The organism is Glutamicibacter nicotianae, assembly GCF_006539525.1.
GTDB classification, from domain to species: Bacteria; Actinomycetota; Actinomycetes; order Actinomycetales; family Micrococcaceae; genus Glutamicibacter; species Glutamicibacter nicotianae.
In genome coordinates this window covers 226027-282278 of the sequence record NZ_BJNE01000002.1, presented here as the reverse complement: position 1 = coordinate 282278, position 56252 = coordinate 226027, and the positions used below count along the sequence as shown (strand labels likewise).

General features: G+C 59.1%; 52 protein-coding genes (2 of these 52 only partly in view). 34 read left to right on the top strand and 18 right to left on the bottom strand.

What is annotated here, in order from left to right:
• Window positions 1-736 carry the 3' portion of an SDR family oxidoreductase gene (locus ANI01nite_RS04060; protein WP_255314398.1) on the top strand. The gene continues 281 nt to the left of window position 1, outside the view, so the window shows 736 of its 1017 coding nt (coding positions 282-1017); the start codon falls outside the window, past its left edge; it ends in the stop codon at window positions 734-736.
• 39 nt (window positions 737-775) lie between these two features.
• On the opposite strand, the gene ANI01nite_RS04055 is transcribed toward ANI01nite_RS04060, so the two are convergent.
• Window positions 776-1870, bottom strand: coding sequence for a hypothetical protein (locus tag ANI01nite_RS04055; RefSeq protein WP_141356228.1), 1095 nt, complete (start codon window positions 1868-1870; stop codon window positions 776-778).
• A 244-nt stretch (window positions 1871-2114) separates the two neighbouring features.
• On the opposite strand from ANI01nite_RS04055, the gene ANI01nite_RS04050 reads away from it, so the two are divergent.
• Together ANI01nite_RS04050 and ANI01nite_RS04045 are read left to right on the top strand one after the other, a co-directional pair.
• Window positions 2115-2300, top strand: a complete 186-nt coding sequence (locus ANI01nite_RS04050) for a hypothetical protein (protein WP_141356226.1) — start codon at window positions 2115-2117, stop codon at window positions 2298-2300.
• A gap of 41 nt (window positions 2301-2341) precedes the next feature.
• Window positions 2342-3514, top strand: coding sequence for an alcohol dehydrogenase catalytic domain-containing protein (locus tag ANI01nite_RS04045; protein WP_141356224.1), 1173 nt, complete (start codon window positions 2342-2344; stop codon window positions 3512-3514).
• Window positions 3515-3518: 4 nt separating this feature from the next.
• Here the strand turns inward: ANI01nite_RS04045 and ku are convergent, their stop codons facing one another.
• A complete protein-coding gene (gene ku, locus ANI01nite_RS04040) occupies window positions 3519-4487 on the bottom strand; it encodes a non-homologous end joining protein Ku (protein ID WP_141356222.1) in 969 nt (322 codons plus the stop codon).
• A 162-nt stretch (window positions 4488-4649) separates the two neighbouring features.
• Between ku and ANI01nite_RS04035 the strand changes: the two genes are divergently transcribed.
• The 3 genes from ANI01nite_RS04035 (at window position 4650) to bcp (ending at window position 8315) form a co-directional block, all read left to right on the top strand.
• On the top strand, window positions 4650-7172 hold the full coding sequence (locus ANI01nite_RS04035; protein WP_141356219.1) for an ATP-dependent DNA ligase: 2523 nt from the start codon (window positions 4650-4652) through the stop codon (window positions 7170-7172).
• Between the two features lie 15 nt (window positions 7173-7187).
• A complete protein-coding gene (locus tag ANI01nite_RS04030) occupies window positions 7188-7445 on the top strand; it encodes a DUF4235 domain-containing protein (protein WP_022875705.1) in 258 nt (85 codons plus the stop codon).
• A 393-nt stretch (window positions 7446-7838) separates the two neighbouring features.
• The gene (gene bcp, locus ANI01nite_RS04025; RefSeq protein WP_141356217.1) at window positions 7839-8315 is read left to right on the top strand and encodes a thioredoxin-dependent thiol peroxidase; all 477 of its coding nucleotides are present in this window, start codon (window positions 7839-7841) and stop codon (window positions 8313-8315) included.
• Window positions 8316-8420: 105 nt separating this feature from the next.
• Here bcp and ANI01nite_RS04020 read toward each other — a convergent pair whose 3' ends face one another.
• Window positions 8421-9500 carry a carboxylate-amine ligase gene (locus ANI01nite_RS04020; RefSeq protein ID WP_141356215.1) on the bottom strand — a complete coding sequence of 360 codons (1080 nt, stop codon included), beginning with the start codon at window positions 9498-9500 and terminating at the stop codon, window positions 8421-8423.
• A 609-nt stretch (window positions 9501-10109) separates the two neighbouring features.
• Here ANI01nite_RS04020 and ANI01nite_RS04015 point away from each other — a divergent pair.
• A complete protein-coding gene (locus tag ANI01nite_RS04015) occupies window positions 10110-10433 on the top strand; it encodes a hypothetical protein (protein ID WP_255314396.1) in 324 nt (107 codons plus the stop codon).
• A gap of 145 nt (window positions 10434-10578) precedes the next feature.
• Here the strand turns inward: ANI01nite_RS04015 and ANI01nite_RS04010 are convergent, their stop codons facing one another.
• A complete protein-coding gene (locus ANI01nite_RS04010) occupies window positions 10579-11955 on the bottom strand; it encodes an NAD-dependent succinate-semialdehyde dehydrogenase (RefSeq protein ID WP_141356211.1) in 1377 nt (458 codons plus the stop codon).
• Between the two features lie 431 nt (window positions 11956-12386).
• Here ANI01nite_RS04010 and ANI01nite_RS04005 point away from each other — a divergent pair, with 431 nt between their 5' ends.
• The 6 genes from ANI01nite_RS04005 (at window position 12387) to ANI01nite_RS03980 (ending at window position 17206) form a co-directional block, all read left to right on the top strand.
• The gene (locus tag ANI01nite_RS04005; RefSeq protein ID WP_141356210.1) at window positions 12387-13259 is read left to right on the top strand and encodes a hypothetical protein; all 873 of its coding nucleotides are present in this window, start codon (window positions 12387-12389) and stop codon (window positions 13257-13259) included.
• Between the two features lie 9 nt (window positions 13260-13268).
• Entirely contained in the window at window positions 13269-13688 is a 420-nt protein-coding gene (locus ANI01nite_RS04000; RefSeq protein ID WP_141356208.1) for a phage holin family protein, read from the top strand.
• Window positions 13685-14263 carry a DUF3618 domain-containing protein gene (locus tag ANI01nite_RS03995; RefSeq protein ID WP_141356206.1) on the top strand — a complete coding sequence of 193 codons (579 nt, stop codon included), beginning with the start codon at window positions 13685-13687 and terminating at the stop codon, window positions 14261-14263. The genes ANI01nite_RS04000 and ANI01nite_RS03995 overlap by 4 nt, the downstream gene beginning before the upstream one ends.
• Before the next feature lie 156 nt (window positions 14264-14419).
• Window positions 14420-15802, top strand: a complete 1383-nt coding sequence (locus ANI01nite_RS03990; RefSeq protein ID WP_174787665.1) for a cryptochrome/photolyase family protein — start codon at window positions 14420-14422, stop codon at window positions 15800-15802.
• A 322-nt stretch (window positions 15803-16124) separates the two neighbouring features.
• Window positions 16125-16535, top strand: a complete 411-nt coding sequence (locus tag ANI01nite_RS03985; protein ID WP_066142563.1) for a DUF4383 domain-containing protein — start codon at window positions 16125-16127, stop codon at window positions 16533-16535.
• Window positions 16532-17206 carry a hypothetical protein gene (locus tag ANI01nite_RS03980; protein ID WP_141356204.1) on the top strand — a complete coding sequence of 225 codons (675 nt, stop codon included), beginning with the start codon at window positions 16532-16534 and terminating at the stop codon, window positions 17204-17206. The genes ANI01nite_RS03985 and ANI01nite_RS03980 overlap by 4 nt, the downstream gene beginning before the upstream one ends.
• Window positions 17207-17266: 60 nt before the next feature.
• Here ANI01nite_RS03980 and ANI01nite_RS03975 read toward each other — a convergent pair whose 3' ends face one another.
• A complete protein-coding gene (locus tag ANI01nite_RS03975) occupies window positions 17267-18328 on the bottom strand; it encodes a 2,3-butanediol dehydrogenase (RefSeq protein ID WP_141356202.1) in 1062 nt (353 codons plus the stop codon).
• Window positions 18329-18445: 117 nt separating this feature from the next.
• On the opposite strand from ANI01nite_RS03975, the gene ANI01nite_RS03970 reads away from it, so the two are divergent.
• The 8 genes from ANI01nite_RS03970 (at window position 18446) to ANI01nite_RS03935 (ending at window position 27500) form a co-directional block, all read left to right on the top strand.
• Window positions 18446-19048 carry a very short patch repair endonuclease gene (locus ANI01nite_RS03970; protein WP_307723199.1) on the top strand — a complete coding sequence of 201 codons (603 nt, stop codon included), beginning with the start codon at window positions 18446-18448 and terminating at the stop codon, window positions 19046-19048.
• Window positions 19049-19122: 74 nt separating this feature from the next.
• Window positions 19123-20406 (top strand): MFS transporter, encoded by a 1284-nt coding sequence (locus ANI01nite_RS03965; RefSeq protein ID WP_141356200.1) that lies wholly within the window; start codon window positions 19123-19125, stop codon window positions 20404-20406.
• Between the two features lie 216 nt (window positions 20407-20622).
• Window positions 20623-22167, top strand: a complete 1545-nt coding sequence (locus ANI01nite_RS03960; protein ID WP_141356198.1) for an ABC transporter substrate-binding protein — start codon at window positions 20623-20625, stop codon at window positions 22165-22167.
• Between the two features lies 1 nt (window position 22168).
• Window positions 22169-23122 carry an ABC transporter permease gene (locus ANI01nite_RS03955; RefSeq protein ID WP_255314394.1) on the top strand — a complete coding sequence of 318 codons (954 nt, stop codon included), beginning with the start codon at window positions 22169-22171 and terminating at the stop codon, window positions 23120-23122.
• Window positions 23115-23966 carry an ABC transporter permease gene (locus ANI01nite_RS03950; RefSeq protein WP_223308807.1) on the top strand — a complete coding sequence of 284 codons (852 nt, stop codon included), beginning with the start codon at window positions 23115-23117 and terminating at the stop codon, window positions 23964-23966. The genes ANI01nite_RS03955 and ANI01nite_RS03950 overlap by 8 nt, the downstream gene beginning before the upstream one ends.
• A complete protein-coding gene (locus ANI01nite_RS03945) occupies window positions 23959-25497 on the top strand; it encodes an ABC transporter ATP-binding protein (RefSeq protein ID WP_141356194.1) in 1539 nt (512 codons plus the stop codon). The genes ANI01nite_RS03950 and ANI01nite_RS03945 overlap by 8 nt, the downstream gene beginning before the upstream one ends.
• Before the next feature lie 68 nt (window positions 25498-25565).
• Window positions 25566-26405, top strand: a complete 840-nt coding sequence (locus ANI01nite_RS03940; protein ID WP_141356192.1) for a transporter substrate-binding domain-containing protein — start codon at window positions 25566-25568, stop codon at window positions 26403-26405.
• A 246-nt stretch (window positions 26406-26651) separates the two neighbouring features.
• Window positions 26652-27500 carry a hypothetical protein gene (locus tag ANI01nite_RS03935; protein ID WP_141356190.1) on the top strand — a complete coding sequence of 283 codons (849 nt, stop codon included), beginning with the start codon at window positions 26652-26654 and terminating at the stop codon, window positions 27498-27500.
• Between the two features lie 351 nt (window positions 27501-27851).
• On the opposite strand, the gene ANI01nite_RS03930 is transcribed toward ANI01nite_RS03935, so the two are convergent.
• From ANI01nite_RS03930 to ANI01nite_RS03910, 5 genes are all read right to left on the bottom strand, one after another.
• Window positions 27852-28925 (bottom strand): alkene reductase, encoded by a 1074-nt coding sequence (locus ANI01nite_RS03930; RefSeq protein ID WP_141356188.1) that lies wholly within the window; start codon window positions 28923-28925, stop codon window positions 27852-27854.
• Window positions 28926-29066: 141 nt separating this feature from the next.
• Entirely contained in the window at window positions 29067-30464 is a 1398-nt protein-coding gene (locus tag ANI01nite_RS03925) for an ABC transporter ATP-binding protein (protein WP_141356186.1), read from the bottom strand.
• Window positions 30461-31219, bottom strand: a complete 759-nt coding sequence (locus ANI01nite_RS03920; protein WP_141356184.1) for an energy-coupling factor transporter transmembrane component T family protein — start codon at window positions 31217-31219, stop codon at window positions 30461-30463. The genes ANI01nite_RS03925 and ANI01nite_RS03920 overlap by 4 nt, the downstream gene beginning before the upstream one ends.
• A gap of 7 nt (window positions 31220-31226) precedes the next feature.
• The gene (locus tag ANI01nite_RS03915) at window positions 31227-32033 is read right to left on the bottom strand and encodes an ECF transporter S component (protein WP_133834776.1); all 807 of its coding nucleotides are present in this window, start codon (window positions 32031-32033) and stop codon (window positions 31227-31229) included.
• A 116-nt stretch (window positions 32034-32149) separates the two neighbouring features.
• The gene (locus ANI01nite_RS03910) at window positions 32150-33208 is read right to left on the bottom strand and encodes a nucleoside hydrolase (RefSeq protein ID WP_141356182.1); all 1059 of its coding nucleotides are present in this window, start codon (window positions 33206-33208) and stop codon (window positions 32150-32152) included.
• Window positions 33209-33553: 345 nt separating this feature from the next.
• Between ANI01nite_RS03910 and ANI01nite_RS03905 the strand changes: the two genes are divergently transcribed.
• Window positions 33554-34486, top strand: a complete 933-nt coding sequence (locus tag ANI01nite_RS03905; protein WP_141356180.1) for a NaeI family type II restriction endonuclease — start codon at window positions 33554-33556, stop codon at window positions 34484-34486.
• Window positions 34487-34536: 50 nt separating this feature from the next.
• Window positions 34537-35322 carry an HNH endonuclease gene (locus tag ANI01nite_RS03900; protein WP_255314407.1) on the top strand — a complete coding sequence of 262 codons (786 nt, stop codon included), beginning with the start codon at window positions 34537-34539 and terminating at the stop codon, window positions 35320-35322.
• Here the strand turns inward: ANI01nite_RS03900 and ANI01nite_RS03895 are convergent.
• The 3 genes from ANI01nite_RS03895 to ANI01nite_RS03885 all read right to left on the bottom strand — a co-directional run bounded on the left by ANI01nite_RS03895 (window position 35319) and on the right by ANI01nite_RS03885 (window position 38748).
• Window positions 35319-36326, bottom strand: coding sequence for a DNA cytosine methyltransferase (locus ANI01nite_RS03895; RefSeq protein WP_141356176.1), 1008 nt, complete (start codon window positions 36324-36326; stop codon window positions 35319-35321). The genes ANI01nite_RS03900 and ANI01nite_RS03895 overlap by 4 nt on opposite strands.
• Before the next feature lie 348 nt (window positions 36327-36674).
• Complete coding sequence (locus ANI01nite_RS03890; protein WP_141356174.1) at window positions 36675-37682, bottom strand: GTP pyrophosphokinase; 1008 nt, start codon at window positions 37680-37682, stop codon at window positions 36675-36677.
• On the bottom strand, window positions 37669-38748 hold the full coding sequence (locus ANI01nite_RS03885) for a nucleoid-associated protein (RefSeq protein WP_141356172.1): 1080 nt from the start codon (window positions 38746-38748) through the stop codon (window positions 37669-37671). The genes ANI01nite_RS03890 and ANI01nite_RS03885 overlap by 14 nt, the downstream gene beginning before the upstream one ends.
• A gap of 377 nt (window positions 38749-39125) precedes the next feature.
• Here ANI01nite_RS03885 and ANI01nite_RS17190 point away from each other — a divergent pair, with 377 nt between their 5' ends.
• Window positions 39126-39752: a helicase associated domain-containing protein gene (locus ANI01nite_RS17190; RefSeq protein WP_371858936.1), complete on the top strand. Its 627-nt coding sequence runs from the start codon at window positions 39126-39128 to the stop codon at window positions 39750-39752.
• Window positions 39753-39938: 186 nt separating this feature from the next.
• Here the strand turns inward: ANI01nite_RS17190 and ANI01nite_RS03880 are convergent, their stop codons facing one another.
• On the bottom strand, window positions 39939-40664 hold the full coding sequence (locus ANI01nite_RS03880) for a FadR/GntR family transcriptional regulator (RefSeq protein WP_255314393.1): 726 nt from the start codon (window positions 40662-40664) through the stop codon (window positions 39939-39941).
• A gap of 174 nt (window positions 40665-40838) precedes the next feature.
• Here ANI01nite_RS03880 and eat point away from each other — a divergent pair, with 174 nt between their 5' ends.
• The 7 genes from eat to ANI01nite_RS03845 all read left to right on the top strand — a co-directional run bounded on the left by eat (window position 40839) and on the right by ANI01nite_RS03845 (window position 50616).
• A complete protein-coding gene (gene eat, locus ANI01nite_RS03875) occupies window positions 40839-42275 on the top strand; it encodes an ethanolamine permease (protein ID WP_141356170.1) in 1437 nt (478 codons plus the stop codon).
• Between the two features lie 51 nt (window positions 42276-42326).
• Window positions 42327-43718 (top strand): glutamine synthetase family protein, encoded by a 1392-nt coding sequence (locus ANI01nite_RS03870; protein WP_218024301.1) that lies wholly within the window; start codon window positions 42327-42329, stop codon window positions 43716-43718.
• 19 nt (window positions 43719-43737) lie between these two features.
• Window positions 43738-44508, top strand: a complete 771-nt coding sequence (locus ANI01nite_RS03865) for a gamma-glutamyl-gamma-aminobutyrate hydrolase family protein (protein ID WP_255314392.1) — start codon at window positions 43738-43740, stop codon at window positions 44506-44508.
• Window positions 44505-45905 (top strand): aldehyde dehydrogenase family protein, encoded by a 1401-nt coding sequence (locus tag ANI01nite_RS03860; RefSeq protein WP_141356168.1) that lies wholly within the window; start codon window positions 44505-44507, stop codon window positions 45903-45905. Before ANI01nite_RS03865 ends, ANI01nite_RS03860 begins: the two co-directional genes overlap by 4 nt.
• Before the next feature lie 53 nt (window positions 45906-45958).
• Window positions 45959-46759, top strand: a complete 801-nt coding sequence (locus ANI01nite_RS03855; protein WP_141356166.1) for a 3-oxoacyl-ACP reductase — start codon at window positions 45959-45961, stop codon at window positions 46757-46759.
• Between the two features lie 484 nt (window positions 46760-47243).
• Window positions 47244-49394, top strand: coding sequence for an AAA family ATPase (locus ANI01nite_RS03850; protein ID WP_141356164.1), 2151 nt, complete (start codon window positions 47244-47246; stop codon window positions 49392-49394).
• Window positions 49395-49398: 4 nt separating this feature from the next.
• Complete coding sequence (locus ANI01nite_RS03845; protein ID WP_170214561.1) at window positions 49399-50616, top strand: McrC family protein; 1218 nt, start codon at window positions 49399-49401, stop codon at window positions 50614-50616.
• 307 nt (window positions 50617-50923) lie between these two features.
• On the opposite strand, the gene ANI01nite_RS03840 is transcribed toward ANI01nite_RS03845, so the two are convergent.
• The 4 genes from ANI01nite_RS03840 to ANI01nite_RS03820 form a co-directional block, all read right to left on the bottom strand.
• The gene (locus ANI01nite_RS03840; protein ID WP_255314406.1) at window positions 50924-51547 is read right to left on the bottom strand and encodes an alanine:cation symporter family protein; all 624 of its coding nucleotides are present in this window, start codon (window positions 51545-51547) and stop codon (window positions 50924-50926) included.
• A gap of 134 nt (window positions 51548-51681) precedes the next feature.
• Entirely contained in the window at window positions 51682-52332 is a 651-nt protein-coding gene (locus ANI01nite_RS03835) for an MFS transporter (RefSeq protein ID WP_255314405.1), read from the bottom strand.
• A 150-nt stretch (window positions 52333-52482) separates the two neighbouring features.
• Window positions 52483-52818, bottom strand: a complete 336-nt coding sequence (locus tag ANI01nite_RS03825; protein WP_141356154.1) for an MFS transporter — start codon at window positions 52816-52818, stop codon at window positions 52483-52485.
• Window positions 52790-53875 (bottom strand): carboxylate-amine ligase, encoded by a 1086-nt coding sequence (locus ANI01nite_RS03820; protein ID WP_141356152.1) that lies wholly within the window; start codon window positions 53873-53875, stop codon window positions 52790-52792. The genes ANI01nite_RS03825 and ANI01nite_RS03820 overlap by 29 nt, the downstream gene beginning before the upstream one ends.
• 419 nt (window positions 53876-54294) lie before the next feature.
• Here ANI01nite_RS03820 and ANI01nite_RS03815 point away from each other — a divergent pair, with 419 nt between their 5' ends.
• The 3 genes from ANI01nite_RS03815 to ANI01nite_RS03805 all read left to right on the top strand — a co-directional run.
• Complete coding sequence (locus ANI01nite_RS03815; protein WP_141356150.1) at window positions 54295-55089, top strand: YsnF/AvaK domain-containing protein; 795 nt, start codon at window positions 54295-54297, stop codon at window positions 55087-55089.
• Window positions 55090-55267: 178 nt separating this feature from the next.
• A complete protein-coding gene (locus ANI01nite_RS03810) occupies window positions 55268-55966 on the top strand; it encodes a hypothetical protein (protein ID WP_141356148.1) in 699 nt (232 codons plus the stop codon).
• Window positions 55967-56120: 154 nt separating this feature from the next.
• A protein-coding gene (locus tag ANI01nite_RS03805; RefSeq protein WP_073707006.1) for a DUF4383 domain-containing protein crosses the window boundary here: on the top strand, window positions 56121-56252 show its 5' portion. It continues 336 nt past the right edge of the window; the window shows 132 of its 468 coding nt (coding positions 1-132); it begins with the start codon at window positions 56121-56123; the stop codon falls past the right edge of the window.

The following is a 56252-nucleotide window of genomic DNA, read 5'->3' as shown; positions in this document are numbered from 1 at the left end:
GCGCGCGCTGATCACCGGTGGCGATTCCGGCATTGGAGCGGCAGTGGCGATCGCTTTCGCCCGCGAAGGGGCCAGCGTCGCCTTGGCCTACCTGCCCGCGGAGCAGCCGGATGCGGATGCCATCGCCGGGCTCCTGGAAGAGGCCGGCGTCGAGGTGCACCTGCTGCCCGGGGATCTGCGCGACCGCGAGTACCGCGGTTCGCTGGTCGACGAGGCGGTGGCCGCACTCGGCGGACTTGACATTCTGGTGAACAACGCCGGCAAGCAGATCAGTGTCGAATCCTTGGAGGAGCTGAGCGATGAGCAGATCGAGGCGACCTTCGATGTGAATATCTTCGCGATGTTCGCCCTGAGCCGGGATGCGCTGAAGGTGATCCCGGCCGGCGGATCCATTATCAATACGACATCCATCCAGGCTTTCGACCCCTCGGACCACCTCATGGATTACGCCTCGACCAAGGGGGCGATCAGCAACTTCACCAAGACGCTGGCCTCCCAGGCTGCCAAGCAGGGCATCAGGGTCAATGCGGTGGCTCCCGGTCCCATTTGGACTCCGCTGCAGCCCTCGGATGGCCAGCCCATCGAGGCGTTGCCGAAGTTCGGCCACGATACCTGGCTGGGCCGGGCAGGTCAGCCGGTGGAACTCGCTCCAGCCTATGTGTTCCTGGCCAGCGACGAGGCTTCGTATGTTGTCGGATCCACGGTGCACGTCAACGGCGGGAAGAACCAGCCGTAGGACCGTGTATTTGTCCCCGGGCGGATAGGGGTCCGGGGATCAATCCACCTCGTCCTTGCTGATGGTGAATTCCATGTTCCTCCGCTCGTACTCGCGCTGGCTGAAGGTAGCGCGCTGGACTTCCTTGACCTCGTCGAAGCTGGAGCCGATGGCCCCGCCCATGGTTCCCAGCGAGGATGCCAGCCAGGCAAGATTGACGTATTCGGCCAGCGACACATCGTGGCGCAGCTGATAGGCGAGGTATTCCTGGTCAATGACAATCAGTGCACCCGCCAGCAGCGCCAGGAATAAGAGCAGGTACATGGCCGTCGCTGCAAACCCGACCGTGAGCACCGTGGCCGCGTTGTAGATAACCATCCGCTCGCGGCGGCGGTTGCCCTGGGGCCTCTCCCACAACCGGTTGTGCAGCAGCAGCCAGAGCGTGAGGATCAGAATGCTTGACAGCGTGATCAGCGCAAGCCGCGTAGCGGGCAGGTAGTCGGCCATTGACCAGATGCTCGTGTAGAACACGCCGAAGGCTCCGGTGGCCACCGCACCTGCCATCGCGGATGAAAGCCGCGGCACCAGTTTCCACGGCTGGTTGCTGCGCACCATTCCGGCGACCAGCAGCAGCCGCCCGCGCAGGCCCTCGATGCTCGTGATGCGGTTCTGCTCGTTCTGCCCGTCCTGCCGGCTGGCGTGCACGCTCATTGCCCGGCCCAGCGGGGTGGGCGGCGGGGCGGGCTGCTTGCCGGTAGCCAATTCCCTGACCAGTTCGGCCAATTCCCGTGCCACCGTGCGCGGCCGGGCCATCCCGAGACTGGGCATGGAAAGCACGGCCGAAGCATCCTCGACGGAAATCACCGAACGCACCGGCCGGTTCTGCACATAGTGCGGTGCATCGGTCAGGTAGATGATGAAGTCCCAGCCGTGCTTCTCCCGCAGCTTCGGCACCTTGTCATTCAACGCCACCCGTCCACTCTCCCCCAATGGCAGGGAGAACGGAGCCACCTGCACGTCCCACCGGTGCTCCTGCTCCTGCAACTTCTCCAAGACCCCTTCCAACCGCGCAGCTACCCGATTAGCCACGGCATCGGCGATGCCGGGATCGGCAATTATTCCTATCGTGCGCATCTCGGGATCTTGCACGCTCATCAGCACCTCGCAGCTCTCCGGCAGCAGCTTGAGCCGCTCCCACAGCACACCCTAGGAAGTTGTGCCAGGGCATGCAGTGCCGTTCAGCAACCTTGCAGGAACCAGCATCGGCATTGCACCCTTGATCCCCGGGATTCCGCGGACTCCTGACTCACAGGCAATGCCCATCAAACTTCCCTTGTTGCCTGCGGCCCGGTGTGGCAGGGTCGGTGCCATCGCCCATCTGGTACAGGAAGGAAAGACCATGGACTCCAATCAGCCAGAAGAAGAGACGCGCCAGGGGAACCCTCCGCTGCGCGATGAGCACGCTGGGAAGGATCCCGCGAAGGGCAAGCAGAATCCGGTTGGCAGCAATGAGGATGCTTTCGAGCAGCCGGCGGAAGACCAGGACCCGGACGCGGTGGACACCGACCGGTTCAATACCGACTGACTGTTGTCCATAACGGGAAACGAAGCACGGAGGAGAATGATTTGAAGGCATTGACATGGCAAGGCAAGCGAAAGGTCGCATTCAGCGACGTCCCGGATCCGGTGATCCAGGACCCCTCAGACATCATCATCAAGGTCACTTCCACCGCGATCTGCGGATCAGACCTGCATCTCTATGAGCTGCTGGGCCCCTACATGCATGCTGGCGACGTGCTGGGCCACGAAACCATGGGGATTGTCCAGGAAGTTGGCAGCGGCATCACCAAGCTGTCGGTGGGCGACCGGGTAGTCATCCCGTTCAACATCTCCTGCGGCCACTGCTGGATGTGCCAGCATGACCTGCAGTCGCAGTGCGAGACCACCCAGGTGCGCAAGCACGGCAAGGGCGCCCAATTCTTCGGGTACTCCGAACTCTATGGACAGGTTCCCGGCGGCCAGGCCGAATACCTGCGTGTGCCTCATGCCGATTATGGTGCCGTGAAAGTTGGCCACGAGCTGCCCGACCACCGCTATCTGTTCCTCTCCGATATCCTGCCCACCGCGTGGCAGGGCGTGGAGTACGCAAGCGTCCCGGACGGCGGAACCCTCGCGGTCTACGGGCTCGGACCGGTGGGCCAGCTCGCCGCGCGAATCGGCCGCCATCTGGGCTATGAGGTGCTGGGTATCGACCCGGTAGCCGAACGCCGCGCCATGGCCGAGCGCCACGGGATCCAGACCCTGGACTTCACCAAGGACACCGTGGGCGAACTGCGCGGGCGCACCGGGCGCGGCCCCGATGCCGTGCTCGATGCAGTGGGCATGGAAGCCCATGGTTCCCCGGTCTCCTCTATGTTCCAGCAAGCCACCGGGCTGCTGCCGGACAAGGCCGCGCAGCTGGCCATGGAGAACGTCTCCGCGGACCGCACCAGCGTGCTGGATTCGGCCATTGATGCGGTGCGGCGTGGCGGCACCTTGTCGATCAGCGGCGTCTATGCCGGGGCAGCCACACCGATGCCGATGGTGAAGCTGTTCGACAAGCAGATCCAGATCCGCCAGGGCCAATGCAATGTGCGCTCATGGACGCGGAAGCTGCTGCCGCTGGCCGAGGATGCAGCCGATCCGCTGGGCCTGGACGACCTTGTCACGCACGAGCAGCCGCTCTCGGACGGTCCGCAGATGTACGAGACCTTCCAGAAGAAGCAGGATGCGTGCATCAAGGTGGTGCTCAAGCCGTAGCGAGCTAGGCACTTTTCTTCCCGGAACCGGAGGCCTTCTTCTTGTGTGGCGAGGAGGAGGCCTCCTTTGCCGTCGCCTTCTTCTTGGCTGGTTTCCTGGCAGCAGCCGGCTTCTTGGCTGCGGACTTCTTCGCTGGCGCTTTCCTGGCTGGTGGTTCCTTGCTCTTCGCCGCTTTGCTCCCGGCTTTTGACTTCCGGCCCTCGATGCTGCGCTTGAGCGCTTCCATCAAATCGATGACCTCCCCGGAGTCGCTGCTGCGCTCCTCGGAGCCGAAGGTCGCTTCAGTATCCAGTTCCTCGCCTTGCTCGATTTTCGCTTCGATCAGCGCTTGCAGTTGGAGCTGGTAGTCGTCCTGGAATTCTTCCGGGGTGAAATCGGTGCTGTACTGGTCCACTAGGGCAGCAGACATCTTCAGTTCCTGCTCACTGATCCGCGGTGATTTCTCCGGTGCCACCTGCTCGGCGTCGCGCAGCTCGTCCGCCCACATGACCGCTTGCAGCACCATCACCTTGGACCGGACACGCAAGATGCCCAGCCGGGTCTTCTGGCGCAGGGCAAAGCGCACCACCGCCAGCTTCTCAGTGTTTTCCAGTGTCCGGCGCAACAGCTCGTAGGCCTTGGGCGACTTCGAGTCCGCCTGGAGGTAGTAGCTCTTCTCCAGCATCAGGGGATCAACTTGGCTTGCCGGGACGAACTGGACTACCTCGATTTCGCGGCTTTTCTCCGCAGGCAGAGCGTCCATGTCCTCATCGGTGAGCACAATGGTCCGTTCCCCGTCTTCATAGGCCTTGTCCAGATCCTTGTAGGCGATTTTCTTCCCGCAGACTTCGCATCGGCGTTCGTAGCGGATTCGGCCGCCGTCCTTGTCATGGACCTGATGCAGGTCGATGTCGTGGTCTTCGGTGGCGCCGTAGGCCTTGACCGGCACGTTCACCAAGCCGAAGGCAATTGATCCAGTCCAGATAGCTCGCATGGGCATAGTGAAGCATCTTTCCGGCCGCGCGTCACTGGCCGGATGAGACTGGCAGGCTGCACGGAGGTTCAGCAGCGCAAAACGCAAAGCTTGCTTGGAACGCTGGATTCCCCGGCGCTGCTCGGGAAGATTGGCCCCATACGGAAAAGCAAAGGACAGCGCATGGCACGCAGGGAGCAAACCGTGAAAGTCGCGGGGCACACGCTGAAGGTCAGCAATCTGGACAAGATCTTGTACCCGCAGACCGGAACCACCAAGGGAGAAGTCATGGACTACTTCCAGCAAGTGGCTCCGGCGCTGATTCCGCATGCCGCGTGGCGCCCCGCTACCCGCAAGCGCTGGGTGGACGGGGTGGGCACTGCCGAAGAACCGGGCAAGGTGTTTTTCCGCAAGGATCTTGAAGACTCCGCCCCCAGCTGGGTTCCCTCGGCCAAGCTGCAGCACAAGACCCATGCGAATACCTATCCGCTGGTCAATAACGAGGCGGTGCTGGCCTGGCTGGCCCAAATGGCAGCGCTGGAAATCCACGTTCCCCAATGGCGTTTCGATTCGTCGCTGGAACCTGCCAACCCGGACCGGCTGGTTCTGGACCTCGATCCCGGTCCCGGTGCCGGTTTGGAGCAGTGCGCTGAAGTCGCGCTGATCTGCCGGGAGATCCTCGACGGCATGGAGCTGCCCAGCTTCCCAGTGACCTCTGGTTCCAAGGGCATCCACCTCTATGCCGGGCTGGATGGCAAATACGCCTCAGACCAGGTCAACGAGGTGGCCAAGGAACTGGCTTCGACGTTGGAGAAGGAGCACCCGCAACTGGTTCTCTCCAGCATGAAGCGCTCGCTGCGCGAGAACAAGGTGCTCGTGGACTGGAGCCAGAACAATGCCTCGAAAACCACTGTCTGCCCATATTCGCTGCGGGGTCGCGCCCGGCCCACCGTTGCCGCCCCGCGGACCTGGCAGGAAATCGAAGCGCAGGGGTTGGCGCAACTGGACTTCCACGAGGTGCTGGAGCGCATTGCTGATGGAATGGAACCCCTGGCGCAACTGGCCTCGGCGCAACGGCAGGACCCGGATCGCCTGGCGGCCTACCGCTCCAAGCGCGATGCGTCGCTGACACCCGAACCGGTGCCGGAGCAGTCCGGGAAGGCTGAGAAGGCACAGTCCGTTCAGGCCGGAAGCGACGGCACCGGGTTGTCTTTCGTCATCCAGGAACACCATGCCCGCCGGCTGCATTGGGATTTCCGCCTGGAGCACGAGGGAGTGCTGGTCTCCTGGGCAGTGCCCAAGGGCCCGCCGCTGGAACCCGGAGTCCAGCGCCTGGCGGTCATGACCGAAGACCATCCGCTATCCTACGCAAGTTTCGAAGGCAGCATCCCGAAGGGGCAATACGGCGCCGGGGAAGTATCGATCTGGGATTCGGGCCGGTGCGTTATCGAGAAATGGCGCGAAGGCAAAGAAGTCATCGCGGTACTCACCGGTGATTCAGCAGGAGGACTGGGCGGCGTGCCACGGCGTTTCGTGCTGATCCAGGCCGCAGGGATGGGCGGAAAGGACAATTGGCTGCTTCAACTGGCCAAGGACCAGCCTTCGGCAGCCGAGGGCGGGGCCTCCGCTGATTCCAGTGGCGCAGGACCGGACGCAGCTCGCGAGCCCAGCGCCAAGCAGGCCGTGGCTGACCTGTCTGGCCAACCCTTGCGCCCCATGCTGGCCACGCCTGGCACGGCCGGGGACTTCGGCGTTGAGCAGGACTGGAGCTTTGAAATGAAATGGGACGGCTACCGAGCACTTGCAGTAGTCGGTGACGGCGTAACCAAGCTGCTCAGCCGCAACGGCCATGACCTGACCGGCGACTTCCCGGAACTCGGAATTCTCGGTTCGTTGCTGCCGGACCGCTGCGTAGTGGATGGGGAAATCGTTGCCCTGGATTCTTCGGGCCGCCCAGATTTCTCGCTGCTCCAGCAACGGGTGTCCCACCAGCGCAAGAAGCGCACGAAGCAGGCCTCGGCCGTCAGGATCCAGTACATGCTCTTCGACGTGCTGCAATTGCCCGCCGGCAAAGGCGCCGGGCTAGAGGATCTGACTGCGCTGCCCTACGAGCAACGCCGCCAGCGGCTTGCGGGCCTGGATATCGACCACCAGTACGTGCAGGTTCCCCCGACCCACACCGGGACCTTGGAACAAGCCATCGAGACCAGCCGCGAGCTAGGCCTGGAAGGCGTGGTGGCCAAGGAACGCGACTCGGCATACGAGCTGGGCCGGCGCAGCGGCAGCTGGTTGAAGCTCAAGCACCAGCTGCATCAGGAAGCCGTGGTGATTGGCTGGCGGACAGGGCACGGGTCGCGCAGCCGCAGCCTGGCGTCGCTGCTGCTGGCCATTCCGGGACATGACGGTTTGGAGTACGCCGGCCGTGTGGGCACCGGATTCAGCGACACGCAACTTGCCGAGATCCGCGAACGGCTTGAGAAGATCGAGCGCAAAACTCCGCCAGCCAAGCAGATTCCCGCAGCGCATCGGCGTGATGCCCACTGGGTGAGCCCGAAATACGTGGCAGAAGTCCGATACACCGAACTGACCTCGGAGCGCCTTCTGCGCCATCCCGTGTGGCGCGGTTGGCGCGAAGACAAGCAACCGGATGAGGTCCACTGGGAAACAGCGGATCCTTCCGGAAACCAAACCGCAAATGGCGGATAACACAAGGAGCAAAACATGAAATTGCTGGCAAAGATCTTCGGAACCCTGGTCTCACTCGGCGCAGGCTGGCTTGGCGCCAAGCTCGTCTCCGGGATCTGGCACAAGGCCATGGGCGAAGAACCGCCGTCACTGGCCAACCCCGATAAGCAGCAGCAGGCAGCCGTAGGCAAGGTGCTGGCATTCGCCGTGATCTCAGGGGCAAGTGCTTCTGCCATCCAGGCTCTGGCCAAACGGTGGACGCGTTCCCTGGAAGCCAAGGCAGCGGGCCGGTAGCTGGCCGCAGTCAGGCAGAAACCCGGATGCACTGGGTCGGGCAGCTGTTATGCAGTCGCCCGACTCGCTGCTGCCCGGTCCTGCGGAATGGTTGCACTCGGTGCATCCACCGCAGTGATGAATTACGGGTACCTGAAGCCCTTTGGGATACGAGCGGTGATCAGCTGGCCGGCAGATTCATATCGGTCGGCGGAAAGATCCATGCCGTAGCCATTATGCGTGGCGATCTGCGAGGGCAGGCAAAAACAGCTTCGGACTGGCCGGCCATCTCGACGAGACCGAAGGGCAAAAGTGCAGCGATGCAACTCGCGGCAAAATCACCGACTCCTCTGGCATCTGGGCAATCATGGACTTAGAATGGAAAGAAAATATCACTATACGAAAGTGGAATCCATGTCCATCCAGTCTTCTCCCCTAGCCGCAGGCCAGGCAGCTCCGGACTTCTCCTTGCAGGACGCCAAGGGGGAAACAGTTTCCCTCTCCGACTATTCAGGTCAGAAGGTTATCGTCTATTTCTACCCCAAGGCCGCAACTCCAGGCTGCACCACCGAGGCCTGCGATTTCCGCGACAGCCTCAATTCGTTGCAAGCGGCAGGATACTCCGTACTGGGCATCTCCCCGGACGCACCGGAAGAGCTGGCAGCCTTCGCCAACGACGAATCGCTGAACTTCCCGCTCCTCTCCGATCCTGGAAATGAAGTTGCGACAGCCTACGGCTCTTACGGCGAAAAGACCATCGGTGGAAAAACGATCGTGGGCACTTTGCGCTCCACTGCAGTCATCAATGAAGATGGCAGCATCCAGCAAATCGAATATTCGGTGGATGCCACGGGACATGTAGCCCGACTCCGTGACTCGCTGGGAATCTAGAGGATTTCACATCCGGTTCTTTCCTGCGCCAGTAGTGATGCTTCAGCCGGGGCCAGCTTCGTCTGGCCCCGGCTGTGCTCTGCAGCCCGCGCTGGGACCGTCAAGCTATATCTGCATTTCGGCATGGGCGTTGGCCAAAAGATGCATGAAAGCACCACGGTCGAATGCAGCTCGCTGCCGGACCGCGCCATTGCCCGTCTCCAGCATATTTCTCAGGGAAATCACGGCGAAGTCGTAGTCCCCATGAGCTCGCAGTGCGTCCTCGGCAGTACGCAGCAGCCTGCGAGCCAGCTCTTTCACCGCAATCGGTGCGCCGGTTTCCGTATCCACTTGCTCTCCGGTGATTCCATTCTTGGCCGCTTGCCACAATGACAGATCCAGGACTTCGGGAAGATACTCGACAGCTTCGAATTCACCGGCCACGGCAGTTTCGACAAGCCCCCGCAGCAGCACGGCAAGCAAAACCGAATCTTGCGCTCTGAGCTGCGAATCGGCGACACGAATTTCGACTGTGGGATACTTTTCCGACAGCCGTGCGGACCATCCGATATGCCCGGGGTCGGGTACAGCAGCGGTGCCGTTGATGCGCGCAAGACGCGACTCATAGTCCCGGAAATCTGCAAAGTATGGCGGGATTCCCTGGACAGACCACTTCCGGTAATGAATGGTTCTCCACGATGAGAAGCTGCTGTCGACGCCTCGCCAATATGGTGAATTCGCGCCTAATGCGCAAAGAAGGGGCAGCCAGCCGCGCAAGAAATTCAGTGCACGAACGCCGGCTTCCGGATCAGGGACCGAGACATGGACGTGCAAACCGCACATGTAGTGCTCGGCAGCTATTCCTGAAATGAATTTGCCGATTTCCTGATACCTTGCGTTATCGGTAAATGCCGGACGCTGCTGGGGAATCATGGGCGCCGAACCTATGCCCGCGACCAGCAGACCGCTAGAGGCCGCTTTGCTTACCAGGGCCCTGCGAAAGCTTCCCAACTCGTGCAACGCCTGGTCCCGGTCTTCGCAGATGGAACTCGCGTGTTCAACTTGGCAAGCTAGAAACTCATTTTGCACTTCCCCGTCGCGTTGCGAATCCAGTGCCTGCCGGAACGGCTCCTGATCCACGCTGGCAGGCAATCCTGTTTCTGCGTCAAACATGAAGAATTCTTCTTCAATGCCAAAGGTACTCATCTCATGCCTCCCGGAATGGGTTTGCTTGGGCGCCAAGCTAGCAACTGGCCAGCGTTGAATTTCCAGGTCGCCGCAGGACCACCCGCATCAGTTGTTTGCGCCATTGCGCGTGCGGCTTTTGAAACACTAGTTCGCATGGCTTGGATGCACCCGGTTGCGGCAGGGATTCCCATGGACCTCCCATCAATCCGACATGAATCGAACACGAAGGCTGAAACAGGTCCGGATGTGGAATTGATGCGCTGCAGTGTCCTCGCCCGCATGAATCCGGCGAAGTTCGGATGATATTGCGGAACCTGCGAACCAGCTACTGACTAGTAGGGAAACTCGAGCTGGCAATAGGCTGGGTACGGATTGATTCCCGCCCACGCCCAAGCCAAATACCTTACGCTTGAAGCACACTCCGCTTCTCATTGACGGCGAACTATGCCCTGCCAGCAAGCCAACCCGCAATTTGCGAAGTGGCGTGACTTATGGGGATAACTCGAAAGTTACGAACAAAGTGGAGGTAGTACCAATGTCAGGTCGAAAACTGCTGAACGTGTCGCGGAACTTCTGGGATCCCGAGAGGGACGCTCCCATCTGAGCGAGCATGGATGGATCCAGGGAATGCCGGTGATCATTGGACAAATCAACGAGCCGGTTGACGATGTCATGGGTCTCGTTTCCGTTCACAATTGCCCTGTGCTGGTGGCAATACTCGACGACCAGGGTGAGCGGCTTCGTTTCATTCACGTCTCGCCACCAAATGATGCTCTCGAAATAGTTGAAGAAACTCCGGCGCACCACCCGATCTGCTCTCTTTTCGAGCTAGCCGAGGAACACGGCATGCTGGAGTTCCGAGTCCGGTACTGGGCGCACACTGCTGTTGCAAACGCCCTTCCGGACTTCACACCGAAAGAACAGGTGCAAATGACAATGCTGCGCAGATAAATTCCGAACTGCGCGACGTACGCCCGCCGGGAATGGCCGGCTTGCGCCATACCGCTAGGCACCGATTGCAGCCTAAGGCGCCAAAACGAGAACGGTCCTGCCCTCCGATTTACGGAAGGCAGGACCGTTCTCGTTTTGCGGACGGCTAGCGGCCGGCGATCTTCACCAGCTTGTGGTTGATGAATTCATCCATGCCGTACTTGCCCAGCTCACGCCCGATGCCCGAGCGCTTCACTCCCCCGAAAGGCAGCTCAGGGTAGGAAGCGGATGGCTCATTGATGGCCACCATGCCGCTTTGCAGCTGCAGTGACACGCGCTGCGCGCGTTCCATGTCCTGCGTGTGGATGGAAGCTCCCAGCCCGTAGTCGGTGCTGTTGGCCAGGGCCACGGCTTCCTCTTCGCCGTCCACCTTGTAGAGCACGGCGACCGGACCGAAGAGCTCTTCGGAGAACGCGCGCATCTCGGGAGTCACCCCGGCCAGCACGGTCGGTTCGTAGAATGCGCCATCGCCCTGGATCGGCTTGCCGCCGGCCAGCACCTGGGCACCCTTGTCGATGGCATCCTGCACCTGGGCGGCCAGTCCGTCCCGGGCCGCGGCCGAAGACAGCGGGCCGAGGAAGTTCTCTGGCTGGGATGGGTCACCCACAGTGATCCCGGAGACCTGCTCCACCAGGGCTTTGGAGAAATCCTCGTAGACCGAGGAGTCGACGATGAAGCGCTTGGCGGCATTGCAGGCCTGCCCGGTGTTGCCGAATCGAGCACGCATGCCCAGCTTGGCGGTGCGGGCCACGTCTGCATCCTCGAACACCATGAATGGATCCGAGCCGCCGAGTTCCAGCACGACCTTCTTCAGGTTGCGTCCGGCAATTTCCGCCACGGCAGCGCCGGCACGCTCCGAACCGGTCAGCGAGACGCCCTGCACCCGGCGGTCCGCGATCATGTCCGCGACCTGCTCATTGGTGGCAAAGATGTTCACGTACGCGCCCTGGGGCGCACCGGCTTCGCGGAAGATCTCTTCCATTACAAGCGCCGACTCCGGGCACTGCGGAGCGTGCTTGAGCAGGATAGTGTTGCCGTTCATCAGGTTCGGTCCGGCAAAGCGGGCCACCTGGTAGTACGGGAAGTTCCACGGCATGATGCCCAGCAGCGCGCCCACTGCTTCCTTGCGCACCAGCGCCGTGCCGCCGGAGGCGATTTCCAGCTCCTCATCCTCCAGGTACTTCGGGCCGTTCTTGGCGTAGTAGCGGTAGATTGCCGCCACGATGCCGATTTCGCCCAGCGCCTGCTTGATGGGCTTGCCCATTTCGCGGGTGATGATCGCTGCCAGTTCCTCGGCTCGTGCCTCGTAGATGTCGGCCACGCGTTCGAGCAGGGCAACGCGCTCCTCCAGCGCCGAGACCGACCACTGGGTGTAGGCGTGGTGCGCCTTGGCCATGGCTTCCTGGATTTGCTCATCGGTGGCGGTCGGGTAGGTTGCCTCGACGACGCCGGTGGCAGGGTTGGTAACAGCATAAGTGGACATGGTGCTCCTTCGACGATTCGCTATTTGGACACTTAGCGCCCAGTCTTCCAGCTCCCGTCGCCAATTCCCCGGACTCTTCGGCTATTGGCGTGTTCGCCGCGGAAACTGCCGCTGTTCCTCCAAAGTCGCAGACTGGGCCGGCAGCAAGGATTGCAGTGCTGCTGGACTCCTCGCAGCTGCGCCGGGTGATGCGCTGGACGCTCGGGATCCGGCTCGATCCTACTCGCTTGCCTCCTGCTTTCCTGGAAGCTCCGAGCTCTCGCCATCGAACCTGAATGCTTCCTGCGGATTGGCCGCGATCCGTGACCTGCGGCGCGCTCTTGCCTAGCGTCGTATGCAACCAGCAGCGCTCCGCACGGACTGCGGAGCCGGATGCGCGGCCACCCGCCGCGCCACCCGCAGCTGACGACAGCAGCAGAGGAAGGGAAGACATGAGCACCAACGATCACACCAGTTCGAATCCATTCCCCGATGACCAGCGCAGCACCCCGCAACCCGGAACCATCCGCCACGACTTGAACGATCCGGATCCGTTGACCGAGCCGCAAACGGACCTGTTCCCGTCGGGCACTGTCGAACCGGTACCGGCCGACGCGCATGATTCCGGTGACCTGCAGTCCGCAGGAAGCGGCAGTACGTCGGGCAAAGCGCAGGCAGCCCAGGATCTGGCGCGCGAGGGCCAGGAATCCGCCACCCACGTGCTTGACAGCGCCAAGCAGGAAGCCTCGATGCTCGCTGAGCAGGCCAAGGACCAGGCCACCCACCTGTGGGATGAACTCGGCTCCGACCTGAAGGAGCAGACCTCCGCGCAGCAGCGGAAGGTCGCGGCCAACCTGCGCGACATCAGCGATGAGTTCCGCGCCATGCTGGACCAGTCCAGCGCGAGCGGAACCGCGTCCATGCTGGTGGACCGGGCTTCACATCACAGCGGCCAGGCCGCCGATTGGCTCGAACAGCGCGAGCCGCACGACTTGCTGGATGAGGTCAAGGGCTTTGCACGCAAACGCCCCGCCGCCTTCTTGGGGCTGGCGCTGGGCGCCGGCCTGCTGGCAGGACGCATGACCCGGAATGCCAGCGAGCCGAAGGAAGGCACAGGGCACCGCGACCAGCAACCGCGCCCCGGCACCACCAGCGCACCGAACGCCGCGTCCGGTGACGGGCCAGGTCCGGTGCGGGTTGACCCGTCCTTCCAGGGAACCACCCGCGTGGATTCGGCAGGCAACCCGCTGCATGCCGATTCGGTGGATGTGGACCCGCTGCGCTCCTACCCTCCTGGGGATCCGCGCAGCACCGACTACCGCTAGGAGCATTCGATGACTCACACGACGCCAGATCCCGATTCCGCAGAACATGAACGTAGTTCCCTCGGCGCCCTGTTCAATGACCTGACCCAGAACGTATCGCTGCTGGTTCGCCAAGAGATCGAGCTGGCAAAGACGGAGTTGAAGGAGTCGGCCAGCTCCGCCGGCAAGGGCGCGGGAATGTATGCCGGTGCCGGTGTTGCCGGCCATTTCGTCTTGCTGTTCCTTTCCGTTGCGGCTTTCTTCGGATTGGCGCTCTGGATTGGCTATGGCTTCTCGGCCTTGGTGGTCGCCGCCCTCTGGGCGGTGATCGGTCTGGTCTTGGCTAGCGCAGCCAAGAAGAAGATGCAAGAGATCAAGGGACTGCCTAATACGGCCGAGACAGTCAAGAGGATTCCGTCAGCTTTTACTCCGAAGGATGATGCACCATGAGCAAGAATTCAGAAGAACTCCGCGCGGAAATCGCCCAGACACGAGGCGACATGCAACAGGATGTGGATGCGATTGCCGACAGGGTCAGTCCCAGCCACATTGCCCACCGACAATCCGAAAAGGTCAAGGACTCATTCAGGAAGGTGAAGGACTCCGTCATGGGAACCGGTGAATCAACGAGTGACCAGCTGCACCACTACAGTGAAGACGCCGCGGAAGCCGTCAGGGAGGCACCGCACAGGGTGGTGGAGCAGACCAAGGGCAATCCGCTGGCCGCCGGAATCATCGCCTTCGGGGCAGGATTGCTGGCCTCGTCGCTGCTTCCGGGGACCCAGAAAGAAGCCGAGCTGGTCCAGCGGGTCAAGGACAAGGCAGAACCGCTGGCCGCAGAGGCCAAGGATGCGGCGAAGCAGATTGCCGAAGACCTTCGGGAGCCTGCGCGACAGGCCGCCGAGGACCTGCGGGATTCCGCCCAGGAATCCGTGGAGACCGTAAAATCCGAAGCCAGCTCCGAAGCCGAGCATTTGCAAAGCGAAGCAAAGGACACGGCCAAGGGCATGAATAACGGCTCCTGATCCCCGGGTAGCGGTAAGAGGCTGGTGCGTGCAATCACTGATTGGAACCACCAGCCTTTCGCTATGCCCGGTAGCCGCCGAGCTAGACGGACCATCCACCATAATTTAGCTAGCCAAGCTAAATAAACACTAGAATGGTTCCATGGAGAATTCCAAATGACTCATTCGGCCTTGCCTACCCAGCTGGTTTGGTTCCGCGATGATCTGCGCACCAGCGACCACCCAGCGTTGAATGCCGCTCTTTCCTCCGGTCCGGTGATCGCGGTGTATGTCCTGGACCAGAAATCTGCCGGCATCCGCCCGCTGGGCGGCGCGGCCAAATGGTGGCTGCACCACGCGCTGGCGGACCTTCGCATATCGCTTGGGCAATTGAAAATCCCGCTCATCCTGCGCCAAGGCCCGGCCGCCGGGATCATCGGCGAACTCGTGCACGAAGGCAGTGTGCAGGCAGTGCACTGGAACCGCCGCTACGGCCACGCTGAACGCGCCGTCGACATGCAGATCAAGCAGGACCTGCAGGCCCGAGGCGTCCACGCCCACAGCTACAGCGGGACGCTCCTGCATGAGCCTTGGGAGCTGCTTACCAAGAACGACACCGGCTACAAGGTCTTCACGCCCTTCTATAATGCGTTGCGCGACGACGAGATCCGTCCTCCGTTGCCCGCGCCACAGGCACAAGAACCTCTCCCGGACACTAATCTTCCCGCCAGCGACGAGTTGGAGAGCTTGGGATTGTTGCCGGCTTTGGACTGGATTGACGGACTCGCCGCGCAATGGGGACCCGGAGAAGCGCCTGCCCGCCAGCGCCTGGAGCAGGTGCTGGAATCAATCGCCGGAGGCTACGCGGAGCACCATGACCGCCCCGATCTGGACGGCACCTCGGCTTTGTCCCCTGCTCTGCGCTGGGGACATCTGAGTGCGCCCGAGATGTGGGATGCCCTAGGCCGCCTTGCCGCCGAAAATCCCAAAGCTGCAGCAGGAGCCACCGCAATGCGGCGCCAACTGGCCTGGCGGGACTTCTGCTGGCACCTGTACTACCATCACCCGCAACTTCCGGAGCGGAATCTGCGTGCGCAGTTCGACCACTTCGACTGGGCCTGGCCTGAGCAGGACCCGCACGCCGCCGAACAGGTGCGGCTCTGGCAGAAGGGGCGCACCGGCTTCGGGCTGGTCGATGCCGGCATGCAGCAGCTCTGGCAGACCGGCTGGATGCATAACCGGGTGCGGATGGTGGCAGCCAGCCTGCTGGTCAAGAACCTGCAAGTGCATTGGAAGGTCGGCGAGCGGTGGTTCTGGGACACCCTGGTTGATGCGGATCTCGCCAGCAATTCGGCCAATTGGCAATGGGTCGCCGGCAGCGGAGCCGACGCTTCCCCATATTTCCGGGTCTTCAACCCGGAACTGCAGGCCAAGAAATTCGATCCCCAGGGAAGCTATGTGGCTCGATACGCGCCGCTGGCCGCGGAGCCCATTGTGGACCTGAAGCAATCGCGGCAGGCTGCATTGGATGCTTACGAGCAGATGAAACTCATCTCATAGTCGCGAAGCGTCTGGCAGCGGGAAGATGAAGCCCGCTGATCCAGATGATCTTCAACTGCTATTCGATGTTTCGGCCCAACGCATCTTCGGCTCGCTGTCTCAACGCATCAGCTTCCTTGCCGAGGGATCCAGAGCATCCTCAACCGAACACCAATGCGAAAACGCCTACCCGCTCACTTGCGTGCCTCCGATGCCTGCAAATAAGTCCAACCAAGACCAATCCGCCTTCCATCCTCCTCCGAAGAACCATTACAGGGCTCCTCCCGGAACCCGCAGAACTCGACGCGGAATAGAATCCGTGTCCCAGGAAGGACTGATTGCAATGCGCACTTCGCCTAACCGCTTGCTCGCAACAATTTTCGGGGCCGTGTACCTCCTTGTCGGCCTGCTCGGGTTCCTTGTCACTGCCGGCGTGGACTTCTTCGCAACAGAGGGCGGGAAGCTGATCATTTTCGAGGTCAACCCACTTCACAACGTGATCCACCTGGCCATCGGCGCTGCACTGCTCATCGCTGGGCTCGGATCCGTGCGTGCTTCCAAGCTCACCAACACCACGGTGGGCGCCGTCTACCTCCTGGTTGGCATCCTCGGCCTCTTCTTGGCCTCGACAGCGTTGAACATCATTGCCCTGAACGGTGCGGATAACGTCCTGCACCTAGCCAGCGCGATTCTCCTGCTGTCGGTAGGGCTGTCCCAGGACCGGACGCCAGCAGCCCATACCGCACGATCATGATTTCCCACGAGGCCATGGAGCCTGCCACCGAACCTGCCACGCAAGGGCGAGATGCAGTTGCGGGCTCCGTTGCCTTCGGCGGCCTCTATGCCGGGATCGCTGGTCTAGGAGTCGCGGCGCTGGCCGTGGCTTCCTCCGCCAGCTTGGCATCGACGTTCGGGATCGGGTCCGCCCCGGCACCATGGTGGGCGTGGCTCGGCGCGATAGCATCCGCGGTGTGGGCAGGCATGGCGCTGGTCTACGCCGTGGCCAGCCTGCTGAAGGCAGCGGCCCCTGCCGTGAACCTCGCCATTTCCTGCCTGGCGCTCGTCTCCTCCGTGCATTTGGCCAGCATTGCTGCTGGTCTTTGGGGGTTCCCGGAGGGAGCGAAAAATCTGGATCTCACCATTGCATCCTCGCTGTTGCTTGAACTGTCGGTGCTGGCGGTCTTCATGTGGCAGCGCAAGCGGCGGAAGAACCTTCCGCACCGGGCAGTGCGGTCCAGCAGCCTAGTTGTCCTCGGAGGCATGTTTGCCAGTTCAGTTGCGGTTGCGGCGGTTGCCAGTTTGGGGTTGGCGGCCTCGTCCGCCGGAGAACTGGCGGTACCTCATTCCGAGCACGGCATTCATCATTCGGGAGACATCGACCCGGGAATCATTCAAAAGATGAAACAGGCAGAGCACCACCACTAGCCGCAGCCCGGGGGCCAGTGCCAGGTATCCTACTGGCCCCCCATAGCCGAGGATTGCTGGCTAGGCCCGCGGATCAACGATGATCTTCACGTGTTCCTCGTTGTTGTTGATCAGCTGGTCGAAGCCTTCGGAAATAAGCTCATCAAGTCCGATGCGCCCGGTGATGAACGGTGCCAGATCCAGCTTGCCGCTTTGCACCAATGCAATGGTGTCCGGATGGTCATTGGCGTAGCCAATGGTGCCTCGCAGGTCGATCTCCTTCAGCACCAGCTTGGGCATGTCCACTTCAGGCTTATGCCCCCAGATCGAGACGTTGACGATCACCCCGCCAGGAGCCACCGCTTCCAGGAGCATGTCCAGCACCGCCGGGACCGAGGAGCACTCGAATCCGGCATCCGCACCACGGCCACCGGTAGCTTCGCGCACCTTCTCGGCCACGTCCCCATCCCTGGGATCGAAAACCTCGTCGGCCACCCCGGTTTCCCGCGCCTTGGCCTTGCGGGCCTCGGAGAGCTCCGAGATGTAGACCGTCAGCCCCTTCGCCTTGAGCACTGCTGCGGTCAGCAAGCCGATCGGGCCGGCCCCGCCCACGATGGCCACCTGCCCGGCCTGGGCGCCCGAGCGCACGAAGGCGTGGTGGGCCACCGACAGCGGCTCGATCAGCGCGGCTTCATCCAGTGGGATCTTGCCGATGGGATGCACCCAGCGGCGTTCCACGACGATTTTCTCCGATAGCCCGCCGCCGCGGCCGCCCAGGCCGATGAAGTTCATGTCCCGGGAGAGCTGGTACTGCTGGCCTTCGCCGGTGTCCACATCCTCGTGGATGATGTAGGGTTCCACCACGACGTTCTCGCCGACTTCGAGGCCGGTGACGCCCTCGCCCAGGGCGGTAATGGTTCCGGAGAACTCATGGCCCATGGTCACCGGCGCGCTCTCCCCCGAGATCGGGTGCGGATGCCCGGCCGGCGGGATGAAGATCGGGCCCTCCAGGTACTCGTGCAGATCGGTGCCGCAGATGCCGCACCAGGCAACATCGATGGCCACCGTTCCGGGCTTCAGCACCGGCTCATCGATGTCTTCGATCCGGATGTCCTTCTGGTCGTAGTATCGTGCTGCTCGCATGGCTCCCCCTCGAATCTTCCTGCCTGTTCCCGACCGGCCCAATGCCGATCGGTGCTTCCAGCACCCAAGCTACTGCGGCCGCCAGGATTTGAGAACCGTTGCAAGAGGTTTCACCCGATGGCCTCAGCAAGCCATCCAGTCAATGCCCAGCCAGCAACGCACGGCCTGGTTAGCGGCGCACAATGGACTATGGACATCATGTCGGCGGCGCAGCGTTCGCGGCTCATGTCGCGCATTTCCAGCAAGAACACCGGGCCGGAACTGGCCTTGCGCCGATTGCTGCACGCCGCCGGGTACCGTTACCGCGTGCACGGCATCCTGCCTGCACAGCAAGTTGCCCGGCTGCGCTCTTTGCATCCCGGGATCCCGTTGCGGGGCGGTAAGCTCCCCGGATCACCGGACTTGGTCTTCAGTGCCCGGCGCAAGGCGATCTTCGTCAATGGCTGCTTCTGGCACGGCCACGACTGCCCGGTTGGCCAGCGCCGCCCCGCTTCCAATACCGGCTATTGGAATCCCAAGCTGGATGCCAATATCGCCCGGGACCAACGCAACCGCAGGGACCTCGAAGCACTTGGCTGGGAATCGCTGACGCTCTGGGAGTGCGAACTGAAAACTATGGATGACGTCCTGCGCAGGGCAGCAAGCTTCCTCGGCCCCGTCCGCATCGCACAGCGCGGCGCCACCGCGCAGGATCCGCCCCAGGGCACCGGCGTTGGCTAAGATCGGAGAGTCCACCCTGCCGATATCGAGGCCGCCGCTAGCGGTTAGCCGAACCAACACGTTCCCCGAGGTCCATGAAATCCAGCACCCCCCGCTTCGAAGTCCCGGTGCTCCTGGGAACACAGACGCTGTTCAATATCGGTTTCTACGCTGTGGTTCCTTTCCTTGCTGTAGTGCTAGCCAACGACTTCCTGCTGGCAGGTACCGCGGTGGGCCTGATCCTGGGTGTCCGGACCTTCGCCCAGCAAGGGCTCTTCCTGGCCGGAGGCAGCCTGGCCGATCGCTTCGGCGCCCGGCGCATGATTCTCATTGGTTGCGCCGTACGCGCCGCAGGGTTCTCCACACTGGCGGCCTCGCTGTCCTTGGGCGACCCGCAGCTCTGGCTATTTATCCTCGGCACATTGCTCACCGGATTCGGCGGAGCACTCTTCTCCCCGGGCCTGAGCATCCTGGTGGGCGCGGCCCAGACCGCGCGCGACAGGGGCCAGGCCACAGGAGCCAAACGGGCCTCCCTCTTTGCCTGGCTGAGCATTACCGGAGAGATCGGCGCCGTGACCGGACCGCTGGTCGGGGCTGCACTGTGGGGCTGGGGGTTCGCAACAGTTGCAGGCTTCGGGGCGCTGTTCTTCATCGCCATCGGATTGTTCCTCGCTGCAGCCTTGCGCCGTCCCGCCCCGGAAAGTTATTCGCGCGATCGCTCGGAAAGCCCTGCACAGCCGAAGCACCAGTCCGGCAGCCTGCGGCGCTGTCTTGCGGACCGGAAGTTCGTGGCGTTCTGCGCCTTGCATGCCTCGGACTTGCTGGCATACAACCAGCTCTATTTGGCCATTCCCCTGGAATTGCAACGCACTGGCATGCCCACCCAGTGGCTGGGACTGGTATTCGCTTGGATCTCTGTACTGACCTTGGGCTTGCAATTGCCCGTCGCCTGGATCGCTGCACGGATCGGCGCGGCGGCGACCCTGCGTTGCGGGTACTTCTCGAGCGCTTTGGGATTTGGCGTGCTGGCGTTCCTCCCGGCCTCTGCCTTCGGCGAGCAGACTGGTCCGATCCGCATTCTGTGCGCAGTCACTCTGCTGGCTTTGGGGCATATGAGCGTGCATCCCACGGCCTTGTCGTTGGTTCCAAAATTCGCCGGGCACCGCGCCACTGGATCCTACTTCGGCCTGCTCGCCAGCTGCGGCGGCCTGGCTGTGCTGGTGGGGAACATGCTGGTCGGGTGGCTGCTGGCGCAGGCCGGCCAGGATCTCATCCCCGGCTTCCTGCCTTGGCTTTTCCTCATGCTCCCCTTGGGCCTTGCTGCTTGGCTCGCCGCATTACTCGTGCGACGCTCAGGTGTCCTTGCCCAGGGTGCATGAACTGCGACACATGACGCCTAATCTGCGAAAAATTTCCATACGGCACCCCAACTTTGCACTACTCAGCTTCAACTCTTACAGAACGCTGCACGGGTGCTTTCCTTCCGGTTTTCAAGCGGGGTAATTATCAGCAAGACAAGGCCGCTAATTAGGGTACGCTTACCAAGGCACTATTGCATTAGATGCCAATCCATCACGTAATGCCGAAGGATTTCCATGAAACTTGGACGATTGAGCGCTGCCGCAGGATTCGCGGCCCTTGCCCTCGCGCTGGCCGCCTGCAGCTCCACCTCCGCCAGCTCCGCTCCGGAGAAAGCAGCGGACCCGGAGGCCCGGGTAGTCGTGGCCAACTTCCGTGCCCCGGTCTCCAATTGGGCGCTGGAAAGCGACGACGCCTACGTGCTCTCCATCGCCGGCTGCCTGGAAACCCTGGCCAAATACGACCAGGGAACCAAAACCGTCGAACCGATGCTCGCTACCTCCTGGAAGCAGTCCTCGGACACCGAATGGGACTTCGAGCTGCGCAAGAACGTGGAATTCCAAGATGGCACCATCATGGATGCCAAGGCCGTAGCCGCTTCACTCAACCATGTGCTCAAGGCGACCGCACCGGCCCGTGCGGTGAACCCCAAGACCATCAAGAAGGTCGAAGCCCTCGACGCTGATACCGTGCGGGTCACCACCCCCGGCGCGGATCCGCTGCTGCCCTACCGCATGGCCAGCGTGAACGCAGGTGTGCTCTCCCCTGCCGCGTACACCGGCAAGGGCATCGATCCGATGCATCATTGCACCGGGCCTTTCGCCCCGGTCTCCGAAAAAGCCGGGCAGTCCCTGACCTTGGACCGCAATGAGAATTACTGGGACGGCGAAGTGAAGCTGGCTGGCGGAGAAATCCGCTACATCACCGAAGGCGCCACCCGTGCCACCCAGGTGCAGACGGTCGAAGCGGACATCTCGATGTCCATCCCGGCCACCAGCCTGGCTACCCTGGAGGCCGATGACAAGATCAGCGTGCTCAAGGCCGATTCTCCTCGCACCTCGACCCTGTACCTGAACAACTCGCGCGCTCCATTCGACAACCCGGAGCTGCGCAAGGCCGCCACCATGGCCTTGGACCTGCCGGCCATGGCCGCGAGCATCTACGAGGGCGCTGCGCAGCCTGCCACCGGCCCCTTTGCCCCGAGCGAGCCTTGGGCCAACCCTGACCTGGCCGTACCGCAGGTGAATCTCGTGGAAGCCAAGAAGCTGGTGGAAGCCTCGGGATACAAGCAGGAGAAGCCGCTGGAAATCATTGCGATCACCGAACGCGCGGAGTTCGCCGGGGTAGGCGCCATCATCCAGGAGCAGTTCAAGCAGATCGGCTTGCAGGCCAACGTAGTGACCAAGTCCTACGGCGCCGCGGAGCCCGATGTGCTGGCAGGCAAGTACGACATGATCCTCAGCCAGCGCAACCGGATGATCGACATCGCCGACCCGATCGGCTTCCTGCAGTCCGACTACACCTGCGAGGGCGGCTACAACCTGAGCCACTACTGCAACGAGGACTATGACAAGCTGGTCGGCCAGGCACTGGTGGAGAAGGATGAAACCAAGCGCCACGACCTGTACCGCAAGGCAGGCGATATCCTCGCCGAAGACGCCGCGAACGTCTGGCTGGTCAACGAGCAGGCTATCGACGCCGTGGGAGCCAAGGTCCAGGGCTATGTCCAGGACCCGCTGACCCGCTACGTGCTGACTAAGGATCTGGCGAAGACCAGCTAGCGTGTCTCCTCTAGCCACCATGGTGCGCCGAGTCCTTGGACTCGGCGCATCAGTCCTGCTTTCGTCCTTCGTGGTATTCCTGGTCCCCTTTGTTTCCCCCGGGGATCCCGTGCGCTCCTTGCTGCGCGCCCGCATGGACATTGGGGCCGCCGATGAGGCAACGGTGCAGGCCTACGCAGAGCAATTCGGCCTGCATGACCCGATGCTGGTGCAATTCGGAAGGTGGCTGGGCCGGTTCGCCACCGGAGACATGGGCATCTCGCATATCAGTGGTACCCCGGTAGCCGACCAGGTGCTCCCGGCCATTGGCGTCACCCTATCCTTGGCCGGCAGCGCCCTGCTGGTGGCCATAGTGGCCTCCATCCTTTTGGGCGTCGCTTCGGCAACCCGCGCCGGGCAATGGCCAGATAGGCTCATCACCTCCATCACCCATGCGCTCATTGCGATCCCTGAATACGCGCTGGCTCCGCTGCTGGTGCTGCTCTTCGCGGTGCGCTTCTCGCTGCTGCCCTCGGCCGGGTTCGATTCCCCTGCCTCGTTGGTGCTCCCGGTCTTCATTCTGGCCTTGCGCCCCATCAGCTTCTTCACCGTCGCGGTGCGCTCGGGGGTGTGCCAGGCTCTGGACTCTGAACATGTGCTGGCGGCTCGTGCCCGCGGGCTGAGCAGCACCCAGGCTTTGGTTCGCCATGTGGTTCCACACGGACTGCTGCCATTGTGGACCATGGTCGGTGTCTGGTTTGCCGGGTTGCTGGGCGGGTCGGTCATCGTGGAAGTCATCTTTGCCATTCCCGGCATGGGCAGGCTGATTTTCGACTCCATCGTTGATGCTGATATCCCGGTAGCCCAGGGCGGCGTGGTGGTTGTCGTGGCCTGTGCCGTGGTGGTGACCGGAATCGTTGACCTGGTGCACAAGATCAGTGACCCCAATGTGAGGATTGGTGTACGGCATGGCTAGGAATCATTCCAGGGAAATCCTGCTTTCCCCTCCCGCGTTCATATTGCTGGCAGTGGTCATCCTGACCATCGCCGCGCCGTGGATTTCCCCTTATGATCCCAACGCCCAGAGCCTGGCGGACCGGTTGCAGGCACCCAGCCTGGCCCATTTGCTGGGCACCGATGCCCTGGGCCGCGACACCTTGAGCCGGGTGCTGCATGGTGGCCGGTTCTCGCTATCGGTAGCACTGATCACCACGCTGTTCTCGCTGCTGGTGGGCACCGCACTGGGCCTGCTCAGCGCGGTGCGCGGCGGCTGGCTGGATGAGCTCTTCCTGCGCGTGAACGACTTGCTGCTCGCGTTGCCCGAAATCGTGATTGCGCTGCTGATCATCGCGGTCATGGGTCCCGGATTCTCCACCATGGTGCTTTCCGTGGGCGTCGTGGCATGGACCCCCACGGCACGGTTGGTGCGCTCCATGGCGGCCCAGGCATTGAGCACCCACCATGTCGAGGCCTCCAAGCATGTGGGCGCTTCACGCTGGTTCATCCTGCGCCATCATGTCCTGCCCTTCGTCGCGGGTCCGGTGCTGGCCCAGGCCGCTTTGCGCTTCGGCCTGTTGCTCGTATTGCTCGGCTCATTGTCCTATCTGGGCATCGGGGTCCAGCCGCCGCAGTCCGACTGGGGTTCGATGCTGGCCGAGGCCCAGCCTCATGCGATCCGCTCCCCGTGGGGCATGATTGCACCGGGCGCAGCCATCTTCCTGGTCAGCTTCTGCGTTACCCTGCTGGGCAATCGCATCACCCACGTGCTGGGCGGGCAGGACGTGCTTGCTACCGAGGCCAAGGCGGAAATCCATGACTAGAGAACTTGAATTCATTGATCTCTCGGTCAGCTCCGGCGATCAGCGGTTGCTTTCCGAGGCACGTGGCGCCTTGAGAGCCGGCGAACTGGTGGCGGTGGTAGGGCGTTCCGGTTCCGGCAAGACGCTGCTCACCAAGGCGATTATCGGCCTGCTGCCCCAGCAGCTGCGTGTAGAGGGGAAGATCCTGCTTGATGGCCAGCGCCTTGACCAGCTGGACGAAAAAGCCATGGACTCGGTGCGCGGACGACGCATCAGCATGCTGTTCCAACAGCCTAAGCGCGTGATGAACCCGCTGTTGACCATCCGCGCGCACCTGCTCGAGGCCTTGGGAGCCCACGGCTGGGGCAAAGCCCGCCAGCATGAGGATCGGGTACTGTCCTTGCTCGAGGAAGTAGGCCTGTCTCCCGCCAAGCAGATTGCCGGCAAACGCCCGGACCAGCTCTCCGGCGGGATGGCCCAGCGCGCCATGCTTGCCATCGCCCTAGCCGCTGATCCGGAGTTCATCCTGGCCGATGAACCGACATCATCTTTGGATTCGATCCTCAAGTCCGAGGTGCTGCAATTGCTGCGCCGCAAGCAGCAGGAGCGCGGCGTAGGCGTCCTGTTCGTTACCCATGACATCGCCAGCATCCAGCACATCGCGGATCGCGTTGTAGTAGTCAGCGACGGTCAGATTGTGGACCAGTGCCCTACCGCGCTGATCTTCTCCAAGGACCGCCACTCCAAGACACGCGAGCTGGTCGAAGCCAGCTTGCCTCCTCTGCGCACGCTCCGTGCGACGGATTCGGCATGCTTGCTCGAGGCGGTGGACGCGGGCAAGAACTATACGCGCCGCGCAAAAGGCTCGGCAGCATTGAACCCCACGAGCTTGCGCCTGCACGGTGGCCAGGTCCTGGGTGTGGTGGGCCGCTCAGGTTCCGGCAAGAGCACCTTTGCCAGGCTGCTGGCCGGGTTGGAACAGCCAACCACCGGTCGGATCATTCATGCGCACCATAATGGCGAAGCAACCCGGGTGCAGGTCATTGCCCAGGAACCGTATTCCTCCTTCGATCCCCGGCTTACCATCCGCACTTCGATGAGCGCGGCGGTGCACCGGCTGCCGGCAATCCAGGCCGGCGAGCGCATGGCGCAAGCCATGGCCCAGGTGGGATTGCCCGAGCAATTGCTGGATCGCAGGCCGGGCCAGTGTTCAGGCGGCCAGCTCCAGCGACTGGCTATCGCACGTGCGCTGCTGACCGAGCCGCAGGTTTTGATCTGCGATGAATCCACCTCGGCACTGGATTCGGTAGCCCAGCGCCACATCCTGGACCTGCTGCTTGATTTGCGCGAGCAAATGGGGCTGAGCCTCGTGGTCATCTCCCACGACATGGACGTGATCCGCTATGTGAGTGATGACGTGGCAGTGTTCTACGAGGGCGAGCTGGTGGAACATCGCCCCCTCGACGATTTCCTGGCTGACCCGGAACACCAGCACAGCAAGGACCTCGTGGCCGCGCTGGACATCACCGCTGCGGTTCCTTCCGCCAGCTGATTTCCGCTTCCGCAAGAAAACCCGGAAGTCTTGTGCCCTGATTCGGACGGCTTATAGATTGATGGACTATGACCGACAAATCGCTGAAGAATCCGTCCATCACCCGCCGGTTGCCGTTGCTGGGCCTATGCGCTGTGTTGTTCCTTTCAGGCTGTTCGGCTCCAGCCCCGGAATCCGGCGACGACCAGAAGCCAGCTTCCGACAGCACCCGGCTGGCCAGCGTAATTGAAGCCGGAACGCTGAAGGTCTGCACCACCGGCGATTACCGGCCGTTCACCTACCTCGACCCCGAATCCGGGGAATGGTCGGGAATCGACATCACGATGGCCAAGGATCTTGCCGAGTCCATGGGCGTCGAACCCGAGTTCATCCAGACCTCATGGAAGGACTTGATGCCGGACTTCCTCTCCAAGTGCGATATCGCAGTGGGTGGTGTTTCCATTTCCATGGAACGTGCCCAGCAGGCCTACTACAGCGAAGCCACACTGGACGAGGGCAAGACGCCAATCACCCTGTGCGAGAACGTGGAGAAGTACGACACGATCAAGGAAATCAACCAGCCCGGGGTCCGTTCCATCACCCCGATCGGCGGCACCAACGAGAAATTCGCAGACTCGAATTATCCCGACGGGGAAATCATCCGCTTCGAGGACAACAACAAGATCTTCGATGAGATCATTGCCGGACGGGCGGATGTGATGACCACCGATGCCTCCGAAACCCGGTGGGTGGCCAATGAGCATCCCGAGCTGTGCGCAGTGCACCCGGACAAGCCGTTCAACTTCTCCCAGAAGGCCTACCTGCTGCCGCTGGGTGATGACGAGTTCCAGGAGTACGTGAACCAGTGGCTGAACATGGCCAAGAACGACGGGACGCTCGCCGCCGCCGAGAAGCCGTGGTTTGGGTAGGTTCGAAGCTAGAACATGACAATAAGCCAGCGGCCCGAGGGAACCGTCCAGCACAATTCACCATGCGCGTCCAATAATTTAACCTCATAAAAGACAAATGGATTCACAAAGGACAGCTGCTGAGAAGACTTGCCTAGTAGATGCCCTTTTCAGAATATTTAGCTTATAATTCCATTGGGGCATGGCCAAGGAAATAACTCTTGAGCTCTTCGTTTTTTAGCAAAACTGATAATTTTTTGGAGCCTGATGAAGAATTTTAGACTCTGTTGGGACATCCTGAAAATCGTTGCAGGCCTGATTGCTGGAATCACACTCGGAATTTCCAAAATACCCGACAAGCCTTTGCTTGAGTACAAGCCTCCGACCTCAACAGACCCTGTTCCTCTGATGCCGGCTTTACTGGGCATCCCACAAGAACACTGGATAATCGCTTCAATCATCTCGGCGATTGCAGTAGCCGTCATTGTTGCAGTTGACGGAAGCATGGCCATTGTTAAAGCAAAACGAACCAGGCGGGACGAAGCGCTAAGAAAAGATATTCAACGAGTACTCCTTGCTTCCCTTAAAACCCTGAGCGAAAGCACAGGCGTCAATATCGTCTATCTCGGGGCATCTGTATTCAGGTACAAGAAAACAAAGGAAGGTTTCAAACTAAACCTTCTGGAGAGATACCGACTCGACGATTTTCCTCCACGTTCCATCATTAAATGGACTCAGGGAAAAGGTGCCATAGGAGCAGCGGCCCAAAAAAGGACAACAGTTCATTGCGACTGGGTCGCGTTGTCACAGTCCCTACGCAACAAGTGTGCTCCCGAGGACCAGATCTTCTCTTCGCTCAGCGACGAAGACAGATTTGGATTCACTGATGACGAACTCCGAGAGATGGCGGGCAAGTACTACGAAAGCTTGGCTACCCCTATTCTGTCGGCAAGTTCTCGTAAGATCCTAGGAGTACTTGCGATCGACATCCCCAACCGGGAAAACATCTCAATTACGCAATCATTGTTGGGCGGTCGAGACAAAGAGGAAAGGCTTGCGGTGCCCGCGGCAGCTTTACTCGCACAAATATTGGAACCGGACTATGCTTTGGATTAGAGGGGGATTCAGATGGGACCTGAAGTATATGCTGAGAATGTCATAGTTGATGGTGCTCTTTTTAAAACGCTCCGCGACCTCCATCCTACTGAATCTCAACTGAGGGCAATCCGAGTCGTTGAGAAGGATATGCTAACTCCTCGTCTATCCTCGGCGCGTGGCTCCCAAACTGGCCGGAAAGCCCGTGCAAAGAAACCCTCCGCACGGCACCGTCGAGGATAATAATTCCACAGACCTTTCCTCCCCTTAGTTACTACACCCGCGACTTATTGGACAAAGCCATCAACATCCAGTCATGAAAATGTGAGGGTAAAGGCGGCTTGGTCTATGCAGTGCCGGCAGACCCAGAAATCAGTTCTCCCAGAATGGGTAGTCGATGTAGCCCTTTGGACCTTCCGTGTAGAAGGTCGCGAAATCCGGTTCGTTCAGCGGCAACTGTTCCTTCCAGCGGCGCACCAGATCCGGGTTGGCAATCGCAGGGCGTCCGACGACCACCGCTTCGCCCCAGCCTTCGGCAGCCACGCGTGCGGCTTCCTCATAGGTGGTGATTTCAGCGAAGCCGGTGTTCAGCAGCACCGGGCCGCCGAAGGACTTGCGCAGCGACTGGACCAATTCACCGGACGGATCATGGTGCAGAATGCTCAGGTTAGCCAAGCCCAGTGGCGCGATGCCCTGGACCAGCGCTGTGTAGGTGGCCAGCACATCCGCACGATCGTTTTCCACCGCACCCTGGACATTGTGTTCCGGCGAAATGCGCAGGCCGGTCTTCCCGGCGCCAATGGCGTTGGCAACCGCGGTCACCACGTCAATGACAAAGCGTGCACGGTTTTCAGGTGACCCACCGTAGCTATCGGTGCGGGTATTGGCCGAAGGTGCCAGGAACTCGTGCAGCAGGTAGCCGTTGGCACCGTGAAGCTCCACGCCGTCGAATCCGGCGGCGATTGCGTTGCGCGAGGCGGCGACGAATTCCTCGATGATCCTTGGCAACTCATCGGCGGCCAGCGCGTGGGGAACCGGGTAGGCGTGCTTTCCGGTGTAGGTGCGCGACTCGCCTTCAACCGCGATGGCACTGGGTGCTTCGACGTAGCCGACACCGGTGGTTTCCGGGTGGGTGACGCGGCCAGCGTGCATGACCTGGGCGACGATGAGGCCGCCTTCGGCGTGCACCGCGTCGGTGACCTTCTTCCAGCCGGCAATCTGTTCCTCGGTGACTAGGCCCGGCTGGCGGACAAATCCCTGGCCGGCAAAGCTCGGGTAGGTGCCCTCGCTGACAATCAGGCCCAGGGACGCGCGCTGGCGGTAATACTCGACTACATCTGCGTTGGGCACGCCGTCCTTGCCCGAACGGGAACGGGTGAGCGGTGCCATGACCAAGCGGTTGGACAGCTTGAGGTCGCCGAGGGCGAGAGGGGAAAACAGATCCATGGGATAAGACTCCTGAAGTGGAATTTGTACTTGCATAGTCCAACTAAGCTTTCGGTGGGCCTATTCCAGTTCAGCAAGAAATATGAGCTGGCTAACTGCCAAGGCTGTCTGTGGAACAAGGCCCAAGGAGCTATTTCCCGGCTATTGTCGCGGCATTCTGTGCACCCGATGGGCAGTACGCGCGATGAATCGCTCATCATGGGAAGAGAACAGCACCGCTCCCCCGCGTTCAAGCACCGAATCGATGACCTCGTTCAAGATTTGAAGCCCCGCCGGATCCAGCGCCTCGGTTGGTTCATCAAGAAGCAGCAGCCGTGGTTCGCGCACCAGCACGGTAGCCAAGGCAACAAGCCGTCGGGCCGATGCCGGCAGCTCATAAGGATGGGTCTGGGCACAGGATGCCAAACCCAGTTGCTCAAGAATTCGTGGGACCCGGGCGCGTTGGAGTCCCTTTTTGGGAAGGCCAAAGGCAATCTCACGAGTTACCGTTCGCTCGAAGAGCTGGTCCGACGGATTTTGCAGGAGCATTCCGGATTCGGCTGTCACCCGCAACTTGCCGGCAATTGGCTTGAGCAGGCCCGCGGCGGCTTTTAGCAGTGTAGTCTTGCCTGTTCCGTTGGCACCGGCAAGCCCCACGCATTCTCCTGCACGGACTTCGAGATCGAGGTCGGAGATGACCGGGGCACTGGCACCCTTGTATCCGAGTTGCACTCCGGCAAAGGCCAGCAGAGGCTTTTCAGATGCTGCTGCGGCTGCGAATCCACTCGGCTTGGAACTCGACGCTGCGGTTCTAGCTGTTCTGGTTGCAGGCCGCAAGGTTCCGTCCGCCAAGGTCAACAGGGTCTCCGCTTCGGCTTCCCATGCTTCAGTTGTCCGAGTCAGCACCACAAGCGCGGTGCCCGCGGCGCGCAGCCGCGTGATCATTGCGGTCACTGTTGCAGTTGCCGTGGAATCCAACCCGGCCAACGGTTCATCGAGCACAATGATGGAGGGGTTAGCGGCGGATAGTGCGGTTAATGCGACCAGGCGTTCCTGACCTCCCGAGAGCTTGGATGGGTCGCGTTCCAGCAGATGTTCCAGGGACAGCCGCGTGGAAAACTCGGTGATGAGCTCTGTCATCTCTTTGCGGGGCATTCCTTCGTTCTCCCTCGCGAAGACCAGCTCTTCTGCAACCGTCTGGCGAATCCTCGAAAGGTAGAGACCAGCATCCTGGGGCAGCAATCCCAGATGCCTGGCCCAGCCGGCTACGTCGATTCGTGGCGAATGCTCCGGAGAATAATCGATCCGTTGCCCCGCCAGGATAAATGTTCCCTCACAGCTGTCGGCGCCCTGTCGCGGGAGCATACCGGCGAGTACCCCGCCAAATGTGGATTTCCCGGATCCAGAGTCGCCGGAAATGACCGTCAGGGACCCCGGCGATAATTCCAGTTCGATTGCGCGCAAGGTATCGTGATCCGCGTCTGCGTAGCGGAAGCTTCCCAGCCTGAGGTGCAGCGCCGATGTGCTTTCGACAGGTGCACGGTGTTCCATGTCCATCATGCGGCACCTCCGAATGGCACCAGAATCGCTGCCGGCACCAGCACCGAACACAGCAGGGCAACCCAGCGGACTCCTCGCTGTATTTGCGAATCTGCGACCTGGCGCAATCTGCTGTGCTCGCCGCGGGCTGGAAAACCGCGTGCCGCCAGATGAACCGAACGGTCATGGGCATCCTGCACCGAGGAAAGTACCAGCGGCACAGCGCGCAGCCTCAGGCGCTGCAGCCACCCGGCCAAGCCACGGCCGGTTCCTGCCTTCCTCAAGGCTTGGGCTTCGCCGATGGCATGCTGCTTTTCCATCATCTGCGGAAGCAGAAACAGCGTGGATGCAAGCAGGTAACCCGCCTGCGGTGGAGCCGGAGACAAATCAATGGCTGCCACCAGTTGGTGCTTATCGATGAGCAAACCGCACAGCAAGCCAACCACCACCAGCACGGCGGTACGCAGCGCCAACATCATGGCAACCTCTGCTCCCCCACGCGTCAGGCTGATTGGTCCCCAGGCAGCAATTACCGGGGAAGAATCCCGGGACGCCAGTCCATGGATCATCAGCAAGGACAGCAGGGTTGGAAGCATGATGGCACCACTGAGCGCCGCGAGCTTGCGGGCCTTGCCCGCCACCGCGCCAATGGCCAGGCACATCACTATCACCGCGCAGCTCAGCCACCAGACGCTGGCAGCCGTAGCCACCGCGACCGTGAACACGGCCAGGCAAAGCACGGTAAACGGATGCAACTGGGTGATGCGGCGCTTCATTGGTAGTCTACTTGTTTCCGCTCTTGCCCAGCACCTTGTAGCGGCGGATGAATTCGAAGGAACCGCTCAGGCGTTTCGGCAAGGCGAAGACCAGCAGCGCTGCGATGAGGAAGACAATTGCCTTGTCCCCTGGGTCGGAGATCAGGGCCTGCTTGGTAACCGCGGAAAGCAGTGAATCACCCATGGAGCGGAAGGCCGCCACTACTGCGCCGGTACCGACTCCCGAGGTGCCGCCGTAGACAAAGGCAGCCACCGGGGAGGACACCACGCCAACCAGTACACCGGCAACCAAGCCTGCAATTGGGGCAAGGTAGGGGCGGCGCAAAGCTCCGTAGCGAGCGGCGGTTCCCGCGAGGAAGCCAACCAGCGCGGCTCCCGCGGCGAACGGCAAGACGGTCGGTGCAAATAGCGACCAGATCAGCGTGCTGAGCACACCGGTGGCGGCGCCGGCACGGCGTCCGGCCAGGAAGCCCACCAGCACGGTGCCGATGGAGTCCAGGTAGAGCGGGACCATGACGGACCCGACGAATTGGCCGAGGATGATGTTCAGTGCCAGTGCGACTGGGATCAGCGTCAAGGCGGAGACCGGCAAGTCCGGCAGGACTGCGAGCAGCAGCAGGACGGCAGCGATCAGGTAGGCGGCAAAAGTTGCCAAGGCGACACCCTGGCCCAGGCCTTCGACGATTCCCGTGGGTTGGGTAATGACCAGGAACAGGTAGGTTCCAACGAGCAGCAGGGTTCCAGCTGCGCCGAGCACCCTGCGCCGCAGGAGCTGGGCTGCTGATGCTTCAGGCAAAAGAAGATTCGGTGACATGATGAGGCAATCCTGGGGATACGAGTTAATTGCGCGCAGGATTGCTCCCGCAACGCGCGAATGGCGGGTCTATGTCACCTCGACCCGGTAGACGATTCTAGCCCACCTGCCTGTACTCAGGAATTCTCGTTGAGTTTCGTTGCCAGCGCACCAAGACGCTGGACCAGCTCGGCGAACCCTGCTTCGGGGTCGTTTGACACAACCACGTGGGCATTCGCCGGCTTGCCCCACAGCCCGCGGAAGTCAGCCACGGTGGTACCGAAGAACAATTGCGATTCTGTCTCAACGTCCACCGTTGCGGGGCGGGTCTCGTAATCCAGCGTCCCGGCGGCAACACCAGCGGCAAAGAAGTCGTGCACGTGGGCGATGTAGCCCTGGTCGTATTGCCGGTGGAATTCGAAGTAGAACCGTAGGGCATCGGAGAGATAGCGCACCAGCGGATTCGATGACTTGCTCAACGTCCCTTCGGGGTCGCTAGCCTGGACTATTTCCGGTTCAGCGCATCCAGCTTCAATGGAGAGCTTGGTCAGGAAGGCGGGCTGCATCTCAAAGCGCTCCGTAGTGTCCAGAGAGCAGACAATCGGCAGCTTCGAGGAATCGAGTCCTTGTTCAGCAGCAGCAGTGTACGCAGAAAAGACTTCCTTGGCGGCGTGCGGGTCCACATGGGTGTTCCACTCTGCGGTGGGTGTGGTGTTGCCTTGGTAGTAGAAGGTACCACCCATGATCACTACCTTGCGCAGCAACCAGGGAAGACGAGGTTCGCGGCGAAGTGCCAGAGCGAAGTTGGTCAGGGGCGCAGTCAGGAGGACAGTCACTTCGCCTGGGTTTTCGCGTGCGGTTTCGATCCAATAATCGACGGCATCGAGATCCATTGGCTCTGGGGACATTGGATCTGGAAGAGTCGCGTAGCCCACGCCTTGCGGACCATGAGTTTCCGGCGTTGTCACCAAAGGAATCTCCAGAGGTTCGCGCGCACCAATGAGCACTGGGATGTCCAGTTTTCCGCAGAACGCAAGCAACGCACGATTGTTGGCAGCAACCTGCTCAACATCGACATTGCCCGGGGTGCTTGTGACAGCCTCTATCCAGACATGGTCGAGCGAGCAGAGGTACGCCAGCGCCAAGGCATCATCTATGCCGGTGTCGCAATCGGCCAGAAGTCTTACATGATCCACGGTTTATCCTCCAAGCATCTCCCGCTTTTCATTCTGTCTTATCTAGCGCCATCTCTAACTCTGAATATGCGACCATTCGGCAGGCACCTACGTTCACACGTTCAGTTACCGAGACAATACTTCCCCACGCTGGCCTGCATGGAAACTGAGTCCTGAAGTTTTGGATAGATGTTCAATAACAAAACGTTGTCATTCGTATCCAAACGATAATCATGCGCAGCTCCAAGAACCTTGTCTATGCGTGTTTGAAGTTCGTCTATCACCCCTGAACAAATCACGCACTAGCGATCGAAATGTGAACTAGTTTGAATTGTTAATGAAGTACCTCCGCCATAGAGTATTCTCATGTTGTCTTTTTCAGTAGTCAGTGAAGCGGTGCCCTTCGATCCTGGCCTTGATGCAGTGTTTGATTGGTTTCGACTATCAGATCCGGACGGCTCACGCATGGCTCGAGTCTTCAGAGAAACTTTTGACCAGTTATATGACGGTCAGCGCACTGGTCGGTATCGATGGGATCAACTCTACAAGACAGAGAAGACGCACTACGGAACCTTGATTGAGATAAATCTTCAACGCGAATTTAAATTCAATGATGGATTAGCCATGGATTACGAAATTGCTGGTCATGAAATAGATTGTAAGTACTCTGCGTCAGGTCAATGGATGCTCCCGCCCGAGAGTATTGGTCATCTCATCCTGGGATCTGTTGCCAATGATGCGAATTCCGTCTGGAGTATTGGCCTTGTTCGGGCAACTCCCGAACACCGAAACGTCGGCAAAAATAGGGACCTGAAAGGTAGCCTTAATGCCCTAGGTAAATCCCGCATAAAATGGCTGTTCAAAGATGCTCCTATGCAGCCCAATATCTTATTGCAGTTATCCGAGGAACAAGTTGCACGCATAATGGCACCTAAGAGTGGTCAGGCTCGGGTCAACGAGCTACTCCGCACGGCGACAAACATGAGAATCTCCCGCAATATCATAGCAACCGTAGCGCAGCAGAATGACTTCATGAAACGGGTCCGAACCAATGGGGGCGCTCGTTCAACATTGCAATTAGAGGGTTACCTCATCCTCGGCGGCGACTACTCCGTTCAAACGGATATCGCCCGCAAACTTGGCTGCGTAGTTCCTGAACCAGGAGAAATCGTTAGCGTTCGTGTTACTCCAGTAGATTCTGCTGTCGAGGGTTCTGTCAAACTTCAGGGACGATATTGGCACAGATTCATGGGAGACACCGATGTCTCGATTCCTGCTCCGACGGTAGTAGGCCAATGACGGCATCCGAGAAACCACTACCACTGCCAGGAAGTTTATCCTTGGAAGAAGTGCTGCCAAATAAACTCGACCGACAGATCTATGAATTCCTATATGACCGCAGAGCTACTCCGCCGACGATGGTTGAAATCATTGACCACTTATCGAGTCGCACAGTTGGCACTCAGGCACACTTCAATCGCCGTGTCCGAGAACTCTATGAAGTATTCGATTGCAACGCGACCAGAATGGGTAAAAACTACGTCTACCAACTGCGGGGTTGGTCAAAAACCAGTGCAAATAAACGTGTCTCGGTTTCCAGAAAAATCCGCGCCCAAGTACTTATTCATCAAAGATGCGCGCAATGTGGCAAGACCCCTTCCGAAGACCACGTAAAGCTGGAAGTCGATCACAAACTTCCGTTGACTTGGGGTGGCACAAGTGACTTCGACAATCTGCAAGCACTTTGCCATCCGTGCAACCAAGGTAAGCGAGACTTCTTTGCGACCTTCAACGAACACTCCGACAAGATTAGGGCCGCAGCAACCCATACAGAACCGCACAAACGCATAGGTGAAACGCTCAAGGCATTCCATAATGCAGGTCTTGAGGCTCCTTCGGAAGTCATCGGCCTAGTTGCCTGCTTGATCCAATATCAGGACGACTGGCAAAAACGAACACGCGAGCTTAGAGAGCTCGGTTGGGAGTATACAATTCGTAAAAGAAAAGAAGATGGCCGAATGCGAAGCTACTACAAATTAGTCAAATGGACAGCGTGGCCGAATGAGCCTATTGCGCCCCTCATCAAGCGAATTGAAGCGAAAAAGAAAATTGCCCGACAGGAGCGTACATCTTAGCTAACCGCTCGTAGTTGAGATTTCTTCGAAGTCGGTTCAAGTTTCTTCGCCTCTCTTTTAACGCCCAATGCGGCCGCGATCGAAGTACCGATGGCCGCGGCAACGGGCGGAGGGAACGCATTGCCGATCTGGCGGTATACAGAGGTTTTTAAGCCCGAAAACTGCCATTCCGGGGGGAACCCTTGGATTCTGGCAACCATCTGATTGGTAAGTCGAGGAATGTGGTCACTTGGAGTGTCCGGACCAGGAACTTCGTTCGCAATTCCTTTACCATCTACTCCGAGCTCGAGCCATCCGGCCTTTGCACGAGTTGGACCAAGGTCAGCTCCTCCGTGCTTCTTGGACCCGCCAACAACCGTAGGCGCAACACTGTTGGCCTTTGCTGCCCATGCCTCTGCACCAGACCAGCCACGGCTTGCCATGTAAGGCAGCAAGACTTCACCGACTGTTGGCGGGGTGCCTTGCGGGGCGGGCCATTCGAACTTTTTCTGATATCGCTTTTTAACGGCCACTAGAATAAAACGAGGACGCAGCTGAGGCACGCCAAATTCACTCGAATAAAAGAGCTGCCACTCCGCGTGGTAGCCAGAACCTTCAAGTTCATCCAATATCGACTTACGGTAGGTTGCGAACCGTGCCGAAGCCAACCCCTTGACGTTTTCGAGCATCACTGCTGACGGTTTCGCTTCTCTGACAAGACGCAACGCTTCGGGGAATAAGTCGCGTTCGTCCTCAGCGCCCAATTGCTTCCCGGCGACACTAAAAGGTGGGCAAGGCACGCCACCCGCAAGTAGATCCACACCTCTGTAATCATTGCCATCGATCTCGCGAACGTCTTCTTGACGGACATTCCAAGCGGGACGATTAAGCTTTAGGGTTGCCGCTGCGTCTTTGTCAATTTCAACTGCCAATGAGTGACCAAACCCGGCCATTTCCAGGCCAACTGACTGGCCACCTGCGCCTGCGCAGATTTCAAGTACAGAGAGAGGCGTAAGTGTGTTCATGTTATCTATCATCTCATTTTGAAGGCTGTTCCCGCGGCCACTTGCTGCGTAATTACTACCATGCCACGTTGCACTGACAATTAAAGACAATCAGCTCGAGCTGTGGAAATTGATGTGTTACCTACTGATCACGACTTCTTACTACCGAATTCTATGCAGCGGTAGTACCCTACGATAGCCTGGCCAACTTAGCTATCCAACTTGGTAAGTATTCGGTTCGGGCGTTGCAGTCACGCCGCAAGAATGCGCGGTTGTGGTCGTCAAGCGCTTCAGTAGACTGGCATTGCGGCTATTGCAGGCCTGGGGACCACCCCTGTCGCTCCAAAAACCAAAAGCCACTGCGAAATGTCAATCGCTCAGGAATCCCCGGGAGTTAGTCCATACTGCCAATTGCCTGAATGGTTCATATAGATGTGTACCTTCAATTTGTGTGCGAAGATCATGCGGATTCTCGGACAACAGAGCCATTGCAGGGAGGAGCTCAGGCTGCGCGGCAATGTAATCAGAGTTCACTTGGAAGCCCTGCGATGTTGCGCCTTTAGTGCTGACTATTCGGTGTATCGTATCTGGATCAGCTTCAACGTACTTATCAGTTAAAGTTAGAAGGGCTCTCGCATTCATGCCCAATATCTCAAGTAGGTCGTGAAGGAAACCAATCGTCATTGATTCGCTGGACGACCTTATATTGAATTGCTGGGCGGTACTACGCACGAACTGAACAAGCAAATGGTCCGCGTACATGTCTGAGTTTTTCACGTCATCCACACCCCGAACCAATTCATCGTCTACGAGCTCTACTAGAGCGAGTAGTCTAGCAAAAGTTCTTTGGACACTATGTGGAAGTCCTTTGGGTCCCTTATAGACAAATTCATGTTCCGTCTCAGCCCATGTATGTTCTGCTACTGTGCGGACTTGAACTTCGCACTGAATCGGCTGATCTGTAGGCCCCAGAAAATCCCTACATTCAATCTGGATATGCAATCCACCATATTTTAGATGTTTGGGATCCCGGTGAAGTTCCTTGTCTTCAATTTGAAGTACCTTAATATCGTTACACTTCTCCAGCGCCGCTGTGACCCGAGCCTTATCACTGGCGAGTGGGACCACGATTCGAGCGCCAATAAGATCAGCACATTGTGTCCAGGGGTCCTCGTATTCTTTATCGAGTTGCTTAGTATAAACGCCCATTTGCGTCTTACACCGCAGCTTGACCAGGGTCGTGTTGATTTCAGAATTTTCGAGGCTCCGGCAAATAATCTTTTCATACCGTAATAGTGCCCTTTTGTAGGTAGCCTCAAACTCCACGAACTTGTCGTGTGTGCTTTCGGGCGTCCATACTCGATCAGCCTCGTCCATTATTATCCACTTGCGCTAGCCTTGTTGGGGCGATCTCAATAGTCACGAGTTGTGTTCCATCATTTGACGCAGGCTGCTGCTTGACATTAATTTTTCGTCCCGTGCCAATGGCTTCTGCGGGTGCCACGATATAAATATCGTCATCCAGCGAGATTCGTAAGCGCTCCACTCGGTTCGAGATTCGAGCATTGTCCTTCAAGAAGGGTGCCATATTAACACCTCTGGACTGAGCGAAAGTTCGTACTTCCGTCTGCCGATGTTGCGGAATATGGTTACGAATGAACGTGTCAGGATCTAGAGTTTTTTGATTGTTCTTGAGTTCTACGGTAAGAGCCGTCCGGGCATCTATTTTCTCGTTCGGCGTCAATTCAAGCTTGTTGATTGCGGCAGACATAACATCCATGTACCGCTTCGTTACCACATCTGGTGCATCATATAGCTTCATCCCTAGAAAGCTTCGCAAGAAAAACTGCGCTGCGTCCGGGCCGTTTTGAGAATCCGCAAGCTTGCCGCTAACGTCCTCTTCTTGACCGTCTCCACTTATAGTTAGGAGCGCGACTTTGTAGATTTTGGTGTGATCCCCGAAAACCAAATCGTTGAGCTGAACCATAGAAATAACTCGCTGGCCTTTATCGTTAGTCGACGGGGAAGCTTGCATTGCTTGCTGATGTTCTACTTTCGAGACAAGAAGTTGCTTTTTCCCATCGACAGTCGCATCCGCGACAACCAATAAACCTGACCCAGAACTAAACGGTTGAACTGTCTTCAACCGCTCAGACATAGTCTTGCTCATCGAGATCAAATCAACTTGCTGGTCTGATTCTCCTTCCCAGTATGTCCTAACCAAACCCATAACGCCGTCAGTGATATCTGCATCTTCAACAACTTTAAAGGCGTGTTTCAGCAGCGCTTCGATGAATCTATCCGTGAGCTTCCGGCGAACATCTGGAGTCATCTCAATTGGAATGTCCGTCTGCTCGATGACAAAAACGGATTCACCTTTTAAGCGTTCCTTACGGACTTGATGGATCATAACTTCACCAAGCATCAGGGTTGAGTAATCCAATAGAGCTCCCAGGCAAACGAAATTGACGGTAAATACCAAAATAATACCCCACCCGATCAGGAGTACCGCAATCAAGTATTTCTCTAATGAGTTTTATGGATTCTGAGTGAATTATTAGGATTCTGCGTTTAACTTCAGAGAACATGACTACTCGCCCACCTTATATAGCTATTTAGCTGGAAGGACCACAACGTATTCTGTTCTCATTGTCTTGCCAGGCATCGCGTGACCGAAGTTATTCTTTATATCTATATATTCCGGAGAACATATGATCTGCCCACAGACCGTTCTCGGCATCGCGTCTTGCCGCTGCAAATCAAGTAGTTCCGGTATTGTCATCTATTCAGTTAGATGCCATTCAGCTGTACTGTATTGTCATGGTGAGCTGGTATGTGTCGAGGCACCCTGAGTGGGACGCAATGTATTTAGCTGGACTTACTGCGCGTGAAATCTCTGACCGCGTTCACCGTGGCGTTGCTACAGTGCACTACCACCTCCGACAGCGTGACTACTATGAACCTGGCTTTCAAGCCAAACATGAAGTGGCACTTGCTGACCGCGGGAGTAATCGCCCTTCGACCACTTGGCGCCGGAGAGCTAAAGAGATCGTAGCTTTCCAATCCGAGCATGGTCGTCTCCCTTCCCGAACTGGAGATCCAGTTGAACGTTTACTGCATTCGTGGCTCGCGGTGCAGCGTAGAGAGAACAAAGATGGCAGACTCCCATCCACCAAGTTAACATTGCTACAAGATTTGGACGATTGGATGATTGACCCATGGCAGAAGGAGCTGGATGATGCGTGGCGAAACAAGCTGAATGCAGTCTGCCAGTTCTTTGAAGAACAAGGCAGGATTCCACGGTATCGAACATACAAATCTGACCAGGAGCGCCGTCTGGGAGTCTGGCTACACAACCAGCATCAACGTCGCAGCAGGCAATTGCTCGCACCTTGGCGCTTGGATGCTCTGAACGTGAATCTGCCAGGCTGGCGCAGCCGGGCCTAAAGCACTTGACCTAATGGCTGTGGGACGGCAACTAAGGACAAGTAAAACTTCGCGAATCCCATTCTCTAAGAGTCCGGAATCTTAAACTTCGTCTTGAACCAACCTGTATTCTCTTGTTCGATCAAGTAAGCAGACCGTTTTGATGCGAACGTAACTACGCTTAACGTGCCTCACCCACATGGACAATCAATCCAGGAATCCGCGCAGCAGCGTCGCAGTGCCATCAAGATGTTCTTGCATCAGCTTCTTCGCGCTGGCTCCATCGCCGTGGAGGATGGCGTTCAAGATGTCCTCGTGCTGGCGGCTGGAGTGCGCGATATTCGGCTTCAGGAACGGAATCCGATCCAGCAGTTCACTGGTTGCGTCGCGCGCCTCTGCAACCGCTTTTGCCAGCATGCTCGAAGCTGACAAATCGGCGATCATGACATGGAGCCGGGCATCCAGCGGCCGGTAGTTCGTCGCGTCGGCCGAATTGACGGCTTCGTGCGCCAGCATCAAATTATTTCGCTGGGTTGCAGTGAGCGATGCCCCCGCGGCCAATTCAGCTGCGGCAGGTTCCACGACCGACCTGAATGCAAGCACATCCTCAATGCGTGCACGGTCCGAATCATCCAATGGGTTCTCATGCGTATTCGGATGAGCCGCAACAACTGTTCCACCGTAGCGACCTCGCTGCACCTGCAAGTAGCCTGCGCTCTGCAATTCCGCCAACGAGTCGCGCAATGTTGCTCGTGAAACACCCAGGGCCTCGGCAAGTTCCCTCTCCGCAGGCAATTTTTCGCCGGGCGGGAAGACGCCTAGCCTCATGGCGCGCAACAGTTGCCCGAGGGTCTCCTCGAAGACGTTTCCCCGGCGCACTTGCCCGAGGAACCTCATCCCATCCCGGGAATCCAATGGTTTAGTTTCGGCCATGATCTAAGAATGGCACACAATTTGGTTCAAGAAAACACCTTTCATTTTCGCTTGCCATCTCTATTTCCAAATTAACCTATTGACTTTCCAGCGTGACCCCTGCCACAGTTGAGCGCATGCAAAGGACTGATTTCAGTCCATTAGATTCAGGACTCATGGACCGGGGAAGCTCACATGACCAAGAATTCACACATCGACTACGCATCGGTCGACAAAGACTATCTACGACATAGGCAGCTCAAGAAAGGCGCCGCAGGTTGGATCCTGCTTGCCGGTTTGGGTATCGCCTACGTGATTTCCGGCGATTTTTCAGGTTGGAATCTCGGCTTGGCCGCTGGCGGCTGGGGTGGTTTGCTCATTGCCTTCGTGCTTATGGGCATCATGTACACCTGCATGGTTTTCGGTCTGGCAGAAATGTCCTCGACACTGCCCACAGCCGGCGCAGGCTATGGATTCGCCCGCAGGGCCATGGGACCATTGGGCGGTTTCGCCACCGGTATGGCTGTACTCATTGAGTACGCCGTGGCCCCTGCCGCCATCGCCACCTTCATCGGCGGCTACATCGAGGCCCTCGGCCTGTTCGGAATGACCAATTCGTGGCCCGTCTACCTCGTCACCTACATTGTTTTCATCGGCATCCACATGTGGGGCGTTGGCGAAGCACTCAAATTGATGTTCGGCATCACCGCTATCGCCATCGTGGCGCTGTTGGTCACCGTCTTTGGCCTGATACCGCACTTTGAACCGGGCAACCTCTTCGACATCGTCCCAGACGGTTCGGCCGGTTCCTCCGCATTCATGCCGTTCGGCATTTCCGGAACTCTCGCCGCGCTGGTGTTCGGCATCTGGTTCTTCCTCGCCGTAGAAGGCGTTCCGCTGGCCGCCGAAGAATCCCAAGACCCGAAACGTGATATGCCCAAAGGCATCATTACTGCAGTCATCTTCCTGGTCTTCTCCGGTGCTGCCATGCTCATCCTGGTGCCAGGCGTCGCGGGCGCCGAAGCCATGAGCGTCTCCGGCTCCCCTCTTCCCGAAGCGCTGCGCGAAGCCTACGGACAGAATTCGGCTCTTGCGAACTTCGTGAATTACGCGGGCCTGGCAGGGTTGGTGGCCAGCTTCTTCTCGATTGTCTATGCCTACTCCCGGCAGCTGTTCGCCTTGTCCCGTGCCGGCTACTTGCCCCGGGTCCTCTCGCTGACCGGATCCCGCCATACTCCGTGGGTGGCCCTGCTGGTTCCAGGCACCATCGGATTCATCCTGGCAGCAGTCATCCGCAATGGCGACCAGCTGATCAATATCGCGGTCTTCGGAGCCACCGTCTCCTACGTTCTGCTGAATCTGAGCCACATAGTTCTGCGGATCAAGGAACCCGACCTGACCCGCGGGTATCGCACCCCGGGCGGCATCATCACCACTTCCATTGCCCTGGTGCTTGCCGTCGTTGCCCTCATCGCAACATTCGTCGTCGACATCCTCGCCGCAGGAATCACCGCCGGAGTCTTCGTCCTGGCCCTCGCGTACTTCTGGTTCTATAGCCGGCACCGCCTGGTCGCCAGCGCACCCGAAGAAGAATTCGCCATTCTGGAGTCCGAGGAAAATGCCCTGAAGTAAACCGGTCCCAGGCTACAAAACCAATCCCCGACAATCTAAGGAATATTCTCCATGCAAGACATCCAAGAACTCGTCAAGGCCGCCAAGAACGAACGCATGCTGAGCGTTGAACAACTGACCGAGGGCATCCGCACCGGAGCCTACGATTCGGTCATCCTCGCCTTCACCGATATGCAAGGCCGGCTTCAGGGAAAAATCGTCCACGCCCAGTTCTTCCTGGACTCCGTCCTGAACCACGGCACCGAGGCCTGCAACTACCTGCTGGCAGTGGATACCGAAATGAACACCGTGGAAGGGTACTCCCTGACCAGCTGGGACACCGGCTACGGAGACATGGAGTTCGTGCTGGATTACGACACCATCCGCCCAGTCCCTTACTTGGAACGCACAGCACTGATCCAGACCGACTTGGCCACCACAGACGGACGCCCGGTTCCAGTGGCGCCGCGCTCCTTGCTAAAGGCCCAGCAAGAAAAAGCCGCTGCGCTGGGCTTGCGCGCCATGGCAGGAACGGAACTGGAATTCTTGATCTTCAACGACTCCTACGAAGATGCACAGCAGCGCGGCTACCGGAACCTCACCCCAGCCAACCAGCACAACGTCGACTACTCGATCCTGGGTTCGATGCGCGTCGAGCCGCTGCTGCGCGATATCCGCAATGCCATGTACGAATCGGGCATGATTGTCGAATCGGCCAAGGGCGAGTGCAACTTCGGGCAGCACGAGATCGCTTTCAAATACGACGACGTGGTAACCACCGGCGACAACCACACCTTCTACAAGCTCTCGGCCAAGCACATGGCCTCGCAGCGCGGGCAATCCATCACGTTCATGGCCAAACCCAACCAGCGCGAAGGTTCCAGCTGCCACATCCATATGTCGCTGCGCAAGCTTGATGGCTCACTGGCCTTCTGGGACGAAGCGCGCGGAGAACGCACGGAGATGTACAACCACTTCATCGCCGGTGTCTTGGCCACCATGCGGGAGTTCACCCTGTTCTACGCCCCGAATATCAACTCCTATAAGCGTTTCGCCAAGGGATCTTTCGCGCCTACCGCCGTTGCTTGGGGTCTGGACAACCGCAGTTGCGCGGTCCGGCTGGTGGGCAAGGGATACAGCGCACGCATGGAGAACCGCCTGCCGGGTGCGGATGCCAACCCGTACCTGGCCATGGCCGCCATGCTGGCAGCCGGACTCTACGGCATCGAGAACAAGCTGGAACTGCCTGAGATGGTGACCGGAAGCGCCTACGACTCCGGGGCCCAGCATGTGCCCCAAACCATGGCCGAGGCCCGGGAGCTCTTCGCGAACTCGAAGGTCGCCGAGGAAATCTTCGGCAAGGAAGTAGTGGAGCATTACACCCGCTACGCGGACGTGGAAATCGAGCAGTTCAACTCGGCGGTCACCGACTGGGAAATTGCTCGCGGTTTTGAACGCCACTGATCATGAAGGACAACTAAAAGTGAACCATCCCTTGGACCCAGCCGCGCAGCCAAGGCCACGTATCGGGCTGACCACGTACTGGCAGGAAGCCAAATGGGGTGTCTGGGAAAGCACCGCAGCCATTGTCCCGGGCAAGTACATCAAGTCGGTGATCGCGGCCGGGGGCACACCAATGCTCCTGCCACCGGTAGCCACCGATACCTCTGTATTGGACGTCCTGGACGGACTGATCGTCATCGGCGGTGTGGATGTGGATCCTGCCAATTACGGCCAGCAACCCCATCCGCGCACAGCGGCACAGCCAGAGCGGGACCTGCACGACATGGCCTTGGCCGCCGCCGCGCTGGAGCGGGCCGTTCCGCTGTTCGCCATCTGTCGCGGGGCGCAGGTGCTCAATGTGCAGCAGGGAGGAACCTTGAACCAGCATCTGCCGGATCTGCTCCCGGATTCTGCCGGCAAATACCAGCCAGCTCCCGGTGTATTCGGCATGGTGGAGTTCACTACCGTGCACGGATCGCTTGCGGAGCAGATCCTCGGCAACCAGGCCAGTGCCCCGTGCTACCACCACCAATCTTTGCAGGAGGTAGCCGAAGGCCTAGCGGTCACCGCGCGTGCCAACGACGGCACAGTGGAAATCGTTGAAATGCCGCAGGCACCGGGCTGGGTTCTGGGAACCCAATTCCACCCGGAAGAAAACTTGGACGATATCCGGCTCATGCAGGCTTTCGTCCAGGCTTCGCAAGACTACGCCACCAGCAAAAGTATCCAGACACCACAGGAAGCGCTATGAGCATTGATACCGCAGTGAAAGACACCTTTACCGTGATCAACCCGGCAACCGGACAGACAGTCCAAGACGTCGAGCTAGCAGATATTGCGCAGGCGGATGCCGCAATTGCCTGGGCGGCCGAAGCGTTTCCCGCCTGGAGCAAAGTGGCCCCCGCGGAGCGTGCCGAGCTGCTGCGCAGGTTCGCGGCCGCCGTCGACCGCGACCTGGAGAACCTGGCCCAGCTGGAAGTGCTCAATGCCGGGCACACCATCGGCAACGCCCGCTGGGAAGCCGGAAACGTCAGGGATGTGCTGAACTACTACGCAGCGGCCCCGGAACGGAATTTCGGCAAGCAGATTCCCGTCGCCGGCGGAGTGAACGTGACGTTCCACGAACCTCTGGGCGTCGTTGGAATCATCGTGCCATGGAATTTCCCCATGCCGATTGCGGGGTGGGGTTTCGCCCCGGCCCTGGCCGCAGGAAATACTGTCGTGCTCAAGCCGGCTGAATTGACACCGTTGACAGCAATCCGCCTGGGCGAGTTGGCCCGCGAGGCCGGAATTCCCGAGGGCGTCTTCACGGTCATCCCGGGAAAGGGCTCGGTAGTCGGCGAGCGCTTTGTCACCCATCCTGATGTCCGTAAGGTAGTTTTCACCGGGTCCACCCAGGTGGGACAAGGCATCATGCGCGGATGCGCGGACCAATTGAAAAGAGTCACCCTGGAGCTGGGCGGCAAGAGCGCGAATATCATCTTTGCCGATGCCGATCTCGACAAGGCAGCTGCCCAAGCACCGGGTGGAGTGTTCGACAATGCCGGGCAGGACTGCTGCGCCAGGTCCCGGATCCTGGTTCAGCGCAGCATTCTGGATGCGTTCTTGGAGCGATTCACGAAGGCGGTCGCGGCTGTTACTGTAGGGGACCCGGGCGACGAGACAACCGTGATGGGGCCTTTGGTCTCTGCCAAGCAATTGCAGACGGTGTCATCCTTCCTGCTTGATGAACAGGGAAACCCCCGTAGCGATATCGCTTACCAGGGAAAGATTCCCCAGGGCGACGGATACTGGTTCCCTCCTACTGTCGTCGTTCCCGAGGATCCGCAGGACAGGATCCTGCGCGACGAGATTTTCGGCCCGATCGTTGCGGTGATTCCCTTCGACGATGAGCAGGACGCCATCCGCATTGCCAATGACTCGGAGTACGGGCTGTCTGGATCCATCTGGACCCGGGATGTGGGCCGCGCCCTGCGCGTAGCCCGCGCGATCGAGGCTGGAAATCTGTCGGTGAACTCCCATTCCTCGGTGCGCTATTCCACACCCTTCGGCGGCTACAAGAAATCCGGGCTCGGCCGCGAGCTAGGACCAGATGCACTCGAAGCCTTCAGCGAGGTCAAGAACGTCTTCATTGACACCGAAAACTGACTTACCGCAGAACAACATCCAACTATAAAAACACTAGCAAGGAGAACCATCAAATGAGCGAAACAGCCCCATACAACGGCCTGGTCACTAATCGGCTTGCCGGACGAGTCGCCACTATTACAGGCGGCGCTTCAGGCATCGGTCTGGCCACGGCCAAGCGGTTGGCCCATGAAGGCGCCAAGGTAGTCATTGGCGATATCTGTGCCGATGACATCGGCCAGAAAGCCGCCGCGGAAGTCGGCGGGCTTTTCGTCCGGACCGATGTCACCAATGAAGAAGACGTCAAGAACTTGTTCGCCACAGCCAAGTCGACCTACGACTCGGTAGATATCGCATTCAACAACGCGGGCATTTCCCCGGCAGACGACGCCTCCATCTTGGAGACCGGCATTGATGCTTGGCGCAAGGTGCAGGAGGTCAATCTGACCAGCGTGTACTACTGTTGCAAGCACGTACTTCCCTACATGCAGGAACAGGGCCGGGGCTCCATCATCAACACCGCCTCATTTGTCGCCGTCATGGGCGCGGCGACCAGCCAAATCAGCTACTCGGCTTCCAAGGGCGGCGTGCTGTCCATGAGTCGCGAGCTCGGCGTCGAATTCGCCCGGCAGGGTATCCGAGTCAATGCACTGTGCCCCGGCCCGGTGAACACCCCGTTGCTCAAAGAGCTCTTCGCCAAGGATCCGGAACGCGCCGCACGCCGACTGGTGCATGTTCCACTCGGGCGCTTCGCGGAACCGGACGAGCTGGCAGCCGCGGTAGCCTTCCTTGCGTCGGATGATTCCTCCTTCATCACCGCGAGCCAGTTCCTGGTGGACGGCGGTATTGCAGGAGCCTACGTCACCCCGCTTTAAAGTGTAGAGGCCGAGTATGCACTCCGCTGGATCTGGCGTTGGTCCAGATGCAGCGGAGTGCTTTTACACTGAGCTAGTCTGCCTCTAATCCGAAGAATTGTCATTGGCGCAGAATCCGTCTTAGGTGGCCGCCAGCACGGCTCCTTCATCCGCCGGTCATGTCTCCAGGTCAATAGCATTGGACACCAATCAAGGCCTTCAATGGCGATACGCTGAGTAAACGCTAGCTGATTAGAAATGTTCTCGGTAACGTGTATTCAACGTCCACCGTTGTTCGGAAAGTCCTGGAAATCTCCCTCGGCTACAACGGCTGGAGTTTCAATCCTCCTTCGAAGGATCAATTTTTCGTCAACCCAATAGGATCACGCCGAGAATGCGCCGTGTGACGCCACTGTCTGTCAACATTCCTGCAGTGTCGGTCAGAACGCTCCACATTTCCGTCGTTGCCTCAGCGTAACCTGCTAATAAAGAACAGGAGCTGACTGTGCCTACATCCAGCAACAACGCAAAACGTGTCCAACTATTACTCAAAGAACTTGCTTCCAGCCCCGAGGGATGCGGTAGAGCATACGGTCCAGGTTCGCTCACTTCTGGAGTGTTCGATCGCATACCTGCACAAGGTGCTGAAGCAGAACAGAAGCCTGATGGACAGACTCGTGCCGAAACCGACCTCATGTGGACCTCTGTCGACCTAGTGAAAGCGGGCTGGATCGAAAAAGATGGCACCGGGTTGTGGAGTATCACCGATTCAGGGCGGCAAGCACTCGAAGAATTTGATAATCCTACGGAGTTAGTGGCGGAAGCTCACCACCTCTATCAGGCATGGAACACCCTGAGAAACGACGAGCAAAATCATCAGCTTCGCACCGTGATTGTTTCTACTAGCAAAGAAGAAGAAGCTGTTCGTAGTGCCGCTCAGCTCTTCGTGGAACGCGGGCTGAAAAGCGGTGAGTCCGTCTTCGCTCCAGGTCGTGAGATCTGGTTGCGAGGCCCAGTTGATGAGTTGCGGTCTGTCTTCGTTGATAAGCCGGATTTTACTGCGGGCGATTTCGTCACCAAGCTCAAGGGCCAGATGGCTTCTGTCTCCGATGATGCTCGCCTGTTGATGACCGAGCTAGTCTGCTGGCAGTTCCTCCCGATGGATTCAAGGACCATAGGCGAACGCAAGAAGATGGAACGCGTGCAATCGCTTCTGGGGTATATGGATCACCCAGTACAGGTGCCTGCAGAAATTTCCAAGGCGTTTAAGTCCGGTAGCTTCAATCCCGGTTCAGCGATGAAGCAAAGCCTTTACTACGCACTCGTCCTTATCATTCGTTTGCTCGACGAATGGTGCGACAAATCGCGAGACGAAAAAGGTTTGCTCCTTGAAGATGCATGGGCTTGGAGGGATTTTGTCCAGAGCATACCGGGCGATAAATTTCCGACCCAACGGCATTCCTTGGCCTACCTCGTTCACCCACTCCGAATAACTTCCATAGTATCTCTCAGACGTAGAGAGGCCATTAGAGAGGCCTTCATTGGCGAGATCGGGGAAAGTACCGGGGACATCGACCGTGATCTGTTTTCTATCGTGCGTCAATTGCAGGTCAAGTCGGGTAAAAGTGTAGATTTCAATGCTCACCCATATGTTGAAGCTTGGAAAAATGCTCAGAGTAATGCATCTGCTGAAGAAGCTGAAGAGGAAACAAGGTTTGAGAAAGCACGGCCAGGTAATTTATCAGGACGTTGGTTCGCTCCCGCCACACAGGCACTAGCCGAGTCCGTATACATTGACTCTGCATGGATCCAAAAGCAGTTAGACCTCATCGAGCGCCGCCGCCAAATCATCCTTTTCGGCCCTCCAGGTACTGGTAAGACGTATCTCGCGATAAAGCTCGCTGAGCATATCGCTGGGGATGACACTAACACGGAGATCGTTCAATTCCATCCGAGTTACTCTTACGAAGACTTTTTCCAGGGCTACCGCCCCGTAACCACAAGTTCGGGAAACCTAACTTATGAGCTCAAAGATGGGCCTCTGCGTCGAATCGTGGAACAAGCTGTCAAGAATCCCGAGTACAACTACGTATTGGTGATTGACGAGATAAATCGTGGAAACCTCGCCAAGATATTCGGCGAACTCTATTTCCTGCTGGAATATCGCAACCGGCCAATCAAATTGCAATACAGCAAGGACGACGAAGATTCATTCGTGATGCCAGAGAACTTATTCATCATAGGCACGATGAACACTAGCGATCGTTCCATCGCACTGCTCGATGCAGCCATGCGTCGGCGTTTCTCGTTTGTTGAGCTTCACCCCGAGAAACAACCAGTTAAATCGGTCCTCCCCAAGTGGTTGGCGCGCCATCAGCTTGATCCTGAGCCAGCAGACCTTTTGGCAAAGGTCAACGCAAGCATCAATGATTCTGATTTTCAGTTAGGCCCAAGCTATCTGATGCCCGCAAGTGGGACCTTGGTGGCGGGACAATTGGAAGAAATCTGGGAATACGAGATCCTTCCGCTACTGAGCGAATACCATTTTGGCGAAGAAGTCGACATTAAGGAACGATATGGTCTTGCTAGCCTCCGTGCGCAATTGAAGTCTGAAACCACGGATCGTATCGAGAGCGCGAATGCAGCGGACGAATAGAAACATGCAACTACTGGAACTTTTCGAAAGTGGCCCTCCGGAACAGCACACGTTGTCGAACGACATGGCGTCACTGCTGAATCGAATGCGCATTGCCACAGTAACTCCAGCGGGTGGCGACGAATGGATCGTTGCCAACGTACGCAAGGTTGGCGTTATTCGATTTGGCGAACATCAGATCCTAATTCGTCCCAAAGTTCCGGTCTCGCGCCTCTTCTTCATGATGCAGTATGCACTGCACCCAAAGATGTGGCTAGACGAGCCCATCCAGCTAGACAGTGATCAGGATCTGCTCAGCGTAATGGCGATGCTCTTCCTGCAGCAAGTCTCGAAGATCCGTCAGAATGGAATCATCCAGGGATACAAAACATTCAATGACGCATTACCAATGATGCGAGGCCGGCTAGATATAGCAGCTCAAATCGGTCGCAGAGGCGGGCTCGCGCTGCCCGTAGAGACCGTGTACGACGAATTCACAACTGATATTCCAGAAAACAGAATACTTGTTTCGGCACTGCATCGACTCCTGAAGCTTCCAATGCTGGATCCGGCGCACCGTGCTGGCCTACATAAACTTTCCGAATCATTCGTAGGCGTCAATATTCTAATTCCTGGCCAGGAACTACCTGTTATCCGCTATACAAGGATCAATGCCAGATATCGCCAGGCAATATTCCTCTCTGAAGTAATTCTCCGAAACACCTCGGTGGAACAGATCAACGGCAACCTGACAGCCCGTGCTTTTCTTTTCGATATGTGGAAGGTCTTTGAAGATTTTGTAACAGTAGCACTATCCAACTGCTTTGCTGACATGGATGGCAAGGCGACTCGGCAAGAAACCGGGACGTTTCTCGATGAAGGAGCGCGGCTCGCTCTACGCCCCGATCTCGTGTGGCACGGATCGAATCAGCGCCTGGCCATAGTTGACGCCAAGTACAAGGCCCCAGATTCCGCGAACTACCCCAACGCAGATATTTACCAGATGCTGGCATATTGTGTTCGTTTCGGGCTAAATGCAGGACACCTCGTATACGCGAGTGGGCCAGGTACCGACCTCTCCCATGCCATCATTGGCCACGCGTCAACCGTGCACTGCCACGCCGTGGATTTGGCCCAACCACCGTCTGAGTTGCTGAGCCAGATGTCGAGTCTGGCGTTAAAAATCATAAATTCTGGGCCCCACACATCTACGGGATCCAACCTGGCTCAATTCATACCCTAGATGAGCACCCTGACTGCCTGAAAATTGTTGCGGTCTTTGCCGCAGTTCTCGTGGGATCGCGACATTCATGCTTCCGCCGCTCTATGGAGCTTCGGGCCGCGTCAATCGTTATGGACGCTCAAGTCCAAGTGATCTTCCGGCCGGTTAGCGGCGCTTCGCTGATAACCCTTATTGACTGAGAGCCTCGATCACGCCTACAGAGCGCTACGAGCGTAAGCGCTGTCCAATGGTCAAGGCATTGTCACCCCAAAATGAAGCGAACTACATCTCGCCAGCCGATGGAGTTCGCCATGGCCTTGTCCAGGAATTATGCCTTGTCCGAGATCAACGACTTGTCGCTCTCCCCAGAGATGGGGTTTCCAAGCAAGGTACTGCGTTCTGCCAGGGGAACCATCTGGAGCACTCCAGTCGTCAAGTCATCGCAGTGGCCGTTCAGTTCCTTACGGATCGCGTTGGCCATGAAGAACAGGCCGAAGACGTTGGGAACAGTCATCAGGAAGAACACCGCGTCAGAGAACCTCACGACCCTCGACAACGATGCGGCTGATCCGATGACGATCGTCGCCAACCAGACAAGGTTGTACCCGTGGCGAACGACTGCAGATTGACCGCAGATGAACCCTGCGGCCAGGTGCACATAGTACGAGTAGCTCAGGATCGTTGAGAAGGCGAAGAGCAATACGCTGACGGTGAGCAGGTAAGGGAATAGCTCCTTGACGGTGGCGAGCGCAGCAGTGGTCAGCGCAATGCCGTCCTGTCCCTGGTTTGCGTACTGTCCGCTGACAATGATCGCCAGCGCTGTCATGGTGCAGACCACCTCCGAATCGATGAATGGTTCCCACGCCGCACCGAAGCTTTCCTGGGCTGACCGTCTGTTCTTGGTGGCGGAGTGCGCCATGCCGACGGTACCTGCACCTGCAACATTGGAGATCTAGGCACGCTGGATGCCGATGATGGCTTACCAACGAAGAAGCTTTCTCTCCACCGGTCATCAACACGATTTGGGCGCTGAGCTGATTGGTCCGGACTAAATCGTCGCTTCCAAGGGCTGCTGGAACCGCCAATTCACAGATGCTCCGGACCCGCGTCCTCCCCTGATCCGCCGGCGCCCGCGCCATCGTGCGGATACAGGTCCGCACCGGTGCGATCGTTCAAAGTCAGGTTCGCGATCAGCGAAGTCCCCACCCAAATGAACAGGTACGTGAAGACCGCCACCGTGGTATCGAACTTGCCCACCAACGCTGCGGCAATAGTCGGGGCGAAAGCGCCGCCAACCACCGAGCCCAGTGCGTAACTGATCGAGGAACCGCTCAAGCGGATACGGGCCGGGAACAGCTCTGCATACAGCGCCGGCAACGGCCCGTAGGAGAAGCCCATGAAGGCGCCGAAGACCACCAGCGATACTGTAACCCAGGCAAGGTTCCGGGTCTCGATGAGCAAGAATAGCGGGAAGAGCCAGACCAGCAGGAGCACACAGCCGATGATAAATATCTTCTTGCGGCCCACCCGGTCCGTGACCACTCCGCCAATCCACGTCGAGACCAGCCAGGCCTGCGAGCCGATGGTGATGATGTTCAGAAGGTCGCCCGCCTGCAATCCCAGCTTGTTTGTCGCATAGCCCAGAATGAAGCCTCCCGTGAGCATGTAGCCGGGGGTGTTGTTTCCCATGAAGACCAGCGTTGCTTGGATGACCTTCATCGGATGCTTGCTGACCATCGTGGACAACGGGGTTGATTCGGTCTAATTGGTCTTGGCCATCTACTCGAACACCTGGGGCTCCTCCACGCGCCGGCGGATGAAGTAGGCGATGAGGATCAGCACGAAGCTGAGCAGGAACGAAATGCGCCAGCCCCAAGCCATGAACCGCTAAGGGGAAACTACGGCAGCAAATATGGCGCTGACCGCGGAGGCCAGCAGCATGCTTGCCGGAACCCCGAGTTGCGGGAAGACCCCGAATTTGCCGCGCACATGATCCGGCGCGTCCTCCGCCGCCATCAATGTCGCACCTCCCCACTCGCCGCCGGCGGAGAAGCCCAGCACCTTGTGCAGGACGCTCAGGAGAATCGGAGCCCGATGCCGATGCTCGCATAGGTGGAAAGCTAGCTCACCAATGAGGTGCCGACGCCCATCAGCACCTGGATGGACGATCAGTACCGCTCGGCGGCCGTACTTGTCAGGCTTGCGCGAACAGCTTGGCAGCATCAGCGGCTACCTGCTTCGCACCTCCCTGGTTCCAGCTCTCGCGTTGGCGCGTGGCTCCATTTCCGAAAGTGGCGAGCGAGTCCAGGTAAATGGCTACGAACTGTTCATCGCCATTGCGATGCAATGCACGGCCCGTATAGTCGAGCACCCGTTGGATCACGGCCTTGACAGGCACGGTGGTCCTGGATTCGCTATCGAAATAAGTGCCATCCACTCCCGATTTCGCCGCTTGCCACAGGCCCAGGTCAAGCACTTCGGATGCTGCCGTGACGGCAGAGCCGTCAGTTTCCGAGGCGGTATCCACAATGGCCCGGATGAGCAGGGCCAGGGCCACGGATTCGCCGGCTGTCATCTGCGTGTCCGCAGCGCGGACTTCAATGGTCGGATGGTTCACCGACAAGCGGGCGACCCAGCTAATGTGGCCCGGATCGAGCAGCGACCCGGAAGCAATCATGTCCTCCACCCGCTGCTGGTATTCATGCACTGTCGCAAAAGCCGGCGGAATGCCTGTCGCAGACCATCTGCGGTAGTGCACCGTCCGCCATGACGCGAAACCCGTCAGTTCCCCGTTCCAGATGGGAGAGTTCGCGCCAATTCCCGCAATCAGCGGCAACCAGCCGCGCAAGGCATTCAGCGCCCGGACTCCGGCTGCGGCATCCGGGATATGCACATGGATGTGCAGTCCGTTGATGAAATGCTCGCGGGCGATCCCCGGGACGAACTCGTGGATGGTTGCGTAGCGCTGGCCCTTGGTGAAGTCCGTAGCGCTCGGCAGCTGCAGCGCCGTTCCAGAAGCAAAGGGAAGCACCTGGTGTTCGCGGCATATCCGCTCAATGGCGGCGCGTCGCCGCACCAGCGCTTCCAGGGCTTCGTCCGCGGAGGCGCAGATTCCGGTGACGATTTCCAGCTGGCTGGCCAGCAGTTCACGGTGGACCGTGGTGCCCGGCAGTTCCAGGCCAAGCAGCTGGGAGCTGAGCCGATCGGACATCGGCACCGGGGCGGCAGTTGCCGGATCCACGAGGAAGAATTCCTCCTCGATCCCAAAGGTCCTGTTCATGGATGCTGGTTCGCCTTCTCTGGGCAGCAGTACGAACTGAACATTAGACCGCAGCTAGCCGGGACGGCCGTTCCAGGCACGAAACCCAGCGATTTTCCAGCTTCGCCGCAGCGACACACGCGGCTGTCCACAGGCACTCGTTCACGTTCTGGCCCTACGCCCGATGGCTGCCCCGGGCACCTGCTGCCTGCTTTTCACAGCTGCTACCGAGCTTGCGGCCATGCAAGTACAAGCCCCGGTGCGGGCGCTTGCGTAGTGTGCGACGATCGATTCACCGCGGCTCGGCAAAGCACCGCAAGACGCAGAGTTGCGGGCTGTCACGCCCAACTGGAGGCGCAGCTTCACCCGGCCGGCTACTGGCCAGCCGGATCGAGATTACTGGATTGATCCGAAGTCGAACGCAGCAGGAGGACAGAGCCATGATCAGCACAGAACAGCTTCAGGAACTCAGCGCAATTGGCGGCACCGTCATTGGCCCCGACGGCCAGAAGATCGGCAAATTCGGCCAGATTTTCCTTGATGACCGCAGCGGGCAGCCGGAATGGGCGACTGTCCGCACCGGACTCTTCGGCCTCTCCGAGAGCTTCGTTCCGCTCAGCCAGGCGACCGTCGCAGGCGATACGCTCTCGGTGCCCTATGACAAGCAGACCGTCAAGGACGCCCCGAACATCGACCCCGAGGGCCAGCTCACGCCAGAGCAGGAGCAGGAGCTCTACCACTACTACAGCCTGTCCTATCATGAAGCGGACCAGGCCGCCGTGCAGCCGGGCGTCCCGGACACCGATGCCCGCGCCGAGTATTCGCGGGAAGACGTGCGCGGTCCGGGAGCCGGCGCTCCCAGGTCCTCTGCCGTCCGTTCCGAGGAGCAGCCGCAGGTGGGTACCGAAGGCGTGGAAACCGGCAAAGTGCGCCTGCGCAAGCACGTAGCCACCCGGGATGCGGCAACCACCGTGCCGTTAAGCCATGGGGAAGCGCGGCATGAGCGCGAGCCCATCACGGATGCCGCAGCCGCCGGCACAAGCGGCGAACTGGCTGGGGACGAGCAGAAGGTGGCCTTGGACGAGGAACGCCCCGCTGCAAAGAAGGCTGTTGATCCGGTCGAGCGAGTCAGCCTGGAAGAGGAAGCAATCACCGAGGAAGAGCGCCGCGAAGCGCAATTGCGCATGGAACAGGCGCAAGCCGAGGGCTGGGAAGGCGGCCGGCAGACCCGCTAGCGCCGGCGCGCTGGCTTAGCGCAGGAGCTGAACCTGCACGCAGCGGTGATCGGGGCGGAATCAGGCGGGTGCCGGGTTCCGCCCCGATCCGTTTTCCGGAAGCATGCTGGGTATCCGCCGTTGCCCTCGAATCCATTGCCGCACCCGGTTAGATTCGGGATCCAAGGAGGCAAGCACCATGGCGAAACAAAAAGGACACCGGATCTACCGGTGGGAACAGGCCGAGCTGCTTGCCACGCGCCTGGACCGTCCCATGGGGATGCTCGGCGTGATCTTCCTCTTTGTGGTTCTCGGGCAGTTGCTGGTGACCGACCCGTTCTGGACCCGGACGCTGGCCATCGCAGGATGGATTTTCTGGGCAATCTTCGCTGCTGAATTCGCCTTGCGGGCGATCATCGCCAGGTCCCAAGCTGATTTCTGGCGCCGCAACTGGTGGCAGGTGCTGTTCCTGCTGTTCCCTTTCTTGCGTTTTCTGCGCGCTTTCCAGGCCTCCCGCCTGCTGCGGGTGGGCCGTGCCGCCCGGGTGAGCGGCATCCTCTCGGCAGGGGTCCGCGGTTCGCGCTCCGCAGGCAGGTTGCTCAGCGGCCGCATCGGCTGGCTGGCTGCGGTGACCGCCGTGGTCATCCTTGCCTCCAGCCAACTGCTCTACGCAATGGAATCGACCAGCGACTATTCTTCGGCACTGTACGAGACCGCCATGGCAACGATTACCGGCTCCGGGATCACCAGCACGGATACGTTCTCCAAAGCCCTGCAGCTGATCTTGGCGAGCTACTCCGTGGTGGTGTTCGCTACCTTGGCAGGCTCACTCGGCGCGTTCTTCCTCCAGACGCAAGACGAAGCGAAGAGCGAGGATCACGCACCGCGGCACCAGTGATCTGCGCACCACCGATTCTGGACGTTCCCTAGGTACTGGAAGATTCGCGTGCCATCCAGTCGGCAATCCCCTAGCGTGGCTTGCATGACGGCGGCCAGCATGCCTGGCCAACGTTTCCTTCCGATCGCAACAGCCAGAATGAAGGAGCAAGATCATGGAACATCCAAAAGATCCTGTCATAGCAACACGTCCGCTGGTGCAAAAGGCCGCATTAGCGGTCGGCATCGTGTTCTTCCTGGTCGGAGTCCTCGGATTCATTCCGGGAATCACCACCAACTACGCATCG

Excerpts from the sequence above, each read along its gene's own strand:
- ANI01nite_RS04055 (WP_141356228.1), bottom strand. The coding sequence starts at position 1,870 with ATGAGCGTGCAAGATCCCGAGATGCGCACGATAGGAATAATTGCCGAT.
- ANI01nite_RS04050 (WP_141356226.1), top strand. The coding sequence starts at position 2,115 with ATGGACTCCAATCAGCCAGAAGAAGAGACGCGCCAGGGGAACCCTCCG.
- ku (WP_141356222.1), bottom strand. The coding sequence starts at position 4,487 with ATGCGAGCTATCTGGACTGGATCAATTGCCTTCGGCTTGGTGAACGTG.
- ANI01nite_RS04035 (WP_141356219.1), top strand. The coding sequence starts at position 4,650 with ATGGCACGCAGGGAGCAAACCGTGAAAGTCGCGGGGCACACGCTGAAG.
- ANI01nite_RS04030 (WP_022875705.1), top strand. The coding sequence starts at position 7,188 with ATGAAATTGCTGGCAAAGATCTTCGGAACCCTGGTCTCACTCGGCGCA.
- bcp (WP_141356217.1), top strand. The coding sequence starts at position 7,839 with ATGTCCATCCAGTCTTCTCCCCTAGCCGCAGGCCAGGCAGCTCCGGAC.
- ANI01nite_RS04020 (WP_141356215.1), bottom strand. The coding sequence starts at position 9,500 with ATGAGTACCTTTGGCATTGAAGAAGAATTCTTCATGTTTGACGCAGAA.
- ANI01nite_RS04015 (WP_255314396.1), top strand. The coding sequence starts at position 10,110 with ATGCCGGTGATCATTGGACAAATCAACGAGCCGGTTGACGATGTCATG.
- ANI01nite_RS04010 (WP_141356211.1), bottom strand. The coding sequence starts at position 11,955 with ATGTCCACTTATGCTGTTACCAACCCTGCCACCGGCGTCGTCGAGGCA.
- ANI01nite_RS04005 (WP_141356210.1), top strand. The coding sequence starts at position 12,387 with ATGAGCACCAACGATCACACCAGTTCGAATCCATTCCCCGATGACCAG.
- ANI01nite_RS04000 (WP_141356208.1), top strand. The coding sequence starts at position 13,269 with ATGACTCACACGACGCCAGATCCCGATTCCGCAGAACATGAACGTAGT.
- ANI01nite_RS03995 (WP_141356206.1), top strand. The coding sequence starts at position 13,685 with ATGAGCAAGAATTCAGAAGAACTCCGCGCGGAAATCGCCCAGACACGA.
- ANI01nite_RS03990 (WP_174787665.1), top strand. The coding sequence starts at position 14,420 with ATGACTCATTCGGCCTTGCCTACCCAGCTGGTTTGGTTCCGCGATGAT.
- ANI01nite_RS03985 (WP_066142563.1), top strand. The coding sequence starts at position 16,125 with ATGCGCACTTCGCCTAACCGCTTGCTCGCAACAATTTTCGGGGCCGTG.
- ANI01nite_RS03980 (WP_141356204.1), top strand. The coding sequence starts at position 16,532 with ATGATTTCCCACGAGGCCATGGAGCCTGCCACCGAACCTGCCACGCAA.
- ANI01nite_RS03975 (WP_141356202.1), bottom strand. The coding sequence starts at position 18,328 with ATGCGAGCAGCACGATACTACGACCAGAAGGACATCCGGATCGAAGAC.
- ANI01nite_RS03970 (WP_307723199.1), top strand. The coding sequence starts at position 18,446 with ATGGCCTCAGCAAGCCATCCAGTCAATGCCCAGCCAGCAACGCACGGC.
- ANI01nite_RS03965 (WP_141356200.1), top strand. The coding sequence starts at position 19,123 with ATGAAATCCAGCACCCCCCGCTTCGAAGTCCCGGTGCTCCTGGGAACA.
- ANI01nite_RS03960 (WP_141356198.1), top strand. The coding sequence starts at position 20,623 with ATGAAACTTGGACGATTGAGCGCTGCCGCAGGATTCGCGGCCCTTGCC.
- ANI01nite_RS03950 (WP_223308807.1), top strand. The coding sequence starts at position 23,115 with ATGGCTAGGAATCATTCCAGGGAAATCCTGCTTTCCCCTCCCGCGTTC.
- ANI01nite_RS03945 (WP_141356194.1), top strand. The coding sequence starts at position 23,959 with ATGACTAGAGAACTTGAATTCATTGATCTCTCGGTCAGCTCCGGCGAT.
- ANI01nite_RS03940 (WP_141356192.1), top strand. The coding sequence starts at position 25,566 with ATGACCGACAAATCGCTGAAGAATCCGTCCATCACCCGCCGGTTGCCG.
- ANI01nite_RS03935 (WP_141356190.1), top strand. The coding sequence starts at position 26,652 with ATGAAGAATTTTAGACTCTGTTGGGACATCCTGAAAATCGTTGCAGGC.
- ANI01nite_RS03930 (WP_141356188.1), bottom strand. The coding sequence starts at position 28,925 with ATGGATCTGTTTTCCCCTCTCGCCCTCGGCGACCTCAAGCTGTCCAAC.
- ANI01nite_RS03925 (WP_141356186.1), bottom strand. The coding sequence starts at position 30,464 with ATGATGGACATGGAACACCGTGCACCTGTCGAAAGCACATCGGCGCTG.
- ANI01nite_RS03920 (WP_141356184.1), bottom strand. The coding sequence starts at position 31,219 with ATGAAGCGCCGCATCACCCAGTTGCATCCGTTTACCGTGCTTTGCCTG.
- ANI01nite_RS03915 (WP_133834776.1), bottom strand. The coding sequence starts at position 32,033 with ATGTCACCGAATCTTCTTTTGCCTGAAGCATCAGCAGCCCAGCTCCTG.
- ANI01nite_RS03905 (WP_141356180.1), top strand. The coding sequence starts at position 33,554 with ATGTTGTCTTTTTCAGTAGTCAGTGAAGCGGTGCCCTTCGATCCTGGC.
- ANI01nite_RS03895 (WP_141356176.1), bottom strand. The coding sequence starts at position 36,326 with ATGAACACACTTACGCCTCTCTCTGTACTTGAAATCTGCGCAGGCGCA.
- ANI01nite_RS03890 (WP_141356174.1), bottom strand. The coding sequence starts at position 37,682 with ATGGACGAGGCTGATCGAGTATGGACGCCCGAAAGCACACACGACAAG.
- ANI01nite_RS17190 (WP_371858936.1), top strand. The coding sequence starts at position 39,126 with ATGGTGAGCTGGTATGTGTCGAGGCACCCTGAGTGGGACGCAATGTAT.
- ANI01nite_RS03880 (WP_255314393.1), bottom strand. The coding sequence starts at position 40,664 with ATGGCCGAAACTAAACCATTGGATTCCCGGGATGGGATGAGGTTCCTC.
- eat (WP_141356170.1), top strand. The coding sequence starts at position 40,839 with ATGACCAAGAATTCACACATCGACTACGCATCGGTCGACAAAGACTAT.
- ANI01nite_RS03870 (WP_218024301.1), top strand. The coding sequence starts at position 42,327 with ATGCAAGACATCCAAGAACTCGTCAAGGCCGCCAAGAACGAACGCATG.
- ANI01nite_RS03860 (WP_141356168.1), top strand. The coding sequence starts at position 44,505 with ATGAGCATTGATACCGCAGTGAAAGACACCTTTACCGTGATCAACCCG.
- ANI01nite_RS03855 (WP_141356166.1), top strand. The coding sequence starts at position 45,959 with ATGAGCGAAACAGCCCCATACAACGGCCTGGTCACTAATCGGCTTGCC.
- ANI01nite_RS03845 (WP_170214561.1), top strand. The coding sequence starts at position 49,399 with ATGCAACTACTGGAACTTTTCGAAAGTGGCCCTCCGGAACAGCACACG.
- ANI01nite_RS03835 (WP_255314405.1), bottom strand. The coding sequence starts at position 52,332 with ATGGTCAGCAAGCATCCGATGAAGGTCATCCAAGCAACGCTGGTCTTC.
- ANI01nite_RS03825 (WP_141356154.1), bottom strand. The coding sequence starts at position 52,818 with ATGCTGCCAAGCTGTTCGCGCAAGCCTGACAAGTACGGCCGCCGAGCG.
- ANI01nite_RS03820 (WP_141356152.1), bottom strand. The coding sequence starts at position 53,875 with ATGAACAGGACCTTTGGGATCGAGGAGGAATTCTTCCTCGTGGATCCG.
- ANI01nite_RS03815 (WP_141356150.1), top strand. The coding sequence starts at position 54,295 with ATGATCAGCACAGAACAGCTTCAGGAACTCAGCGCAATTGGCGGCACC.
- ANI01nite_RS03810 (WP_141356148.1), top strand. The coding sequence starts at position 55,268 with ATGGCGAAACAAAAAGGACACCGGATCTACCGGTGGGAACAGGCCGAG.